Source organism: Eleftheria terrae, from assembly GCF_030419005.1.
GTDB lineage: Bacteria > Pseudomonadota > Gammaproteobacteria > Burkholderiales > Burkholderiaceae_C > Caldimonas > Caldimonas terrae.
This window is the reverse complement of the sequence record NZ_CP106951.1, coordinates 629,598-684,870: the sequence shown is the minus strand read 5'-3', so window position 1 is coordinate 684,870 and position 55,273 is coordinate 629,598. Positions and strand designations below refer to the sequence as shown.

Here is a 55,273-nt window from a genome sequence, read left to right as displayed (position 1 = left end):
CCCCGAGGTGGACGAATACCGCGAGCGCCTGGCCGACGTGCGCCGGCACATCGAGCTGGCCGTCGCCGAACACGCGCGGCGTGCCCAGCAGTTCCAGCGTCGTGGCGAGCTCGACCGTGCGGCGTCGCAGCACCTGGCCGTGCTGGCCCTGAAGCCGGACGACGAGGTGGCCGCCGATGCCCTCCGCGCCATCGAGCGCGAGCGCAACCGGCGCAACTACCTCGGCAAGTACTCGCGCATCACGCTCGCGAAGCGGCTTGGATCGTCGCCTTTCATGGTGGCGCAGCCCGATGACGCCTTGACCGCCTCGCCCGGCCGCCGCAGCGGCGCCGTGCGCTGAGGCGGCGGCCGCCCCGGCTGCTGGAGCGCAGGCGCCGGCTTGGCGACACTGGGGGCTTCTGCTAAGGTCCGCCGCATGCAGGTGCTCTCCAGGATGTCTCCTCGCGAGAGTGAAACGGGAACGCGGTGAGGCCGGCCCCCAGGCGCCGGCGCAGGCCGCGACTGCCCCCGCAACGGTAGGCAAGGGTGGCCGCGTCATCGACGCCACTGGAGTGCGTTCAGGCTCCGGGAAGGCGACGCGGCAGGGCTTGCAAGTCCGGAGACCGGCCTGCATGCGCGCGCCGGTGCCCTCGTGCGTCGGCCGCGTTCAAGCGTTCCGCTTGCGGTGGGCGAGCGGTGCGGGGTGCGCGGACGCCTGTTGTCGTACGGTTGGATGGATGTGCAGGTCCATCCGGCCGGTGGCTGCCGCTCGCCTCGTCGTCTGATGAGGAGCAGCACCGCATGGACTTCGAACTGAACGAAGACCAGCAAGCCTTTCGCCGCGCTGCGCGCGATTTCGCCGAGCGTGAGCTGGCCCCCCACGCCGCGCGCTGGGACCAGGAAGGGCATTTTCCAAAAGCACAGCTCGCGCTGGCCGGCCAGCTCGGCTTCTGCGCGCTCTATACCCCACAGCCCCTGGGCGGCAGCGGCCTGTCGCGACTGGACGCGACGCTGGTGTACGAGGAACTGGCGCGTGTCGATCCTTCGACCACGGCCTACCTGAGCATCCACAACATGGCCACCTGGATGGTGGCGCGCTGGGGCCGGCCCGACCTGGCCGGGCAGTGGATACCGCGGCTGGCCAGTGGCACTGCGCTGGCGTCCTACTGCCTCACCGAGCCGGGTGCCGGCTCCGACGCCGCCGCGCTGCGCACCACCGCGCGGCGCACCGCCGACGGCTGGTGCATCGACGGCAGCAAGGCCTTCATCTCCGGCGCCGGCGAGACCGAGTTGCTGGTGGTCATGGCCCGCACCGGTGGCCCGCAGGCCGACGGCATCTCGGCCTTCGCGGTGCCGGCCGACACACCGGGCATCCGCTATGGGCGCCGGGAAGCGAAGATGGGCTGGAACAGCCAGCCCACCCGGGCGGTGCACTTCGATGCAGTGCAGGTCGGGCCGCAGCACCTGCTCGGCCAGGCGGGCGAGGGCTTTCGCATGGCGATGCGCGGCCTCGATGGCGGCCGCCTTGGCATCGCGGCCTGTTCGGTCGGCGGGGCCCAGGGCGCATTGGACGCCGCCTGCCGGCACCTCTGCGAGCGGCGCCAGTTCGGCCGCCCGCTGGCGCAGTTCCAGGCCTTGCAGTTCAAGCTGGCCGACATGGCGACCGAGCTGACCGCCGCGCGCCAGATGGTGCGCCTGGCCGCCTCGCGCCTGGACCGCGACGACCCGCACGCCAGCGTCTATTGCGCGATGGCCAAGCGGCTGGCCACCGACGCCGGCTTCGAGGTCTGCAACCAGGCGCTGCAGTTGCACGGCGGCTATGGCTACACCCGCGATTACCCGCTGGAGCGGCTATTGCGCGACCTGCGGGTGCACCAGATCCTGGAAGGCAGCAACGAGATCATGCGGGTCATCGTCGCCCGGCACCTGCTGGAGCAGCCTGACCTGGAGCACCTGAGGTGAGGCGCCAAGGGCGCATGATCGTCCCGGGCGCCCTTGGCGGCGCCTGTTTCGCGGCTGTGTCTGTACACGAGGGCGGCAAGCCCGCCAGGAGGCAAGGATGACGACCATCGCATTTTTCGGCCTCGGCAACATGGGTGGCCCGATGGCGCGCCGCCTGTTGGGCGCCGGCCACCAGTTGCTGGGCCTCGACCCGTCGGCGGCGGCATGCGCCGCCTTCGCCGCAGCGGGCGGGCTGGTGGCTTCCAGTGGCCCGCAGGCGGTGGCCGACGCCGAGGTGGTGATCTCGATGCTGCCGGCGGCCCAACATGTCGAGCGCCTCTACCTGGGCGACGGGGTGGCGGACGGCCTGCTCGACCACATCGATGCCGACGCACTGGTGATCGACTGCTCCACCATCGGCCCGCATCCCGCCCGCCGGCTGGCCGAGCGCTGCCAGGCGCGTGGCATCGATTGCCTGGACGCGCCGGTGTCCGGCGGCACCGCGGGAGCCGAAGCCGGCACGCTCACCTTCATGGTCGGCGGCCCGGCGGCTGCGCTGGAACGGGCGCAGCCCGTGCTGCAGGCCATGGGCAGCCAGGTCTTCCACGCCGGCGCGGCCGGGGCCGGGCAGGCCGCCAAGCTCTGCAACAACATGCTGCTGGGGGTGTTGATGGCCGGCACGGCCGAGGCACTGCAACTCGGCGCGGCGCATGGGCTGGACGTCGCAGTGCTGTCGCAGATCATCTCGCGCAGCTCCGGCCGCAACTGGGCACTGGAGGTCTACAACCCGTGGCCGGGCGTGATGCCGACGGCGCCAGCCTCGCGTGGCTACAGCGGCGGCTTCGCCAGCGCGCTGATGCTCAAGGACCTGGGGCTGGCCGCCGAAGCGGCGCTGCAGAGCGGCACCCCGACGCCGCTGGGCGAACTGGCGCGCAACCTGTACGCGCTCCATAACGCGGCCGGCCAGGGCGGCCGCGATTTCTCCAGCATCCTGGAGTTGCTGCGCCCACCGGCGGCCTGAGGTGGCGGACGGCGGGCCAGGGGCTCACTTCAGCGTCTTGAACTTCTCCTTCAGCGACACGGCCTTGCGGCGCTCCAGCCGGGCAGTGTCGTTCTCGGGGTCCAGTTCGAGCACCCGGTCCCACTGGCGGATGGCACCGTCCAGGTCCTGCCGTGCGAAGGCGCTGCGAGCGTTCACGGTGTGGCGCGAGACCAGCTGCTTGCGCAGCTGGGCGGCCTTGCCGGCCGCGGCAGGGTGGCCGAGGCTCGCGGCGCGGCGGTACTCGGCCAGCGCGCGGTCGGCATCGCCAGCCCGCTCGGCCGACTCGCCCATGCTGAGTGCCCGCTCACCGGCCGAAGGCTCCGGCGGTGCCGGCGGTGGGGGAGGCGGCGGTGGTGGCGGCGGCGGCGGGGGAGGCGGCGGCGGTGGCGGTGGCGGCGGAGGCTCCCGCTTCGGCTCCTGCCGCGGCGGAGGGGCTTCGCGCTCACGCTCACGCTCACGGTCGCGATCGCGGTCGCGTTCCCGATCACGTTCGCGCTCCAGCGTGCCGGGCGGCGGCGCCTTGCCTGGAATGCGCAGCACCTGCCCGCCGCTGACCTGGCGGGGGGCCTTGATGTCGTTGTAGCGGGCGAGGATGTAGAAGGCGTAGATGTCGCCGAGGAAGCGGCCGGCGATCTTGGACAAGGTGTCGCTCGGGCGCACGGTGTAGGCAAACGACTCGCGGCCGAGCGTGGCCACCGGGTCGGCGGTGATCTGGCGCATCAGGTTGAGGGCCAGCTTGTTGGTCGGGTCCAGCGACAGGGCCCGCTGCAACTCCTGCTTCGCCTGCTCTTCGTTGCCGGCTTCCAGCGCATCGGCGGCGGCCAGGGCGCTGCGCTGGGCCTGCTGCAGCATGGCAGGCGTGCGCACGGTGGGTGCGCTGGCAGCCGCCGGCGGCTCGACGGCCGCCTCGGGAGCGGGCGGTGGTTCTGCGGGAGGAGGGGTGGTACAGCCCGCCAGCAAGCCGAGCACGGCCGGCAGCACGAGCGCCACACGCGGGTTCTTAGAAAGCTTGAACGTCATCCGTTAGCCAAGTGGTCCGTGTTGTAAGACGGATTAGATGGGAAAACTCCGGCCCTCGCCAATGCTGGCCACGTTGCGCGTGCAGCGGTGCGGAACTAGTTGACGTTTTTGACGCGGTACCGGGCTGCCGCGAGGCTGGGCGCGGGCTCCCGCTAGCCTATCGCACCGATGAAAAAAACGCATCGCCCGTACAGGGGGGCGGGCAAGGCAATTGCCTCATGAGCTGGGTCGCCCCAGCTTCGCGCTGGTCGTCGTCCCACGTTTTTCAAGGAGTCAAAATGTTCGCTCACAACAAGCGGTTGCAGTACACAGTCCGCGTCAGCGAGACCAATCCCGGCCTGGCCAATCTGCTGCTGGAGCAATTCGGCGGGCCTCAGGGGGAACTGGCCGCCGCCTGTCGCTATTTCACCCAGGCCCTGGCTGAAGACGATCCAGGCCGCAAGGACATGCTGATGGACATTGCCACCGAGGAGCTGAGCCACCTGGAGGTGATCGGCACCATCGTGGCGATGCTCAACAAGGGTGCCAAGGGTCGCATCTCCGAAGGGGTGGAAGAGGAAGCGGAGATGTACCGCTCCATCACGGGTGCCGGCAATGACTCGCATGTGACGCAGGTGCTGTATGGCGGCGGTCCGGCGCTGACCAATTCGGGCGGTCAGCTCTGGAACGCCGGCTACATCGACTCGATCGGTGACCCATCCGCCGACCTGCGCTCTAACATCGCCGCCGAGGCGCGCGCCAAGATCATCTACGAACGCCTCATCAACGCCACCGACGACCCCGGCGTGAAGGAGGCCCTGGGCTTCCTGATGACGCGCGAGATCGCGCACCAGCAATCCTTCGAGAAGGCGCTGTACTCGATGCAGCCCAACTTCCCTCCGGGCAAGCTGCCGGGCGACCCGCGCTTCACCAACGCCTACTTCAACATGTCGCAGGGCGAAGGGGACATGCGCGGGCCGTGGAACAGCGATGACAACTTCCGCTACATCACCGACCGCGACGAGCAGCAGGCGGTGGACGGCGGCACCGGCCTGCCGGAGCTGCGGCTCAAGCCCGACGAGTTGGCCGTGGCCAAGCAGCTGGTGGCCCGGACCTCGTCCGACCCGACGTCCGATCCGATGACCGGCGCCGAACTGGGCATGGGCCCGAACGAAGCGCTGCTCGACCCGGCCACCGCGTCTTCGGCCCAGGCGCGCAGCCGCCTGGCCCCGGGTACCGGCAAGACGCACTGATGGAAACGGAAGGCGGAACCGCCTTGGAAAAGGCATAAGGTGCAAAGCGGCGGCTTCCGGCCGCCGCCCACCACCACCGCAATGGAGTGACACACGTGGCAGCCCTCGATCCTTTCGACGCCCCCCGTCTCCCGCCGTCATTGACACGGCCGCGGCCCCGGCAGCTGCTTGGGCTCGCCCTGTGGGTGGCCGGTGTCTGCGCCGGGGTGTGGCTGCTGTGGCGGCAACTGGCCGCCGCCGATCCGCGGGTCGGCCAGGCGTGGCTGGGCGGCCTGATGGCCGCTGCCGCCACCGCCTTGGGCACCTTGCCGGTGTTGCTGGCCCACACGCCACCGGCCGAGCGCACGCGCGATGCCATGCTCGGCTTCGGCGCCGGCGTGATGCTGGCGGCCTGCTCCTTCTCGCTCATCGTGCCGGGCCTGGAGGTCGCGGTGCAGCAGGGCGCGGGTCACTGGGGCTCGGCCCTGATCGTCGGCGCCGGCATCCTGCTGGGCGGCGGTTTCGTGTTCGCGCTGGACCGGTGGCTGCCACACGAACATTTCATCAAGGGACGTGAAGGCAAGCAGGCGGCGCTGCTCAAGCGCACTTGGCTGTTCGTCTTCGCGATCTTTCTGCATAACCTGCCGGAGGGGCTGGCCATAGGCGTCGCCTTCGCCGGCAACGACCCGCTGGCCGGCAGTGCGCTGGCCACCGGCATCGCGATCCAGGACGTGCCCGAAGGCCTGGTGGTGGCGCTTGCGCTGCGCACCGCCGGCTATGGGCGGCTGACGGCCGGCGCCCTGGGGGCGGCCACCGGGCTGGTGGAGCCGCTGGGCGCAGTGCTGGGGGCGCTGGTGCTGGCGTTGTCGGCGGTGCTGCTGCCCTGGGGGCTCGCCTTCGCGGCCGGCGCGATGCTCTATGTCATCAGCCACGAGATCATCCCGGAGTCGCATCGCCAGGGCCATGAAGCCTGGGCCACCGGGGGCCTGATGCTCGGCTTCGTCATCATGATGCTGCTGGACACGGCGCTGGGCTGAAGCACTGGCGCGGATGTCCGCCGCCCGCCGCCACCAGGCGCGGCATCGGGCACCGGGTATCCCGCAAGAAACGTGACGGAAGTCACGACCGGCCACCCTCCTGCCGGGGCGGTGCTGGGGCCGGACCGGGCCGCTCGCGCCAGGCAGCGGGGGACCGCGCGCGGCACGCGCCTGCCGTTTGTCGGGGCGATGGGGTCGATGGTCGTGCGCCGGTGCACGGCACGCCGCGATCCGGGCATGATGCGCGGCTTTTCGCCCATCCCTCCTCAGAAGAATCGCCATGTCCTTGTCCAGCGGTGCTGCCCAGCGCCTTTCCTTCCTGTTTGCCGCCGCGATGGCAGCGGCGCTGGTCGCCTGTGGTGGCGGGGGTGGAGGCGGGGGCGGGCAGGACGACACGCCGCAGGACAGCGGTGGCCCGGGCACGGTGGCGCCGGCGCCCGGCGAGCCGCAGGCGCCCGGCGAGCCGCAGGCGCCCGGCGAGCCGCAGGCGCCCGGCGAGCCGCAGGCCGTCCTTGCGGACTGCGGCCTGCCCGACTTCAAGGCCGAGGCGGTGCGGCTGATCAACCAGCACCGTGCGGCCGGTGCCAGCTGTGGCAGCAAGGGCAGCTTCGCGCCGGCCGGCGCGGTGGCCTGGAACGACCAGCTCGCCGCGGCCGCCGCCGGCCACGCGGGCGACATGGCCCAGCACGACTACTTCGACCACACCAGCCGCGACGGCCGCACCTTCGTGCAACGCATCGAGGCCGCCGGCTACCGCTGGTCCTCGGCTTCGGAGAACATTGCCGCCGGGCAGGCAAGCGTCGCCACGGTCGTGGCCGGCTGGATGAAGAGCGACGGCCATTGCGCCAACCTCATGGGCAATGGCGTGCGCCATATCGGGCTGGCTTGCGTGAAGGCCACCGGCGCTGCCTACAACAAGTACTGGGTGCTCAACCTGGCGGCACCGCGGTAAGCGGGCCACCCAGGACGCGGCGCCAGCACACCGCGCCGATACAGCGGACGCTCAAGCTCGACCCGCCCGCTCAGTGAGCTGGCCGGCAAACGCCGGTCGCCCCTGGCCTGGCGGGCCGTCAACGGCGGCCTTCGCCTGATGCGCCCTGGCGTCCTGGCGCGATGGGACGGCACGGGCCGACCTCGGCGGCGCTCCTCGCGGGCCCCGGCTCCTGCGGGGCCTGCCTCGGCATGCCGGGTCAGCCCGCCACTGCCGGTTCGTTGCCGGCGCCGAGGCGGAAGCTCTCGACCGCGCGGGCCAGCTGCATCGCATGCGCTTTCAGGCTGTCGGCCGCCGCGCTCGACTGCTCCACCAGTGCCGCGTTCTGCTGTGTCATCTGGTCCAGCTGGTCCACCGCGGTCTTGACGTGGCCGATGCCGTCCGCCTGCTCGCTGGAGGCGGCCGAGATCTCCGCGATCATGTCGGTGACCTGCTGCACGCTGGCGACGATCTCGCGCATCGTCGCGCCAGCGCCGTTGACGAGGGCGGCGCCGGTTTCCACACGGTCCACGCTCAGGCCGATGAGGCCCTTGATCTCCTTGGCCGCCTGGGCCGAGCGGCCCGCCAGGCTGCGCACCTCCGAGGCCACCACCGCGAAGCCGCGGCCCTGCTCGCCGGCACGTGCTGCCTCGACCGCCGCATTGAGGGCCAGGATGTTGGTCTGGAAGGCGATGCCGTCGATCACACCGATGATGTCGGCAATCCGCTTGCTGCTGTCGTTGATCTCGTCCATGGTGCTCACCACCTGGTCCACCACCGCGCCGCCCCGGCGGGCGACTTCTGCCGCCGAGGTGGCCAGCTCGCTGGCCCGGCGCGAGGCCTCGGCCGACTGGGCCACGGTGACGGCCAGCTGCTCCATCGAGCTGGCGGTTTCCTGCAGGCTGCTGGCGGCCTGTTCGGTGCGGCGGCTCAGGTCTTCGCTGCCGGAAGCCACCTCGCTGCTGGCCACGCGGATCGATTCGCTGGCCTGGCGGATGTCGCCCACCATGCCGCGCAGCGAGCGGTGCATGGTGGACAGGGAGCGGCCAAGCTGCCCGGTCTCATCGCGGCCGCCTTCGCTCAGCTGCCCGGTGAGGTCACCGGTGGCAATGCGGGCCGCCGCCTGCTGCGCCTCGCCCAGCGGCCGCACGATGCTGCGCCGCAGTGCGCCGCCGAGCGCCAAGGCCAGCACCACGTTGATGCCGACCGCCACGAGGTTGATCCAGCGGGTGGCATCCAGCTTGTGCACCGTGGCCACCACGCCGTCCTTGACGCGCTGGTCCTGTAGCTCCAGCAGCCGGTTGGCGCTGGCCAGGTACTCCTTGGTGACGTCGCGGAAGCGCGCCATGGCCTGGGCCAGCGCGGCGGCATCGCCACTCTCCTTGGCCTTGAACATCTCGTCACGCAAGCGCAGGTAGCGGCTGCGTGCCTCGCCCAGCGCCGCCTGCAGCGCCTTGCCTTCCGCGCTCGTCTCAAGCTCGGTGAACTCCTTGATCAGCTCCGACGTGCGGGCGGTGGTCGCCTTCACTTCATTGGCGACCTCGGCACTCAGGGCCGCATCGCTGCTCATGGCCTGCGCGAGCGCACGGCTGCCGTTGACGGCAATGTTCTGCTGCCACTCCGCCATCAGGGCGTGGCGGCGCGCCTGGGGGCCGCCGGCCTCGACCACCAGGTCCTTGATGCCGGCCACATTGACGAGGCTCAGGGCCAGCGACACGAGCATCAGCAAGACGACGAGGCCGAAGCTCAATGCCAGGCGGCTGCCGATGCGCAGGTTGTTGAAGAATTTCATGGTCTACCAGGCTGTGTAGTGCGGCTGCGCTCCGCGGGTTGTGATCAGGGGCCGCGCCGATCGATTTCGCACGGTGGTGCGCAAATGGCGATCGGCGGACCGGCAGGCCGCGTTTTCGGCCCGCCTGCCGCGCGACTTGAGCCGGCGCCGCCACGGCGGTGGCATCAGCGTGACGGATTTGCCGATCTGCGGTAGTCAGTGGTGCAGCCGCCCGGGAGACCGGGCCCCGCTCAACCGCGGCGGGTGTAGTAGGCCAGCAGCGCCCGCGTGTAGTCCATGCCGGCCTTGTGCGCGGTCTCGCGGCCGAAGCGCTCGCCCATCAGGTCGAGCGGACGGCGCAGCTCGGCGCTTGGCGGCTCCACCGTCATGCGGTGGGCGGTCAACTGCTGCTTGGCGGCTTCGTCGGCCTGGCGAGCCAGCTGCCAGCCGCTGCTTTCGGCCTGGCGCGCCGCCTGCAGCAGCGCGGCGCGGGCCGGGTCGGGCAAGCCGCGCCAGACGGCGTCGCTCGCACATACCATGTTCTTCGGAATCCAGGCGCGCAGGTCGATGAAGGTGCTCATCGAGCTCCAGGCCTGGCAATCGACGCCGGTGCTGCTCGAGGTGAACATCGCGTCCAGCCGGCCATCGGCGACGGCGCGAGGCAGGTCGGCCGCGGCGACCGTCACCGCATGGGCGCCCACCAGCTCGGCGAGCCGCTGTGTGGTCTCGTCGTAGACCCGCAGCCGCAGCCCCTTCAGGTCCTGCAGGCGGCCGACCGGGTGGCGGCAGAACAGGCCCTGGGCCGGCCACGGCACCGCATACAGCACCCGCACGCCACGCTCGCCCAGTTGCTGCTGGACCGCCTCGCGGGTGGCTTCCCACAGGTGCTGCGCATCCTCGAAGCTGCGCACGATGAAGGGCAGGGCATCGATGCCCAGCAGCGCATGCTGGCTGGCGCAGGCCGACATCAGCACCTCGCCGAAGGCCAGCTCCTGGCGTTGCAGGGCCGGCAGCACCTGATCCATCGGCTTGAGGCGCCCGTCGGGCACCACCTCGATGTCCAGGCTGCCGCGTGACAGGCTGGCCGCCTGGCTGGCGAAGGCGCGCAGGTTGCGGCCGTGGAAGAGAGCGTCGCCGTAGGCGCCGGACAGGCGCAGCCGGGACGTGCTGGCACGGGCGGGCCGCTGCAAGGCGCCCACGGCGCAGGCAGCGACGCCACCCAGCGCCAGGCGGCGGGACAGGGTCATTCGATTCCTCCTGAGGATGAGCAAGGCAGCCGCAAGGGCCGGCGCAGGCCGGACGCCCCCGCGGCAGGGCCCGGCCGGCCCGCCGCAATGCGGCGCTTCGGCCGCCGGTGCCGAGGCTGAAGTCTAGGGTAAACCCTTGAACCAAGCCGGGGACAGAGGGTCATCCGGGGCAACCCGCAGTGCACCTGCATGACGGCCGACTTCTGAAAATCGCTGTCGCTTTGCCGCAAGACCGGGGCACGGCGCCTGCCTAGACTGGCGCCACCCATCACCCCAGCGACGAACGCCATGAATGCCAAGCTGCAGCCCGCGCCCGAACCCCAAGCCGTCTCGCGTGCCGATTTCGATGACCTGCTGGTGCCGGTCTATGCCCCGAGCCAGGTGGTGCCGCGCCGTGCCCGCGGCCTGTGGCTGCAGGACCAGCAAGGCGTGGAATACCTCGACCTGACCAGCGGCATCGGCGTCACCAGCCTGGGCCATGCGCATCCCGCGGTGGTGCAAGCGCTGCAGGCGCAGGCCGAGCAGCTCTGGCACGTGGGCAACGGCTACACCAACGAGCCGGTGCTGCGGCTCGCTTCGCTGCTCACCGGGGCGACCTTTGCCGACCGGGCCTTCTTCTGCAATTCCGGCGCCGAAGCGAACGAGGCGGCGCTGAAGCTGGCGCGTCGCCATGCCGCACTGAAGCACGGCGACGCCAAGCGGCGCATCGTGGCCTGCCAGCAGTCCTTCCACGGCCGCACGCTGTTCACCGTCACGGCCGGCGGCCAGCCCAAGTACACCGAAGGCTTCGAGCCGCTGCCACCGGGCATCGGCCATGTGCCGTTCAACGACATCGCGGCGGCCGAGCAGGCCATGGGCGACGATGTCTGTGCCGTCATCGTCGAGCCGGTGCAGGGGGAGGGCGGCGTGCTGCCGGCCTCGCACGAGTACCTGCAGGCGCTGCGCCGGCTCTGCGACCGCCACGACGCCCTGCTGATCTTCGACGAGGTGCAATGCGGGCTGGGCCGCACCGGCTCGCTCTATGCCTACATGCACTACGGCGTCGAGCCCGACATCCTCACCACCGCCAAGGCCCTGGGCAACGGCTATCCCATCGGCGCCATGCTGACCCGGCACGACCTGGCCACCAGCCTGTCGGTCGGCACCCACGGCACGACGTATGGCGGCAACCCGCTGGCCTGCGCGGTGGCGGCGGCGGTGGTGCAGATCATCCAGGCACCCGCCTTCCTGACACGGGTCGGGCAGGCAGCCGAGCGCCTGCATGCCGGGCTGCAGCAGCTGCTGGGCGACTTCCCCGGCCTGTTCACGCAGGTGCGCGGCCGCGGCATGATGATCGGCCTGGTGCTGGACGCGGCCCAGCAGGGCCGTGCCAAGGAATTCACCCGCGCGGCCGAGCAAGAGCGGCTGATGCTGCTGATTGCCGGGCCCAACGTCGTGCGGCTGCTGCCGCCGCTGGTGATCAGCGACGCCGAGATCGACGAAGCGCTGCTTCGCCTGCGGGCCACCGCCCGCCGCTTCCTGGCGCCGCAATCATGAGCATGGTGGCCAGCGGCTCACGCGGCTGGGTGGCGCGGCTGGTGCGCGAGCACGACCTGCCGGCCCTGATCGAGCTGACGGCGCAGGCCGACCCGCAGGTGCACACCCTGCCGCGCGCGCCGCAGCAGATCCGCGAGACGGTCGAGCGTTGCATCGATTCGGCCGCCCGCAGCGTCGACGTGCCGGGCGACGAGTCCTACCTGCTGGTGCTGGAAGACCCCCAGGGTGCCTTGCGCGGGGTGGCGGCCATCCGTGCCACCGCCGGCTCGCAGGGCACCTTCTTCGCCTATCGCAACGACGTCGTGCACCACGCCTCGCGCGACCTGCGCATCAGCAACAACGTGCATGTGCTCAACCTGTGCTCGGACCTCACCGACCACACCCAGCTGCTGAGCTTCTTCGTCGCCCGCGAGCAGGTGCCGGCCGAGGCGGCCGAGCTGCTGTCGCGCGCCCGGCTGATGCTGGTGGCCAGCGGCCGCGAGCGCTTCGCCAGCGAATTCTTCGTCTCGCTGGCCGGCTGGACCGATGCGCAGCACGCCTCGCCGTTTTGGGACGCGCTGGGCCGCAAGTTCTTTGGCATGGACTACATGGACGTCGAGCGCAAGGTGGCCGGTGCGCGCAACCGCACGCTCATCGTCGAGCTGATGCCGCACTACCCGGTGTACGTGCCGCTGCTGCCCGACGAGGCGCGCGGCGTGCTCGGGCAGATGCACCCCGAGGCGGCCATGCCCTTCGAGATCCTCAGTGCCGAGGGCTTCGAGGCCGACCGCTACATCGACATCTTCGACGGCGGCCCCATCCTCGAAGCCCACGGCTCCAAGCTGCGCACCCTGGCATCGGCGCAGCGCTGCGTCATCGAGGCGGCCGAGCTGCCGGGCGGCGTGCCCGAGCTGCTGGTGGCCGGCTGCGGCCCCACTGCCGACTTCCGCTGCTGCCGCAGCGCCGGCCTGCTGAAGCTGGACGACGGTTTGCTGCTGGCGCCGGCCGCCACGCTGGCTGCGCTGGGCGTCGCCTCAGGCGACAGCGTGATGGTGGCGGCGGCATGACGAGCAGGAGAACTTCCCGATGATCGTGTTCCGATCCATCCGCAGCGGCGACCTTGACGCGCTGCTGTCGCTGGCCCGCCAGGTGGGTGCCGGCATGACCACGCTGAAGCCCGACCGCACCATGCTCGGCCGGCGCATCGAGCGGGCCGTGGCCTCCTTCGCCGGCCAGCTGCCGGCCGCCGAGTGCGACTATGTCTTCGTGCTGGAGGACACCTGCTCCGGCGAGGTGATCGGCGTCAGCGCGCTGAAGGCGGCGGTCGGGCTGGACGAGGCCTTCTACAACTTCCGGGTCGGCCGCCTGGTGCATGCCAGCCGCGAGCTGGGCGTGCATGCGACCAAGCAGACGCTGTTCCTCTCGAACGACTTCACCGGCAGCGCCGAGCTGTGCACCCTGTTCCTGGCGCCAGCGCACCGCAGCAGCCAGTGCGGCCGACTGTTGTCGAAGGGCCGGCTGCTGTTCGCGGCCGGTTTCCTCGACCTGTTCCCCGAGTTGCTGATCGCCGAAATGCGCGGCTGGCAGCGCGAGGACGGTTCCTCGCCGTTCTGGGAAAGCCTGGGGCGGCACTTCTTCCGGATGGACTTCGCCGAGGCCGACGACATCAGCAGCCTGGGCCCCAAGTCCTTCATCGCGGAGCTGATGCCGCGCTACCCGGTCTACACCGACTTCCTCACCGACGCCGCGCGCGAGGTGATCGGCGTGGTGCACCGCGACACCGCGCCCGCGCGCCGGCTGCTGGAGCAGGAAGGCCTGCTGTACGAGGGCTTCGTCGACATCTTCGACGCCGGCCCGGTGCTGCAAGGCCACATCAAGCAGCTGCGCATCACCCGCGAAAGCGTGCTGGCGATCGCCCGCAGGGGCGGGCCCGCCCCGCGCAGCGGCGGTGCCCCGGTGCTGGTGAGCAACACCGTGCGCGGTGACTTCCGCGTCATCGTCAGCAGTGGCCAGCCGGCCTACGGCCGCTTCGACCTCGGCGAGGCCGAGCTGGCCGCCCTCGAACTGGCCGACGGCGACCCCGTGCGCGTGGTCGCACTCAATGCAGGAGACAAGCTTCATGTATAGCCACTGGATACAAGGCGAGCCGCAGGCCGGCGGCGGCCGGCCCCTGGCTTCGATCTGCCCCGCCACCGACGAGGCGGTGTGGCGCGGCTTCGAGGCCGGCAGCGCCGAGGTGGCGGCCGCCTGCGAGGCAGCCCGGCGCGCCTTCGCCGGCTGGTCGCGCCGCCCGGTGGACGAGCGCATCGCGGTGCTGCAGCGCTACAAGACCGAGCTGAACCAGGCCGCCGAGACGCTGGCCGTGCAGATCGCACGCGCCGTCGGCAAGCCGCTGTGGGAGGCACGCACCGAGGTCACCACCATGGTCAACAAGGTGGACATCTCCATCCAGGCCTGGCGCGAGCGCACCGGCGAGCGCCGCACCGAAGGTGCCGACGGCGCCAGCCTGCTGAGCCACCGGCCGCACGGCGTGATGGCGGTGCTCGGGCCCTACAACTTCCCCGGCCACCTGCCCAACGGCCACATCGTGCCGGCCCTGCTGGCCGGCAACACGGTGGTCTTCAAGCCCAGCGAGTACGCCCCCGGGGTGGGGCTGCTGATGGCCGAGTGCTGGCACCGCGCCGGCCTGCCGGCGGGCGTGCTCAACGTGGTCAACGGCGGCCGCGAGACGGGCGCCGCGCTGACCGCGCATGCCGAGGTCGACGGCGTGCTGTTCACCGGCAGCTTCCAGGGCGGAGCGGCCATCTCGCGCCAGTTTGCCGGGCAGCCGCAGAAGCTGCTGGCACTCGAGATGGGCGGCAACAACCCGCTGGTGGCCTGGGACGTGGCGGACACCGAGGCGGCGGTGCACCACATCGTGATGTCGGCCTGGGTCAGCGCCGGCCAGCGCTGCACCTGCGCGCGCCGGCTCATCGTGCCCGACGACGCCCGCGGCGAGCGCCTGGTGGCCCGGCTGGTGGAGGTGGCGCAGGCCATCGCGGTCGGGCCCTGGAACGCGCAGCCGCAGCCCTTCATGGGGCCGGTGGTGTCGACCCGCGTCGCGGCCGACCTGCTGGTGCGCCAGCAGGCGCTTGTCGAGCTGGGTGCACGCGTGCTGCTGGAGATGCGTGCGGCGCAGCCGGGCTCGGCCCTGCTGTCGCCTGGCGTGCTTGACGTGAGCGGCCTGCAGGGCCTGCCGGACGAGGAGATCTTTGGCCCGTTGCTGCAGGTGCAGCGGGTGGCCGACTTCGATGCGGCGCTGGCCGCCGCCAACCACACCAGCTACGGCCTGGCGGCCGGCCTGCTGAGCGACGACGAGGCGCTGTGGCAGCGCTTCTGGACCGAGGTGCGGGCCGGCGTCGTCAACTGGAACAAGCCCACCACCGGGGCGGCCAGCTCGGCGCCCTTCGGCGGCGTGGGCCGCTCCGGCAACCACCGGCCGAGCGCCTACTACGCGGCGGACTACTGCGCCTGGCCGGTGGCCGGCATGACGGCGCCGCGCGCCAGCCTGCCGGCCAAGCCGGCGCCGGGCCTGCCCTTCAAGGTGTGAACAGCATGAGCGCCAGAGAGTACAACTTCGACGGGCTGGTCGGCCCGACCCACAACTACGCCGGGCTGTCGTCGGGCAACGTCGCCTCCATGCGCAACAGCCACGCGGTGTCCAACCCGCGCCAGGCGGCGCTGCAGGGGCTGGACAAGATGCTGGCCCTCAGCCAGCGGGGCATTCCGCAGGGCGTGCTGCCGCCGCTGGCGCGGCCCAACCTGGCGCTGCTGCGCCAGCTGGGCTTCGAGGGCGAGGACGCGGCGGTGGTGGCCCGTGCGGCACGCGAGGAGCCACGCCTGCTGGCCGCGGCCTACTCCGCCTCGGCCATGTGGACGGCCAATGCCGCCACCGTCAGCCCCTCGGCCGATACGGCCGACCAGCGGGTGCACTTCACGCCGGCCAACCTGAATGCCAAGCTGCACCGCTCGCAGGAACATGCGGACACCACCCGCAGCCTGCGTGCCATCTTCGCCGACGCCACGCGCTTCATGGTGCACGAGGCGTTGCCGGCCGGCGGCGCGTTCGGCGACGAGGGTGCGGCCAACCACACCCGCTTTGCCGCCGGGCACGGCGTGCCGGGCGTGGAGCTGTTCGTTTACGGCCGGGCCGAATTCAACGCCGAGGTGACACCGCCGCGGGTGCATGTGGCGCGCCAGACCCTCGAGGCCAGCCGCGCGGTGGCCCGCCTGCACGGGCTGAACGAATCGCGGGTGGTCTACCTGCAGCAGAACCCGGCCGCCATCGACGCAGGCGTGTTCCACAACGACGTCATTGCGGTCGGCAACCTCGACACCTTGCTCTACCACGAGGACGCCTTCGTCGACGAGGCCGCCTCCATGGACCGGCTCGCCGGCGCCTGCGAGCAAGCCGGCGTCGCGCTGCGGCGGGTGCGCATCGAGCGGGCCCGCATGAGCGTGGACGATGCGGTGGCCTCCTACCTCTTCAACAGCCAGCTGCTGGCCCGCGAGGATGGCCGCATGCTGCTGGTGGTGCCGCAGGAATGCCGCGAGCACGAGCGCGTCAGCCGGGTGCTCGACGAGCTGGTGGCGGGCGGCGGCCCGATCGCCGAAGTGCTGAGCTTCGATCTGCGCCAGAGCATGCGCAACGGCGGTGGCCCCGCCTGCCTGCGCCTGCGCGTGGTGCTCACCGACGAGGAGCGCGACGCCCTGCAGGGCCAGGTGCTGATGACGCCGGAGCTGCATGCCCGCCTGGGCGCCTGGGTACGCACCCATTACCGCGACCGGCTGGCCCCCGAGGACCTGGCCGATCCGCAGCTCATCGGCGAGGTGCGCACCGCGCTGGCCGAGCTGCGCGGGATCCTGCAGCTGCCCGGCCTCTACCCGCAGCTCTGAGCCTTCCATTTCTTCGACAACAAGCGACAAGGAGACAAGCATGAACAAGGTGTGGAGCGGCGTGCTCGCCGGTGTCCTGGGGCTCGGCCTGGCCGCCGTGGCACAGGCCCGGGGCTTCGAGGACATCAAGAAGCAGGGCCGCATCGTGATTGCGTCCGAAGGGCAGTACGCCCCCTTCAACCACTTCGAGAACAACAAGCTCAGCGGCTTCGAGATCGAGCTGGCCGAGCTGGTGGCCAAGAAGATGGGCCTGTCGGTGGAGTGGAAGGCGCTCGGCTTCGACGCCTTGCTGGCGGGCCTGAACCAGGGCCGCTGGGACCTGGTGATCGCCTCGCACGGCGTCACCGAGGAGCGCTCGCGCGCCGTCACCTTCACCGAGCCGCACTATTGCTCGGGCGGCATCGTGGTGTCGAAGAACCCGGCGGTGCGCACCGCCCAGGACCTGGCCGGCAAGGCGGTCGCGGTGCAGACCGGCTCGTCCTACATGCAGAACCTGCTGAAGCTGCCCGGACTGAAGGAGGTGAAGAACTTCCCGCAGGACACCGACGCCCGCACCGCCATGCTGTCGGGCCGGCTCGACGCCTGGGTGACCGACCGCTTTGTCGCCAAGGCCGCGGCCAAGGCCCAGCCGAAGGCCGGCATGCAGGTGGGCGAGCTGATCTTCGTGGAGCGCATCGCCGCCGCCGTGGCCAAGGGCAATGCCGGCCTGGCCGAGGCCTACAACAAGGCGCTGAAAGAGAGCTTCGCCGACGGCAGCTATGCGGCGCTGTCGAATCGCTACTTCGGCGAAGACGTGCGGTGCAAGTGAGCGCAGGAGGGCAGCCATGACCGCCTTGTCCCTGCAGTGGCCCGCCGCCTGGAGCCGCCAGCAACGCAGCACCGCCACCATCGTGGTGGCGGCTGGCGTGCTGGTGCTGCTGCTGTGGCTGATGTCCATCCCGCTGGCCTGGGCGCCGGAGCCCATTGGCGAAAACGCCCGTGCCTTCGCCGAGGGCACCCGCGTGACGGTGCAGCTCACCCTGGTGGCCGGCGTGGCCGGCATCGCCATCGGCGTGCTGGCCGCGCTCGGCAAGCTCTCGCGCATCGCGCCGCTGCGCTGGCTGGCCTCGCTCTACATCTGGGTGGTGCGCGGCACGCCGCTGCTGGTGCAGGTGCTGTTCGTGTTCTTTGCGCTGCCGGTGATGGTGCCGGGCCTGCAGCTGTCGGACTTCGCCTCGGCCTGCGTCGCGCTGGCCTTCAACGTCGGTGCCTACAACGCCGAGGCCATCCGCTCCGGCATGCTGGCCGTGCCGCGCGGGCAGGGCGAGGCGGCCCGTTCGCTGGGGCTGTCGCCCTGGCACACCTTCATCGACGTGAGCTTTCCGCAGGCCTTCAAGGTGGCGCTGGCGCCGCTGGTCAACAACTCGGTGGCCCTGTTGAAGGACTCGTCGTTGGCCTACGCCATCGGCGTGGTCGAGCTCACCAACGTCGGCAACCGCATCCAGGCCTCCAGCTTCCAGCCGGTGCCCACGCTGGTGACGGTGGCCGTGCTCTACCTCGCATTGACGACCGTGATGACGCAAATCTCCAGTGCCATCGAGCGCCACTTCGACGTGGAGGGCCGGCAGCCATGACACACCCCACCCAGGCCACGCCGGCCACCCAGGCCCTGATCCGGGTGGAAGGCCTCAGCAAGCGCTTCGGGCCGGTGCCGGTGCTCAAGGACGTCACGACGCACTTCAACGCCGGCGAGGTCGCGGTGATCGTCGGCGCCTCCGGCTCCGGCAAGTCCACGCTGCTGCGCATGCTGAACCGGCTGGAGAAGCACGACGGCGGCCGCATCCTGCTCGACGGCATGGAGTTGGGCGACAGCCCGCGGCAGCTGGAGGCGCTGCGCCGCCAGGTCGGCATGGTGTTCCAGCAGTTCAACCTGTTCCCGCACAAGACCGTGCTCGACAACGTGACGCTCGCGCCGCGCCGCCTGCGCAAGCTGGGCCGGGCGGCGGCCAACGAGCAGGCCCTGGAGCTGCTGCAGCGAGTGGGCATGCGCGAGCATGCGCACAAGTACCCGTTCCAGCTCTCCGGCGGCCAGCAGCAGCGGGTGGCCATCGCCCGGGCGCTGGCGATGCAGCCGCGGGTGATGCTGTTCGACGAGCCAACCTCGGCGCTCGACCCCGAGATGGTCAAGGAAGTGCTGGACGTGATGAAGCAGCTGGCCACCTCGGGCATGACGATGATCGTCGTCACGCACGAGATGGGCTTCGCCCGCGAGGTCGGCGACCGCATCCTGTTCTTCGACCAGGGCCGCATCGTGCAGGATGCACCGCCGGCGCAGTTCTTTGGCGCCCAGGAGCATCCGCGCATCCGTGCCTTCCTCGGGCAGGTGGCGCACTGAGCGCCTCCGCCGGCACGCCGGGCCCGCGCCTGCTGGGAGAATCCGGCGTGCTGCCGTTTTGCAACCCTTTCGATCCGCGCCCGCCGCAAGGCCGGGCGCCACGCCACGATGGCTCTGCTTGATTTTGCCGGCGCTGCTGCCGGCTTCACCGCCGCCGGCTGGCAGGGCGAGGCCTGGGCCCCCGAGGTCTGGCACTTTGCACCGCTTGGCCGCGTTGCCCGCTGGCGCCTGCTGTTGTCGGTCGGCGTGCACGGCGACGAGACCGCGCCGATCGAGATGATGGCCGGCCTGCTGCCGCGCTGGGCCGCCTCGGCCGGCCAGCTGCAGTGCGAGCTGCTGGTGTGCATCGGCAATCCGCCGGCGGTGAACGCCGGGCGGCGCTACCTGGAGGTCGACCTGAACCGGCTGTTCTCGGCCCGTGCCAGCGGCGAAGGCGCCGAGCCGGCCCGTGCCGCGGTGCTGCGCGAGGCGGCGGCGCGTTTCCTGCAAGGCGGCCGCCCCGCCTTGCACCTGGACTTGCACACCACCATCCGGCCCTCGCTGCGGCCCACCTTCGCGGTGCTGCCGCTCAACGGGCCCGAGGCCGTGCGTGGCCCGCTGCTGGCCTGGCTGGCGTCGGCCGGGCTCGATGCGGCACTGTCCAATCCGCTGCCCAGCGGCACCTTCAGCGCCTGGAGCGCCGGCCTGGGCGCGGCGGGCTGCACCGTGGAGCTGGGCCGGGTGGGGCGCTTCGGCGAGAACCGCCTGGAGCTGCTGCAGCGCTTCGAGCAGGCGCTTGACCTGCTGGTGCGGCGTGCTGCGCCAGGCCCGGTGGGCCGCGGCGAGATGGCCCACTACCGCGTCAGCCGCGAACTGGTGCGCGCCAGCGAGGGCTTCCAGCTGCTGCTGTCGCCCGAAGCGCCCAACTTCCACCGCTTCTCCGCCGGCGAGGCCATCGCCGAAGAGGGCGGGCAGGTGGTGCGGGCGCTGTCCGACGACGAATGCATCGTCTTCCCCAACCCCAAGGTGGCGCTGGGCCAGCGGGCCGGCCTGCTGGTGGCGCCCGACGGCGTCGTCAGCGCATGACGGGCCCGGCCGCGGCCCGGCCTGGCAGGCTGGACGCATGAGCGAGATCGAGCCGGCCCCCGGCGAGGAACGCCCGCTGCCCGGCCCCTGGCTGGCGCTGGCGCAAGAGGGCGTGCGCCCGTCCTGCGGCCTGCTGCACTGGCAGCCGCTGCCGCCGGTGGAGCTTGCCATGGCGGGCGCGGTGCTGGCCGCCGCCGCCGGGCAGGGCGCCGCGGACCTGGCCCCCGCCTGGCTCGGCCCCGCCGCCATCACACCGGACACCGCCCCGGCGCTCCTGTTCCTGGCCGAGCCGCCCCCCGACGCCCCGGCCGCCGAAACCCTCAAGCGCCTGGCGGGGCAGGCGGCCCTGGTCTTCCTGCTCGGGCCCGCCGTGCGCTGGTTCGCCGCCAGCCGCTGGGCGCGCGGGCGCCGCGTGGCACTGCACTGGGCCGACCTGGCGGGCCACGAGCAGTTGCCGGAGCAGGTCATCGCCTCGCCGGCCATCATCGAAGTCAGCGAGAAATGGACCACCTGCTGCGGTGGCGCCGCCGTGCACGACCTGCTGTTGCTGCTGGTGGAAGCCCTGTGCGGCGCCAAGCTGCGCCAGGCGGTGCAGGACGAGTTGTGCCTGGAGCGGGTGCGTGAGCCAGCCACCCGGCAGCGCCAGTCGCTGCCGGGCAGCATGGGGCAGCTGGTGCCCAAGCTGGCCGAGGCGGTGGCCCTGATGGAGGCCAACATCGAAGAGCCGCTGCAGTCGGAGGAGCTGGCCGAGCTGGTCGGCATGTCGCGCCGGCAGCTGGAGCGGCTGTTCAAGCAGCACCTGGACAGCGTGCCTTCGCGCTATTACCTGGAGCTGCGCCTGGGCAAGGCCCGGCGCCTGCTGCGCGAGACGCGGCATTCGCTGCTGCAGATCGCCCTGATGTGCGGCTTTTCCTCCGGCTCGCACTTCTCGACCAGCTACAGCGCCGTCTTCGGCGTCACCCCGCGCGACGAGCGGCAGAAGATGCTGCGCGGCGGCTGAGCGCGCTGCGCCGCCGCTGGCCGAGCGTCGGCCGGGACGGCGCACCTCCCGGTCGAAGCCGGCGGCAGGCAGAGCGGGCGATCCCAACGAAAGCGGACCAGGGTGCCGGCCGCGTCCTGCAGGCCGGCATCGCGGTGCATGGCGGCTGGCCGCCGGGCAGGGCCCGCCGCGCGGGTCCTCAGGCCGCCGGTGCGGCGAGGCACCAGCCGTCGCGGCCGGCCTTCTTGGCGGCATACAGCGCAGCATCGGCGCGAGCCATCAGCGCGGCTTCGCTGGCGTCCTGCCCGTCGAACACCGCCAGCCCCAGGCTGGTGGTGACAGCCACCGGGCCGCCCGGCACCTCGATGGGCTGGGCACACACCGCCTTCACGATCTTGTCGGCGATGCGGTCGGCCTCGCTGGCATCGGCCAGGCCGTCGAGCACCACGACGAATTCGTCGCCACCGAGCCGCGCCACCATGTCGCTGCGGCGCACGCCGGCATGCACCCGTGCCGCAAAGCCCTGCAGCACCGCATCGCCCACCGCATGGCCACGCAGGTCGTTGATGGACTTGAAATGATCCACATCGAGGAACATCAAGGCCATCGGTGCCCCGGTCTCGACCGCGCGGGCCATGCTCTCGCGCAGGCGCTCGTGGAAGCTGCGGCGGTTCGGCAAGCCGGTGAGGGCGTCGAGCATCGCCAGCCGGTTCAGCTGCTGCTGCGACTCCTTGAGCGCGGTGACGTCGGTGGACAGCGTGTAGACGCCGATCACGCTGCCGTCGTCGGCCAGGTGCGGCACATAGGTGGCATGCAAGTGCAGCAGGCCCCGGCGCGAGCGGGCGGTGTGCTCCAGCTCCACCCGCTCGCCGCGGGCGGCGCGCGCCAGCGCGTCACCCACCTGGGCCATCAGCTGGGGCCCGAGCGCCTGCGCCACCGGCACGCCGAGGACGGCCGAGGCTGGCGTGCCGAACCACTGCTTGAAGGTGTCGTTGCAGAAGCGCACCCGCAGTTCATGGTCAAGGTAGGAAATCAGCATCGGCAGGTTGCCGGTGATGGTGCGCAGCCGTTCCTCGCTTTGCTGGTGCAGCAGCTCCGCGCGCTTGCGCTGCGTGACATCCGAGACCATCACGAAAAAGCCGCCGACCTGCCCGCTGGCATCGATGTCGGGGATGTACTCCACCTGCGCATAACGATCCTGGCCGTGCCGCTGTGCGCAGTGCTCGAAACTGACGGCCTGGCCTGCCAGCGCCTGGCGCACCATGGGCTGCAGCCGGCCGTACTCGGTGTCACCGAAGACCTCGCGCATCGACCGGCCGATCAGGGCCTGCGGGTCCCAGCCATAGACCCGGGCGACCCGCGCATTGACGAACACCGCCCGCTCGTGCCGGTCGATATGGGCGATCTGGGCCGGCACCGCGTCGGCCACCGCCTGCAGGTCGCGCACCCGCTCGCGGCACAGCCGCAGCTCCTGCTGCAGGCGGGCCTGCAGCGCGCCGGCCTGACGCCGGGCGCGCCGGCCCTCCAGCGCGAGTCCGGCCAGCGTGGCGGCCGCCGCGGCCGGCAGGCACCAGCCGAGTCCGCCGGAGAGCGGTCCGCCGGCCAGCCACAAGGCAGCCGGCAGCATGGCGCCACAGGTCAGTGCGGCCAGCCACCAGACGGGAAGTCGGTTCGAAGCAGACATGCGCCTTGCGAGGGGAGGAGGGTCGTGGCAGGGCCGCCGAAGTCCGGACCGGCCCTGCTGGGATATCGGCCGACCGGCGGCGGGGTTGAGGGCGGCGCGCCGGGGCACCGCACCGACGGCGAACCGGGCACCGGGACACGGGTCGTTTCAATCTACTTCAGCGTTTCAATAGTTAGGGATTGACCCTAGGCACGGGCCCCCGTCAAATGCGCCGCATTCGACAGCTGTCGCCCAAGGCCCCCGGCATGGGCGCGCGCTGCCTGCCGTGAGGCGCCCGCGTGCCGGGACGCGATTCCCTGGAGCTCGACTTGCAGATTCTTTTTTGGAACGTTCAGACAAAAAACGTCCTCAGCCGTGAACACGGCGCAGCCGGCCAAAGCATCGCCGCCCAGGCGGCCGCTCTGAACTGCGACATCGTCATCTTTTGTGAGGTGACCAATGAGTCGATGGCCTTGTGCGAGATCGAGGAGCTCAAGCGCAACGTCCTGATCGACCACTATGCGCCGGATTTCAGCCCGCGCGCCCAGCTGACCGGGCAAATGCAGACCGACTACGACAACGGTGTCGCCCTGCTGCAGGCCAACACCACGAGAACGCGGCGCGGCGTCAACTTCACTGCACGCGCCGACCAGCTGGCCCGCAGTGCCACCAGCATGGCCAGCATCGGCGACGCGATCGTAGCCACCGGCCACTACAACCCGGTTGCCGGCATGAACGCCGCACAGCAGCAGTTGTCTGAGCACCTCGTGCCGCTGGTCGCCAAGTACCCGTACTGCCATGCGCGCGACGTTGCGCAGAACCATCGCAACTACCTGATCTACTCCCGCATGCCGCTGCAGTGCACCTTCCACCAGGTGACTGTGGCCAGCGCCCAGCGCGAGATCGTGGAGATCGAGGTCGGCGGCTCGGTGATCTACGCGGTGCATGCACCGGCCTTTGCCAGCGGCGGCCGGGACACCGTGCAGCAGCTCGCGAACCTCATCGTGCAGCAGACCGGCCAGGGCCGGCAGGCCGTCGCCATCGGCGACATGAACTGCGACTGCGAGGAGCTCCAGGCCTACCTGGCGCAGCACAACACGCCGATGGCGCTCGGCACCACCGTGAGCATCGTGCCGCCCCCGGCCTTGCCGGCCGGCCAGACCACCGAGTTCAGGAGCAGCCTGCTGCGCGGGCGCACCCTGAACAAGCGCTTGCCGCCGACGCAACGCAGTGGCGGCACGCTCGACTACGCGCTGGTGCCGGCCGGCACGCAGGCGTCCCTGCAGATCGCGGTGGGCATCGATGAGTCCGACCATGCCGCGGTGATGCTGGAGGTCTGACCGGCCCCCGGTGGAAGCCGCGGGCGGCACCGCCCAAGCCGCCACGGGCGACCGCCGCCTGCGGGCCGGCCCCGCGGCTTGCCTGGCCTGCCGCTTCCTGAGCAAGAGCTGAACAGGCCCCCCCGCGGCAGCAGGCGTCATCCGATGGTGAGAAACTAGCGGCGCTGAATGCACAAGGCCCTGTGCTGGCGCCCTCTGGCGGACCTGGCACGGCGGCCTTCCACCGCCCGTCGCCACCCTCTTTGCCGGCCATGGCCGAGCCGGGCCGTTGCACGCGCCCTGCTGGGCGAACGCGGCATGAGCCGCTGTGGTGATTCGAGCGCTTCACCACCGCCGATGCGCGGCCTTGCCGGGACGGCGGCCGGGCTTCCGCGGTGGAGCCTCGACGTCGGTGCAAGGTGGCATCAGCCCTGCGTATCCACCGAGCTCGCACAAGGAGTCCGTTCATGAGCTTCTCCACCGAAACCCAGCCCGGCGTCTGTGCCGAACCGCCCGAGGCGACCCGCGGTTTCGTGTTCAATCACACCATGCTGCGCGTCAAGGACCCTGCCGTGGCGCTCGACTTCTACACCCGGGTGCTGGGCCTGCGCCTGCTGCGCCGGCTGGATTTCCCCGAGATGACGTTCTCGCTGTATTTCCTCGCCCGCCCGGAAGACACAACGGCCGCGCCCGAAGACAGCTCGGCCCGCACCGCCTGGACCTTCTCGCAGCGCGGCGTGCTGGAGCTCACGCACAACTGGGGCACCGAGGCCGACGCCGACTTCAAGTACCACGACGGCAACGCGCAGCCGCAAGGCTTCGGTCACATCTGCTTCTCGGTGCCCGACCTCGATGCCGCGGTGCGCTGGTTCGACGACAACCAGGTGGCCTACGTCAAGCGACCGGAGCAGGGCAAGATGAAGGACGTGGCCTTCATCAAGGACCCCGACGGGTACTGGATCGAGATCGTCGAGGCCGGCCGACTGGCGCGCCTGGGCCAGCCCACCGCCTAGCGCGGGGCCGGCGCCTCGGCCCGGCGCGCATGCCGCCGGGCACAGCCAACAGGGACTGTGTAGTTTGCGAGGCGGTGGAGCGGCACACATCGGGAAGAATCGGACGGGCCCGACCCTGCCTGCACGGGGGCGGTGCATCGTCCCGCCGCCATCCGATTCCCCGCCCCACCCAAAGGCTACACACCATGCAAGACATTGACACCGATCGCCGGCGCTTGCTCGCCCTCGGCGCTGCCAGCCTGAGCCTGCCGCTCGGCGAGCACGTCTGCGCCGCCCCCGCCCCGGCCGCCCCGGCCGCTTCCGCGGGCAATGCGCCGGCGGTCCGCCTGCGGCCGCTGCCCTGGGAGCGCGCTGCGCTGGAACCGGTGATCTCGGCCCGCACCATCGGTTTCCACTACGACAAGCACCACCGCGCCTATGCCGAGAATCTGGCCAAGGCGATCCGCGGCACCGCCTACGAAGGGCAGCCGCTGGAGAAGATCGTGCGGGCCAGCGCCAACCAGCCCAGCGAGCGTGCCATCTACAACAACGCCGCGCAGGACTGGAACCACAGCTTCTTCTGGCACAGCCTCAGTCCCCGGGGCGGCGGCAAGCCGCCCCGCGAGGTGCTCAAGCCGCTGGAGGATTCCTTCGGTTCCTTCGATGCCTTCGGGGGGCAGTTCGTGAAGGCGGCCACCGGCCTGTTCGGTTCGGGCTGGCTGTGGCTGGTACAAAACGCGGGTTCCGGCCGGCTGGAGCTCCTCCAGGCGCCGAATGCCGACAGCCCCATCGCGCTCGGCGATGCACAGCCGCTGGCGGTGCTCGACGTCTGGGAGCATGCCTACTACCTCGACTACCAGAACCGGCGCCCCGCCTATGCCGAGGCGGTGTTCGACCGGCTGCTGAACTGGTCGTTCATCGCCACCAACCTGGCACAGACCCGCCGTGCCTGAGCGCTCTGCAGGGCTGGCCGCGGTGCCACACCTGGCCCCGGCTGCCGGCCGTCGGCAGATGGCCGCCAAGCAGCGTGCTGGCCTCGCCGGATCCCCGGCCGCCTTGGTGCGTCCGGTGGGCCACCGGCTCGGCGCGGCGGACGGCCGGTCAGCCGGCTGCGCCGAGAAAGCCGCGCACGCGCTCGAGTTCCGCTTCCAGTGCCCGGCCAAAGGCCGGATCGCGTGGCGCCTCGCCAGCGATGTAGCCCAGCGAAGTCGCCAGCCGGCCGTCCGGTTGCAAGGACAGATTGCCCCAGCCGATGACATGCTCGCGCCAGAGCAGGGGCAGGGCGTAGTACCCGAGCCGGCGCCGGGCCGCCGGCGTGTAGGCTTCGAAGCGATAGGTCCAGCCCCACAGCCGCTCGAAGCGGTTGCGGTCCCAGACCACCGGGTCGAACGGCGCCAGCAGCCGCACCTCGTCATCCGGCTGGTAGCGCGACGACCCCGGCTTCTCGTCCGCCGGCCAGTACCAGGCCACACCGTCGATCTCGGTGCTGGACAGCCGCTCCCGTGCCAGGCGCAGGGCCGCGCGCACCGGCGCTGCCAGGTGCGGCGCCCCGTAATCCAGCATCAGCACGGCGGTGGACAGGCTGCGCACCGGCAGCGGTGCATAGGTGCGCACCACCAGGTCCACGAGTGCCGCCGCCCGCTCGGCCTGGGCGGCGGGACTGTCGTCCGCCACCGGATGCTCGATCGCTTCGTAGACGCGGATGCCCTTGTCCCGCCGCGCCACTCGCAGCAGGCCGCGGTAATGCATGCCGTCGAGCAGGTGAGTGGTGGCGGCGCTGGTGCCGCCCCAGTAGTTGGTGATGCGGCCATGCGCAAAGCGGGCCTCGACCTCGCGCGGATGGACCCGGCGCCGCTCCCGCACGAAGGCGAGCACCTCGGCCGCACGGCGGTGCGTGTCTTCATCCCAGGGACGCCTGGCCACCCGCGGGTGCATCAGCCCCAGGTGCTCACGCGGCAGGAAGCCATAGTTGACGAAGCAATCTTCCTCGAGGGCCAGCCGCGGATAGCGCCGCTCCAGGTCGCCCACCCGGTAGCCCGTGACGCGGTGCCGCAGGATCAGGTCCTGCGCGCGGGCTGGCGCCCGGATCGGGTCGGCCTGAACGAACCCCAGCCGGCCGACCGCGCGCAGCAGCGTCGTGGGGGTGAAGAGGGTGCGGGTGACGGCATATCGTCGCAGGGTGTCGAGGGTGATAGCGGGCATCGACGAATGATGTCGCGATTTCGAAATCCGTGCAGCGCCGTACAGGCTGCACGCGAGGTCGATTCAGGGCAGCCGGTGCCGGCGCTCTGCCCAGCGACGGAGGGCCAGCGCATGCATCGCCTGCTCTTCCTGGTAGGCATGCACCCGGCCCCGGTGCCTGAGGCGCAACCGGGCCAGCGCATCTTCCAGGCGCTGCAGGCGCGCCGCCATGCCACCCACCTCGGCCGCCGCCTCGATCTCCTCGCGTTGCGCCTGGCAGTACTTGGCCATGAGTTCGTGGCGCAGTTCGCGCAGCTGGTCCTGCCAGGCGGCGAGTTGGGCGCGCGGCTCGGTCCAGGCGGGATGCTCCAGGCCGAGGCCGCCACGCTCGGCCGCCTCGCGCCAGCGTTGCTCCCACAACTGTGTGACGGCCAGCACTTCGCGGCTTTCCGCCTCCAGGCCGGCGATGGCCATCTCCATGTTCTTCAGCCGGGTGCGGCGACCGCGCAAGTGCGCCTGCGCCACCTCAAGCCGGTGGCGCTGCTTCTGCATGACCGCAGCCAAGCCTTCTCTCATGCTCCTGCCCCTTGTGCGCGTGACGACGCGCGCCCCTGGCTCGCACGGCGCACTGTGGCACCGGCACCTCGACCGGTGAGCCGCGGAACCTACGGTCCCAGCAGGTCACCGGCAACGTGCCGGACTGTATGACCGCAACAAGAAGGCGTGCGTAGAAATTGCAAAGGGATGTAGAAAGGTGAGCGTCGGCTCGCGCGCCAGCCCCGCTCAGGCGCGCAGATCGAAGCAGTAGCCCGAGTAGTGATCCACGTCATATCCCTCATGGAAGGGAATGCGCATGGTCTTGCCGGTGTTCTCCCATTCATCGCGCTTCTCGTAGCCGCAGCCGATCACGCCGTCGAGGAAATCATCGCGCGACTGCACCCGATAAGGGCAGAAGGCCGTGCCGATGCTGTTGAGGGTGTAGAAGGACCGCGAAGGATGGATGGGCGTGAGGTTGACGACCAGTCGGCGAGGGCGCACCGGCAGGCCGGTGATCAACTCCGCCAGCGTCAGCGGCAGGTACTGCAGGCTGCCGGAGGCATAGAGCACGTCGAAACCGCTGGCATGGCTGTACTCGTCGGTGAAGTGCAGGCAACGTTCGCCGTCGCGCTCCCTGGCCAGCTCCCGGCCTCGGGTGACGACGGCCGGCACGTCACACACCATCCACTTCAACTCGGGCGGGTAGGCGATGGCACGGCGGAAGGCGTAGTACTTGATGCCCACATGTCCGCCGAGATCGAAGACCGAGCGCATGCCGCCGGCCAGCGAGTTGGCAAGCCAGAACAGTGCGGCATAGTCGGTGGGATAGATGCGGCTGAGGTAGGCCAGGTTGGCCGAATCCGCATTGTCATAGCCCAGTGGGCGGCTGGGCGGAGCGCTGGCCACCGCGTCCGCGGCGCTGTCGAACACACCATGGAAGAGGTTGGCCTCGACATTGTTCGAGAAGCGCCGCCAGTAGGCCCGCTCGGCTGCCGAGCGCAAGCCGGGCGCCATCGCGAGGCGCTCGATCGCCTGGTGCATCGTGTCGGTCCATGTCATCTCTTGTTCCTCCTTGCGGGTTCCCCCGCCACGGCCCCATCCCGCCGCGTGCGACACGGCCGCGCGGCGGGCGCGCCGGCAGTGATACGGATTTGCGCTGGCACTGTGCGATGCCCCAAAGGGTAGAACAACTGCAGGATAGAACAGTTGCAAACCTCTTTGCTTCATGCAAAGGAAGTGATTCCACACTAAGAACGGCTCCGCGGGGTCCCCGATGGGCAACAATCTGTCAACTCGCGAGCCAGCCGGTCCCGGCGGATGGCGAAGATGCAAGCCGCGGTACTTGGCCCGCAGTTGCTTGCCGCCGGTGCTTCTTGCGCAGCGCGGACCGGCACGCGACGCAGAGGGCGCCCCAGCCGACGAGGAAGGGCCGCCAGGGTTTCGAATCACCGCCGTGTCGCTTCCCACGGCAGGGCGAGGGCCAGGGCCGGCGGGGCCGCCGATGTACGCAAGCACCGGGCGCTGACTGCCCTGGTCGAGCCGAGCGCACCTGCGAAGCGCTGCCGGCGCCCGGGTCGGCGGTTGTCGCTGCCAGCTGCGGCTGTCGGGCCTCGGCATGCCGTGCCAGGCGTCGCGCGCGGACCGGCTACCATCCCATGCGACACGAGGCGGTGCGTGGGCCGGCGCAAGGACCGGTCCTTGCACTTCAGCGGTTGCCTACCAAGGGATATGACGAATGAATCGCACTGACCAGCCCGTCAAGCACTTCTCGATGCTTCGCGGCTTCCACCTGGCCGACTTCTTCACGCTGGCCAATGCAGCGTGTGGCATGGGCAGCATCTTCCTGGCGATGGCCTACATGGCCAGCGGCTCGCTGCAGCAGTTCTACCTGGCGCTGGCCCTCGGGCCCTTGGCGCTGGTCTTCGACGTGCTCGACGGCCGCATTGCGCGCTGGCGCCAGGCGCACTCGGCGCTCGGACGCGAGCTCGACTCGCTGGCGGACGTGGTGTCCTTCGGTGTCGGTCCCGCGACGCTCGGCTTCGCGGCCGGGATGCAAGGCGGCTGGGATGTGCTGGTCCTGGTCTACTTCGTCTGCTGTGGCGTCAGCCGGCTGGCGCGCTTCAACGTCACGGCCGAGAGCCTGTCCGCCGGCAGCGACAAGGTGGCGTATTTCGAGGGCACGCCCATTCCGACCAGCCTGCTGCTGACCCTGGTCCTGGCCATTGCCGCGTCGCAGGCAGCGCTGGGCGACGGCCTGTGGGGAGGTGTGCTGGCGCTGGGCCCCTGGGAGCTGCATCCGCTGGTGCTGATGTTCGCCTTGTCCGGAACGGCCATGATCAGCAAGACCTTGCGCATTCCCAAGCTCTGAGTCACGAGCCGGCCCCGCCATCGGGCCGGATCTCGCAAGATCGATGCAGCGGCGTGCAGCGCCCGCTTCAGCAGGCGCTGCACGCCGCTCGCTCGGCCGCGCTGGCACAGTACCGCTGCGGGCAACCGGCCGCGGCGCCGCATGCCGCGCGCAGCGGCGCTCATGGCGCCGGCAGACGCAATGGGCTGGACGGCTCGCGATGCTGCTGCTGCGGACGGACGGCTTCGGCGCGCGAGCCGTCGTCCTTGTCCACCCGCTTTGCCCTGTGCTGCAAGGCCTTCCCGGAGGCGCCTTCTCCACGTCGCTCCGCCCGAGGCTGGTGATCACCCTGGTGCAGCACGTGCCGCTCGCACACCCCCGGGGTGCGTTGTTGACAACCCGCGGGGCCCTCACTACTGTCGGCCACGAGTCGGGAAGGCCGCCGTCCATGGCAGTGAGCCGGCATGGCTGCTCGCAGGTCGACGTCCTTGCGCGTGCTGCGGTCCGGCTCCGGGGTCGCGGCAGACGGCGGCATGGGGCGTGCGTAGGCCGACGCAGTGCAGGCGCGAAGGCTTCGGAGTGAGCCACAGCCGCAGCACCTCGCGCGGGCCTGCTCACGGAGCACAACGGCAGGCCGGCCCTGCCCAGGAACAACATGGCCTCAGCGAGGCAGCCGCTCGCCGCGGCTGCCCACCGTATCGCCGGCGCCCCCAGCGTGCAGGACGGGGTCGCATGGCGGACTGGGGCTGCACCATTCAGCTTGGGAGATCGACATGCATGCACTTCTTTGGCCGGCGAGCCTGCCGATGGCCGACATCATTGCCGTCGACGCCGGCGACGAGATCAGGAGCCTGGTCGAGGAATGCCGCTACCACACCGGCTTGCCCGGGCGGCAGTTCGTGATCACCGGGGCCGAGCGCCTGGCCTACTGGGTGGTGGCCCACGCCAGCGGTTTCGAGGTGACCCGGCTCGATGAGCAGGGCCGCGCGATGGGCACCGCCTATGTCAGCGCCCGTGCCTTCGATGCCCATGTGCTGGCGCAGGCCCAGCAATGCGGCTGCCTGTACACCATCCCCTTGCCCGACACGCTGGGCGACACCGCCGACAGCTCCGAGTCGCGCTGGTGACGGCAGCCGGCGGCTCTTCAGGCGCCATGAGCCGGCCGGGGCGCCACCGCGGGCGAGACCGGCTGCACCGCCTTCAGGTGTAGCGCCCGGCGGCCAAGGTCTGCCGCGGCAGCTCGCCATAGGCCTGGCGGTACTCCTGGCCAAAGCGGCCCAGGTGGTAGAAGCCCCAGCGCATGGCGATGTCGCCGATGCGCCTGCCCGGTGGCGCACGCAGCAGTTCATCGCGCACCCGCTGCAGGCGCAGTTCACGCAGCATCCGCATGGGACTGACGCCGCGGTAGCGCTGGAAGCCGAGGAAGAGGCTGCGCACGCTGACGCCGGCCAGCTGCGCCAGCCCCTCCGGCGTCAGCGGCTCATGGCAATGGGCCACCAGGTAGTCCTCCACCAGGCGCACGCAACGAGGGGCGACCGGCGGGCTGCTGGCGGCCAGGCAGTCGCTCGCCGAATGCGGCTGGCTGCTCAACAGGATGGCGAGCAGGCGGTGCTGCAGTTGCGCGGCCGACAGGCCGGCTGGCGCCGCCTCAGCGGCAGGGCCGGCCTCGTCCGGCGCGGCGTGCATCCAGTCGGCCACCTCGATCATCGAGTGAAGCACCTCCCGCAGGGCGGGGTGCTGGTCGAGGTGGAGGCGGGGGTCGAAGGTGGGCGGGGGCCCGAGCGGCCGGCCGCACCAGCTGTCGACGAAGCGCTGCACCGCCTGGGCCTCGATGCGCACGATGAGCTGCTCGTTGCCGGCGCCCCAGTGCATGCTCAGGTCGGGCTCTGGCGACAGCAGGCTCGCGCAGCCGGTGTCCGACAGGAAGGCCTCGCCGCCTGCCTCGATCACCGCGCTGCCGCGCAGCGGCATCTGGATCAGGTAGAAGTCGTCCAGCGGGCCGGGGAGGATGTCGACCGCCGCGTGATAGCGCAGCAGGCAGATGCCACAGCCCGCGGCCCTGAGCGTCTCCATCGACGCGATGAGGTCCGCACGGCCGCCCTTGGGCTCCAGCCGGTGCGGCCGGAAGACACGGCTGACCAGGTCCTGGGCGCAGTCCCGGTCCCGGGAGGTGAGCAGCGTCTGCCGATGCGATGTTCGCAACCAGGCGTCATTCAGCGCTGTGGCGGTGAAGCCTGCAGTGGGGCTCTTCATCCAGCCTCCCAGTGACCCATGTTCTCTGGCAAGGGTGGGAATATAGAGACAGCGTGCCAGCGTCGCCATCCCTCCAGGAACCGCCTGACAGGATATTTGCACTATTCGGATAAACGCTGCGCAAGATGGATAGACGGCGCCTTGCCATTCACGGAAGCTGCTGACTCCACGTCCGCCCGCATCGCGGACGGCGGCGCCTCCTGCCTGATGGCCGCTGCCCTGGCACCTTGCCCTTGTCACTTCACCTCGGAGGAAGCATGTCTCGACGCATCGCCATCGTAGGTGCAGGGCAGTCCGGTCTGCCGCTGGCCATCAGCCTGCTGAGGCGGGGCCACCAGGTGACCCTGCTGTCCAACCGCTCTGCCGAGCAGATCCGCCAGGGTCCGGTGATGTCCAGCCAATGCATGTTCGCCAGCGCCGTCGGCATCGAGCGGGCGCACGACCTGGACCTGTGGACCGGGCGCTGCCCGCCGGTGGAAGGCATCGGCCTCAGCGTGCCGCATCCCGCCAGCCCCGGCCAGAAGCTGATCGACTTCGCGGCACGGCTCGAACAGCCGGCGTTCTCGGTGGACCAGCGGCTGAAGATGCCGGTGTGGATGGAGCGCTTCGAGCAGGAAGGCGGTCGCCTGGTCATTGGCGAGGTCGGCATCGACGAACTGGAAGACCTGGCAGGCTCACACGAGCTGACGGTGGTGGCCAGTGGCAAGGGCAGGGTGGGGCAGTTGTTCGAGCGGGACGCACAACGCAGCCCCTATGCGAGCCCGCAGCGCGCGCTGGCGTTGACCTATGTCCATGGCATGCAGCCCCGCACCCCGTTCTCGCGGGTGTGCTTCAACCTGATCCCGGGGGTCGGCGAGTACTTCGTGTTCCCGGCACTGACCCTGAGCGGCGCCTGCGAGATCATGGTGTTCGAAGGCCTGCCTGGCGGTCCGATGGACTGCTGGGCCGAGGTGAAGTCGCCCCAGGAGCACCTGGCTCGCAGCCTGCACCTCCTCGATACCTTCCTGCCCTGGGAAGCGCAGCGCTGCCGCGAGGTCCAGCTCACGGACGAGCAGGGGACCTTGGCCGGCCAGGTCACTCCCACGGTGCGCCAGCCGGTTGGCCGCCTGCCTTCCGGCCGGCTGGTCCTCGCGATGGGCGATGCGGTGGTGTTGAACGATCCCATCACCGGGCAGGGCTCCAACAGTGCCACCCGGTGTTTCCAGTTCTACCTCGATGCCATCGTGGAGCGCGAGACCGACGAGTTCGACGCCCGCTGGATGCAGGACACCTTCGACCGCTACTGGAGCCATGCCCAGCACGTGGTCCGGTGGACCAACCGCTTGCTGGCCCCGCCGGAAGACCATGTGCTCGCACTCCTGACGGCGGCGCAGGACAGACCCACCATCGCCAGCGAGATCGTGAACAACTTCGACGACCCCCGCCGGTATTTCCCCTGGTGGTTCGATGCGGCGGAGGGCCACCGCTTCATCGGCGAGCACATGGCCATGGCGGCCTGACAGGCAGGTCGCCACAGCGAGGCGGGATGGCGGCGCCTGCAGCCGGCGCCGCCGCCGCCTCATGAATTCGAGAGGGATGGACATCATGCACAGCTCCTATCTGACCGCGCTGCAGCTGAACAACCTGCACAACCTCAGCAGCCTGTGGGAAGCCTGCCGCAGGTACGAGACCCAGGCCGCGCAGGTCTTCGGCGTTCCCTCGGATGCGGTGCCGGCCTATGCCGCGCTGTCGCCGGAGGAGGTGATGGGGCTTGCCTTGCAGCTGGATGTCTCTGTGGTCGTGCCGCGCCTGAGCGCGGCCGAGCTGGCGGCCTTTCCGCCCTGCATGGTGGTGGGCTTGAGCATGTTCGACCGGTCGTCGGTGCAGAACCTGAACGTGCTGAACCTGCAGGCGCTGCGAGATGCCTGCCGGCAGAGCCAGGGAGAGGCGGCCTGGGCGTACCACATCGACGCCGCCGAGGCGCAGGCCTATGCCGCACTGAGCGACGACATGCTGCTGGCCGCCTCCACCCGGCTCGAGGTGTTCGCCTTCGCACCCCGCTACGGTCGCCAGGAACTGGCGACGCTCAGTGGTGAGCCGGCGGCGCTGGCCGGCCTGTTTTCGGCCGTCTTCGAGCAGGCGGTGCACTGACGCTGGCTGCGCCGCGGCAAGTCCTTGCGATCCCCCGGCGCACTGCTGCCGCGGCATGTCCGCCGCGGCGCACCAGGCAGCCCGGCGCACCGCGGCCAGCCGGCCGGTTGCGTGGAAGCACTGCGCCCGGCCCACCTGGGGTAGACCATGAGCCGGGGTGTCGGATAGCAGACACAGGCCGGATCGCAGCCGGGCCATCATGAGCAGGCATCAGCCACCCGGAGCCTGCCATGAGCCACGCCGTCGCCCCCCTGGTCCACTACGCTGCCTACCATCGCGATCGCCGCAACATCGCCACTCATTTCGTCGGCGTCCCCATGATCGTGCTCGCGGTGACGGCCTGGCTGGCCCGTGTGCAATGGCCCGCGCTGGGCCCGCTGGGGTCGCTGGCCACGGTGGCGAGCGCTGTGGTGGTGCTCTACTACCTGGCGCTCGACCGCCGCCTTGGCCTCGCCATGGCGGTGTTCAACGGCCTGGCCTGGATGGGCGGCACCTGGCTGGCGGCCCAGCCGTGGGCCAGCTGGCTGGGTGGCAGTGTGGCGCTGTTCGTGGTCGGCTGGGCCTTCCAGTTCCTGGGCCACCTGCTGGAAGGGCGCAAGCCGGCCTTCGTGGATGACTTGCGCGGGCTGCTGATCGGCCCGCTGTTCATCGTCGCGGAAGTGCTTTTCGCGCTTGGCCTGTGCCGCGACCTGCACAGCGCCATCGAGCGCCACGCCGGTGCGCCGCGGCCGGCCTCCGTGCACCGCAGCGCCGCCTGACGAGACCGCGCGGTGTCTGGCTGCAGCCGCTTCCCGGCGGCTCACTGCAGGCCGCGCAAGCCGGCCAGGTCGAGCACCTCGATGCCGCCGCGCACCACCCGGAGCAGGCCGCGCTTCTCGAAGTCCTTCAGGATCTGGTTGGTGGTCTGACGTGTCAGCGACAGCAGGCTCGATAGCTGTTGCTGCGACAGCCGCAGCCGGGAGTCGATCGACTGCGCCTGCGCTTCCTGGCCTTCCGCGATGCGTACCAGCCGGCGTGCCAGGCGCTGCGGCGCCGGCAGCAGCGCCATGTCCTCCAGCGCCAGAAAGGCCTGCCTGAGCTTGTGGCTCACCAGCACGCCCAGTTCGCGCCAGTGATCGGGCCTCGCCTCCAGCCATTCCAGCAGCGGCGCCTGCGGCACCTGCAGCAGCACGCTGGGAACGTGTGCCACTGCGTCGTGGGTGCGCGGCTGCCGGTCGAACAAGGCAATCTCACCGAACCACAGCGGTGGCTCGAGGATGGTGAGCAAGGCTTCCTTGCCGAGCTCGGGCTGACCGCCCGCGCCCGAGATGCACACCGCCCCGTGCAGCACCGCGTACAGGCCGCAGGGCGGGTCGCCGCGCAGGAACAAGCGCTCGCCAGCGGCCAGTTGGCGCAAGCGGCCGCGCTCCAGCAAGGCGTCCTGCAGTGCGCCAGGCAGGCCGGCGAACCAGCGGCCTTGCAGGAGCACCGCGCGTCGTGCGGCAGGGGCTTCGAAAGTGGCAAGGGCGGGCGGCATTCCTCTTCATCCGGGGCGGCGCAGACCCCCATCATCGCGAGCCGCAGCGCTTCGCTCCAGCGGGAAAAGCCGGAGCAGCGGCAGGCGCCGCCGAGGCGGCCGCGCCAGGCAGGCAGCGCGGTGGGCGCCTTGCCGGCCTGGCTTCGGCATGCCTGCCTGCGGCAGCGCCGGCAGGCGTCGCCCGGCGGCGAGCGGCTGTCGCTGGCACCGGCGGGACCGGTGGCCGCAGCGGCTCAGAAGCCGAGCTGTGCGCCGGCCCCCAGCAGGGTGGCCACGCCCAGGGCCGCGAAGATCAGCGCCGCCACGGCGTGCACCGCCCGCACCGGAAGCCGGTGAGCCAGGCGGTCGCCGAGGTAGACCGCCGGCACATTGGCCAGCATCATGCCCAGGGTGGTGCCGGCCACCACCGCAGCAGTGGCTTGGTACTGGGCCGACAGTGCGATGGTGGCGATCTGGGTCTTGTCGCCCATCTCGGCCAGGAAGAAGGCGACGAAAGTGGTGCCGAACACGCCATGGCGCGCCAGCCTGGCATCGGCCTCGTCGAACTGGTCGGGCACCAGGGTCCACAAGGCCATGGCGATGAAGGACAGGCCCAAGACCCAGCGCAAGGTGCCGGGGCCGATCATGGAGGTGATCCAGGCGCCCAGCGCGCCGGCCGCCGCATGGTTGAGCAGGGTGGCGGCCAGGATGCCCAGCACGATGGGAAGGGGTCGGCGGAACTTGGCGGCCAGGATGAAGGCCAGCAACTGGGTCTTGTCGCCGATCTCTGCGAGCGCGACCACGCCGGTGGAAACGAGAAAAGCCTGCATGAACAATCCGGGGCCGGCAATGCACGATTGACCACACCGCTCCCCCGGCCCTGGCAGGAGCTGTGCAGTCAAAGGTCTCGCGAAGTCCGGAGGTTCACCAGTGAATGAATCCGTGCCACTGGCGCCATGCCCGCATGCAGGCAAGTCTGTTGACGCCAGTCCCCCTCAGTGAAGGAGGGAAGCTACTCCCCAATGACGGCCGCCAGTGTAGCCGAAAGCCCATGCTGGCATGTCGCCGTGCCGGGCGCGGGCGTGGCGCACCGCACGGTGCACCGGGCCTTGTGCCGGCCGGTGGCGACCCCACATGCCCGGGATGATTCCCTTCTCCGTGCTCGATCTGGCGCCAATCAACCAGGGCAGCGACGCCGCGCAGTCCTTTCGCAACACGCTGGCGCTGGCCCGCCATGCCGAGGCGCTCGGCTTCCAGCGCTACTGGCTGGCCGAGCACCACGGCATGCCGGGCATCGCCAGCGCAGCCACCGCGGTGCTGATCGGCCATGTGGCGGGCGGCACCTCCACGCTGCGGGTGGGGGCCGGCGGCATCATGCTGCCCAACCATGCGCCGCTGGCCATCGCCGAGCAGTTCGGCACGCTTGAGTCCTTGTATCCGGGGCGTATCGACCTGGGCCTGGGCCGCGCACCGGGCTCCGACGCGGCCACCGCCCGCGCGATGCGCCGGCACCTGGCGAGCGATGCGGACCAGTTCCCGCAGGACGTGATGGAGCTGCTCGACTATTTCGCCGGCTCGCCGCGGCAGCCGGTCCAGGCGGTGCCCGGCGCCGGCCTGCAGGTGCCGGTGTGGATCCTGGGCTCCAGCCTGTTCGGCGCGCAGCTGGCGGCGGCGCTCGGCCTGCCGTATGCCTTTGCCTCGCACTTCGCGCCGGGCCAGATGATGGCGGCGATCGAGACCTACCGCAGCCAGTTCCGGCCGTCGGCCCGGCTGGCCCGGCCGCATGTGATGCTCGGCTTCAACGTGTTCGCGGCCGACACCGACGAGGAAGCCGCCTGGCACGCGACGTCGCTGCAGCAGGCCTTCGTCAACCTGCGCAGCGGCCGGCCGACACCGCTGCCGCCGCCGGTGGCCGGCTATGCCAGCGGGCTGGACGCGCAGGCCCAGGCGCTGCTCGCGCAGGTGCTGTCCTGTTCCGCGGTGGGCGCGCCCGAAACGGTGCGCCGGCAGCTGCGCGCCTTCATCGAGCAGACCGAGGCGGACGAGCTGATGATCACCTCGCAGTTCTTCGACACCGCCGCCCGGCTGCGCTCCTACGAGATCGCGGCCGAGGTCCGCACCATGCTGTGAGGCCGGGTCCCCGCGGCCCGGTCAGCGGCCAAGTCAGCGGCAGCCGGGTCAGCGGCTGCGGGCGGCGGAAGCCATCGTGCGGGGATCTTCCGCCCGTGTCAGGTGCACCTGGGTGCCGTAGCTGCGGTAGCGGTCATGCAGGGCCTGCACCTCGGCGGCCAGCGGCTCGACCTCTTCGATCTCGTGGCGGTGCCGCTCGATGGTGTGGCCGGCCAGGTCGATGAGCTTGGCATTGAGCGTGCGCTGCGCATGCGCGAGCAAGACCTGCACCGCCTGGCGCGGCGAGCCCTCCAGCGTGTGGGACACGGCTTCCTCCGCCGCGCCGCTGATCGCGGTGTAGGCGGCCTGCAGCAGCGGCTGCAGCTCGGGGCGCTTGTGCACCGCTCGCCCCAGCAGTTCGGCCGTGGTGCGTGAGACAGCAAAGCGCCGCCCGAGGATGTCGACGTGGTGCGGCAGGTCCTCCAGCCGCACTTCCTGCAGGTCCAGCCGCGACAGCACCATCAACAGGTTGCAGGCCGCTTCGAATTCGAAGTCCGGGGCCGTCACCTCGTCGAGCAGGCGCCGCACGCTCGCCACCGCATCGGCCACCCGGCGTTGCAGCAATTGGCCGAACACCTCCAGCACGGCCTCGAAGCGGCGCAACCGCGCGCTGTGGGGCGCGCCCTCGCGGGCCTGGGACATGCTCTCGCGCGAGCGCGCCAGGCCCCGGGCGTCGGCAGCGTCGAATTGCAGGGTGCCCAGCAGCACCAGCCCCTGCAGGTCGAAGACCTTGGATTGCAGCCCCAGCCGGCTGGCCTTCTGCAGCGCCTCGGTCGCTTCCTTGGCGCTGCCGTAGTAGAAGGCCAGCAGGCCGAGCTTGACCAGCCGGGCCACCGAACCGGGGGTGAGGTCGCAGGCGCGGCGCAGGGCGGCCATGGCCTGGTCCGGCTCGCCCTGGTCGAGCAGCACGCGGCCCATGACGTCGTAGGCGTCGGCATAGCCCGGCTGCTCGCCCAGCAGGCTTTCCAGGGTGCGCCTGGCCTGCAGCGCACCACCGGCCTCGTATTGGGTGCGGGCCACCCCGAGCCGGGCCCAGGGCAGGGCGCGCACTTTCAGGATGGCTTCGAACATCTTCTGTGCCGCATGGGGCTTGCCCAGCCGCAGCCAGAGCTCCGCGCCGATGCGGGCAGCATGCACCCAGTTCGGGCCGTGCGTCTCGAAACGGGCCTGGCACAGCTCGGCAGCGGGCAGGAATCGCCCGTCCTCGACCTGAACGATGATGTCGCGCAGCGAACGCTTGCGCTGGCGGGCCTGCACCAGGCGCTCGCGCAAGGCCTGCTCGGTATGGGGCTTGATGAGGTAGGCATCGAGCGCGGCCTCGGCGGCCTCCGCCACATGGGCGTAGCCGGCCTCGCTGGAGATCATCACGACCACGGTGGACAGCGGCAGCAGGTGGGCCAGCCGCAGGTCGTCCAGCAAGTCCTGCCCGGTCATCGGCTCGCCGGGGAAGTGGTATTCGCACAGCACGATGTCGAAGTGCCGGAACTCCAGCGCCTTGCGCGCCTCCATGGCCCGGCTCGTCTGCACGACACGCGAGATACCGAAGTCCCTCAGCATGCCGGCCAGGATGCTGCGCGAGGTGGGGTTGGCGTCCACCACCAGTGCGCTGGCGTTCAGGATCTCTTCGTCGAGCAGTTGCATGCGTCGCCCCTGAAACCGCGGACCGCGGCGGTGAGTGCGCCCGGGCCGTGTACGGTCGCTTGTACCTGATGCGCGCTGCCCGGCGGGCTCGCCTCCTGGTTCGCCCAGGGCATCAGTGTGACGGATTGCGCGCCATTCCGCATGCGGGGCCGCCTGCCGGGGCCTTGCGCTGCATCAAGGCGGCACGAAGGCCGCCGGGCGAAGCTCGGCAGCATCGATACAGCCCCGAGGAAACACCACCGTGCCGTCCCATTTGTTCCAGGCCCTGCTGGAAGCCGCCCGGGCCCAGGCGGAACCGCAGCGCCTGCTGTTTGTCTTCGCCGGCTCGGAGTTGCCGGCAGGTGCCTCCGCCGAGCAGCGTGCGCGCTATGAAGCGGGCGAAGGCGGTGCACTGACGCCGCTGATGTGCGTGGACAAGCCGGCCGAGGGCCTGCACAGCTTCGCCGCGCTGGTGGAGGAAAGCCGGCAGGCCGGCCCGCCGTGGCAGGTGGTGTTCGTGGCTGCGCTGGCTGGCCGGGGCGGCCAGTCGCCGGCGGATGAGGAGGTGGAGCGCGCCTTGCGCCGCATGGTCGAGGCGGTGAACACCGGGGCGGTGGACGGACTCCTGGCGTACAACCCGCAGGGCGAGGTGCTCAGCTTTCAGTGAAGGCGGAACTCCGCTGAAGAGCGACCTGCTTGGTCACCCCAGGGTGTCAGCGGCTCACCGGGTGTTGATGATTGCCGGCTTCGTTGTCCACCGGCAGCCGGCCCGGCCATGCCGCTGCCTTCGCTTCCATGTCGGAACGCCTCCGACCATGGCGGGCGCGTGCCGCAGGCACCTGGGCCGCCGGACGCCAGCTTGCACCGCTGTCGAGGCCCCGCCGGCGCCTGCCGCCGTCGCAGCCGTGGCAGGCGGACCGCGGCCGGGAGCAACCGGCCGGCCACCTCCGCGCACTGTGGCTGCCGACTGCGGCTGCAGATGGCCGAACGCCTGACGCTGCTGCTCCCGCCCGGGACGACCCGATCGATCCAGGTGCGCGAAGGCGCGCGCACGCCCCGGCTCCATTGGCGGCCTGGCGGGAGTGCAACGCCGCCAGCCGCCGCCTGGCGCTGCAGCTGCGCTTCTCGGCCACGGACCGATAGCGCAAAGGGCGGCCGAGCCGCCCTTGTTTGGGTGAGCGATGGCAGCCGGCTCAAGCCGTCTTGATGACGCCCCGGCGCACCTGGTCGCGCTCGATCGACTCGAACAAGGCCTTGAAGTTGCCTTCGCCGAAGCCGTCGTCGCCCTTGCGCTGGATGAACTCGAAGAACACCGGGCCGAGCACTGTGTTCGAGAAGATCTGCAGCAGCAGGCGCCGGCCCTCGGGGCCGGTGGCACCGTCGAGCAGGATGCCACGGGCCTGCAGCTCCTGGGTCGGCTCGCCGTGGTTGGGCAGGCGGCCTTCCAGCATCTCGTAGTAGGTGGCGGGCGGGGCGGTCATGAAGGGCATGCCGGACTGCTTGAGCTTGTCCCAGGTGGCCACCAGGTCGTCGGTCAGCAGCGCGACGTGCTGGATGCCCTCGCCGCTGAATTGCATCAGGAACTCCTCGATCTGGCCGGAGCCCTTGGACGATTCCTCGTTCAGCGGAATGCGGATCTTGCCATCCGGCGCCGTCATGGCCTTGGAGGTCAGGCCGGTGTACTCGCCCTTGATGTCGAAGTAGCGGATCTCGCGGAAGTTGAACAGCCGCTCGTAGAAGGCCGCCCAGTAGGCCATGCGGCCGCGGTAGACGTTGTGCGTCAGGTGGTCGATGAGCTTCAGGCCGGCGCCCTGCGGGTGGCGGTCGACGCCCTCGATGAACTCGAAGTCGATGTCATAGATCGACTTGCCTTCCTCGAAGCGGTCGATCAGGTACAGCGGCGCGCCGCCGATGCCCTTGATGGCGGGCAGGCGCAGCTCCATCGGGCCGGTGGGGATGTCCACCGGCTGTGCGCCCAGCTCCAGCGCGCGGGCATAGGCCTTGTGCGCATCCTTGACGCGGAAGGCCATGCCGCAGGCCGCCGGGCCATGCTCGGCCGCGAAGTAGGCCGCGACGCTCTTGGGCTCGTTGTTGACGATGAAGTTGATCTCGCCCTGGCGGTACAGCAGGACGTTCTTCGAGCGGTGGCGGGCCACCAGCGTGAAGCCCATCATCTCGAACAGGGGCTCCAACACATTGGGGGTGGGCGACGAGAATTCGACAAACTCGAATCCCATCAGCCCCATCGGGTTCTCAAACAGATCGGTCATGGTAGGGCTCCTGGTGCGGGGCGGTTAAACAAGCTGGGCGAGCGTCAGCTCGAAGGCGGTGCGGGCGATGCCGGTGCGGGCGGCGGAGCGGCCATGGCAGCGCTCCAGCGCGCGGGCGATGGTCACCGACACGTCCTCGAAGATCGCAGCGTCGGAGATGTCCGCCTCGCCCTGCATCAAATAAGCGAAAGCACGCGCCATGCCGCAGTTGGCAATGAAGTCGGGAATCACGGCGACGCGGCTGTCGGCATGCTCGTAGGTGGGGCCGTAGAAGATCTCGCGGTCGGCGAACGGCACGTTGGCGCCGCTGGACACCAGCTCCAGGCCAGCGGCCACCAGCTGGTCCAGCTGCTCGCGCGTCACCAGGCGCGAGGCGGCGCAGGGCAGGAAGATCTCGGCACCGGCGCTCCAGGCGCGGCGCTGCAGTTCCTCCGGCGGCAGCAGGCCGTCGGCGGCCAGGCGGTTGCCTTGCTTGTTCAGGAAGAACTCGCGCACCTGCTCGAAGCTCCAGCCCTCGGCCTGCAGCAGGCCGCCGTCGCGGTCCAGGATGCCGACGATGCGGGCGCCGGCCTGCGCCAGGTAGTAGGCCGCGGCCGAGCCGACATTGCCCCAGCCTTGCACGATGACGCGCTTGCCGGCCAGCTTGCCGCCGTACAGGCGGTAGTAGTGCCGCACCGACTCGGCCACGCCCCAGCCGGTGATGAGGTCGGCCACCACCAGCTTGCGGCCGGCGTCAGGCGTGTAGCGGGGGTCCTCCACCACCTTGGAGACGCCGGTACGCAGCTGGCTCACCTTGCGGATGCGCTCGCTCTCGGTGGGCGAGTAGTGGCCGTTGACCACGCCTTCCTGCGGGTGCCACAGGCCGTGGCTCTCGGTGATGGGCACCACCTCGTGCACTTCGTCGACGTTGAGGTCGCCGCCGGTGCCGTAGTAGGTCTTGAGCAGCGGCGTCACGGCCTTGTACCAGCGGCGCAGCACGCCGTCCTTGCGCGGGTCGGCCGGGTCGAAGTCGATGCCCGACTTGGCGCCGCCGATGGCGGGGCCTGACACCGCGAACTTGATCTCCATGGTCTTGGCCAGCGACTCCACCTCGCGGCGGTCCAGCCCGCGGCGCATGCGGGTGCCACCGCCAGCGGCGCCGCCGCGCAGCGAGTTGATCACCACCCAGCCGCGCGCCGGCGTCTCGGCGTCATGCCATTCGAAGACGATCTCCGGGGCGCGGGCCTCGAAGCGTTGCAGCAAGTCTTTCATCCATGCACTCCTGGTTTTGCGATGAGGCCTCAGGCCAGCAGCAGCTTGTCGTCGTCGAGCTTCTCGCCGCGGGTGCGCTCGAACATCTGCAGCAGGTCGGGCACGTCCAGGCCGGCGCGCTCGCTGCCGGCGACGTCGAGGATCACCCGGCCTTCATGCAGCATCACGGTGCGGCTGCCGTAGTCGAGCGCCTGGCGCATGCTGTGGGTCACCATCATCGCGGTCAGGCCGTTCTCGGCCACGATGCGGGCGGTGAGCTCCAGCACGAAGGCGGCGGTCTTGGGATCGAGCGCGGCGGTGTGCTCGTCGAGCAGCAGGATGCGCGAGGGCCGCAGCGAAGCCATCAGCAGGCTGATGGCCTGGCGCTGGCCACCGGAGAGCAGGCCCATGCGGTCGGCCAGGCGGTTTTCCAGGCCCAGGTTGAGCGTGCTCAGCTTGGCGCGGAACTCCTCCCGCAGGCTGCGGTTGAGGGCCAGGCGCGGGCCGCGGTCTTCGCCGCGCTTGCAGGCCAGCGCCATGTTCTCCTCGATGCTGAGCGCCTCGCAGGTGCCGGCCATCGGGTCCTGGAACACGCGGGCCACCAGGTCGGCGCGCTGCCAGGCGCAGCGCCGGGTGACGTCGATGCCGTCGATCTCGATGCTGCCGCGGTCCACCAGCAAGTCGCCGCTGATGGCGTTCAGGCAGGTCGACTTGCCGGCACCGTTGGAGCCGATGACGGTGACGAACTGGCCCTTGGGAATGCACAGGTCCAGCCCGCGCAGCGCCCGGTTCTCGATCGGCGTGCCGGGGTTGAAGGTGATCTCGAGTCCTTGGGCGCGCAGCATCAGCGGGCCTCCTTGCGAACGGGCAGGGCGGCGCCGGCCGGGCGCGGCCGCAGCGCCGACAGCTTGCGCTTGTAGGTGGGCACCAGCAGGGCCAGGGCGACCAGCACCGCGGTGACGAGGTTCAGGTCCTGCGCCTGCAGGCCCAGAAAATCGGTGTTGAGTGCCAGCGCGATGAAGAAGCGATACAGCACCGCGCCGAGCACGCAGGCCAGCGTCGTCAGTACCAGGCTGCGGGTGGGCATCAGCGTCTCGCCGATGATGACCGCGGCCAGGCCGATGACGATGGTGCCGACGCCCATCGAGATGTCGGCCCCGCCCTGCGTCTGCGCGAACAGGGCGCCGGCCAGCGCCACCAGGGCGTTGGACAGCGCGAGGCCGGCGATGGTGTAGCGATCGGTCGAGATGCCCTGGGCCCGTGCCATGCGGGGGTTGCCACCGGTGGCGCGCATGGCCAGGCCGGCTTCGGAAGCGAAGAAGGCGTCGATCAGCAGCTTGGCGGCCGCCACGATGGCCAGCAGGATCAGCGGCTTGAGCCACACTTCCGGCAGGTCGCCAAAGCTCAGCAGCGTGAACACCGTGGGCTCGCTGATCAGCGCCACATTGGGCTTGCCCATGATGCGCAGGTTCACCGAGTACAGGCCGATCATCACCAGGATGCTGGCCAGCAACTGCATGATCTTCAGCTTCACGTTGAGCCAGGCAGTCAGCGCGCCGGCCAGCGCGCCGGCAGCCAGCGCCGCCGCGGTGGCTGCCAGCGGATGCCAGCCGGCCACCGTCAGCGTGGCGGCCACCGCGCCGCCCAGCGGGAAGCTGCCGTCCACCGTCAGGTCGGGGAAGTTGATGATGCGGAAGGAGAGGTAGACGCCCAGGGCGACCAGCCCGAAGATCAGGCCGATCTCGATGGCGCCGAGCGAGGCGAACAAGGACATGCTCGGCTTCCCTTACTTGACCACGACCTTGGCGGTGCTGACGAGGTCCTGCGCCAGCGTGACGCCTTGCTTCTGGGCGGCACCGGGGTTGAGGTGCAGCTCGAAGGTGGTGGCCGTCTGCGGGGCGATCTTGCCCGGGGCCTCGCCCTTCAGGATGCGGGCCACCACCTTGCCGGTCTGGCGGCCGAGGTCGTAGTAGTTGAGGCCAAGCGCCGCCACCGCGCCACGCTTGACGGCGGCGGTGTCGGCCGCCACCACCGGCAGCTTGGCCTGCTGGGCCACCTTGACGATGCCCTCGAAGGCCGACATCACGTTGTTGTCGGTGGGCGCGTAGATGACGTCGGCCTTGCCGACCAGGCTTTGTGCTGCGGTGGGCACATCCACCGTGCGGGCGGCGGCCGCTTCGACCAGCGTGACGCCGGCGGCCGGCGCGGCCTTGCGCAGCGCCTCGAGGATGGCGACCGAGTTGGCTTCGCCCGGGCTGTAGATGACGCCGACGCGCTTGCCCTGCGGCACGATCTTCTTGATCAGCTCCAGGTGCTTGTCCAGCGGCGACAGGTCGGACACACCGGTGACGTTGGTGCCGGAGGGCTCCCAGCTCTTGACCAGCTTGGCCGTCACCGGGTCGGTGACGGCGCTGAAGACCACCGGGATGTCGCGCGTGCCGGCCACCACGGCCTGGGCCGAGGGCGTGGCGATGGCCACGATGACATCGGGCCGGTCGCCGATGTACTTGCGGGCGATCTGGGCGGCGGTGCCGGTGTTGCCCTGGGCACTCTGGTAGTCGAACTTCAGGTTCTTGCCGGCCTCGAAGCCGGCGGCCTTCAGTTCGTCACGCACGCCGTCACGGGCGGCGTCGAGGGCGGGGTGCTCGACGATGGCCGTCACCGCCACCGACTTGTCGGCGGCCAGCGCCGGCAGGGCAGCGCTGGACAGGGCCAGCGCTGCGGCGGCCAGCAGGGAACGACGGACGAAGAAATTATGTTGCATGGTCTTGTCTCCTCTCGTAAGGGGCTCCACCTCCCGGCCACCGCGCGGGAGGCTGCTGCAGGCTTTGTGCCGCCTGATCGGAATGGCATTTTGAGGAGGAGAACTTTAGGGTCGGACGGCCGCAATTACCTTTCGAAATAGGGCGGGGTGAACCCTGGGGTGAGAGATAAAATTTCTCGCTTCCGCTGAACGAGGAGAGAAATTTGTACGCAATTGATCTGGATCGAACCGACCGCAAAATCCTCGGCTTCCTGCAGGAGCACGGCCGGGCGTCCAACCTGGAGCTGGCCGAGCAGGTCAGCATGTCGGCGGCCCAGGTGCTGAGGCGCCACCGGCGCCTGGAGGAAGCGGGCGTCATCGCCCGCTACGAGACCCGCCTGAACCCGGCCAGCCTGGGGCTGAACGTGGTGGCCTTCATCCATGTGTCGATGGAGAAGGGCCACATCCGCGAGCTGCCCAAGTTCAAGGACCTGATCGCCGACCTGCCGCAGGTGCTGGAGTGCTACTCGGTGACCGGCGACTTCGACTACGTCATCAAGGTGATCGAGCGCGACCTGAAGTCGCTCTCGACCTTCCTGATGGACACGCTGATGCAGCTGCCGGGCGTGACCGGCGTGCGCTCCAGCGTCTGCCTCGACGAAATCAAGTGCACCAGCGCCTTGCCGCTGCCGGTGTGAGGTCGCGCCAGGCGCCGCGGCGCGCACCCATGGCGGCTCCGGGGCCGCGCCAACGGCCCACCGCCTATGCCGGCCCGCCGGTGTCCACACCTTCCCAGTAGCCCTGGGTGGCCGACTGGCGGTAGCCCTCGCCGGTGAGCTTCACCGCGATGCGGCCGGTGTCGGGGAACACCACCACATCGTGCGGATGCGGGGCGCCGAGGACCAGGTAGCGGCAGGGCTGGTCGCTGCGGTTGATCAGGGCGTGGCCCAGCTTCTGCCCGGCCGGGAAGCACACGTAGTGCCCCGCCTGCAGCTCCCAGGTGTGCTCGCCCAGGCGCAACGTGAGGCAGCCCTCCAGCACATAGACATGCTCCTCCTCCAGCAGGTGGTAGTGCAGCTGGTTGGCCTGGCGGCCGGGCGGCAGCACTTCGAGCGACACGCTGATCTGCGAGCCACCGCCGAAGGAGCTGAGGTGCTGGAAGCGCATCCCGTAGCGCTCGCCGCGCATCACCTCCTCGGTGGGGACGCGGCTGACATGGAAGGGCTCGAACACACCTTCGGTATTGAGGGAGCTGGGGGGGTGATCGCTCAAGGCTGTACTCCGTGGGGCGGCCGGCCGGCCGATGCAGGCATTCTGCAATGGCTACCCGCCGTGGCCCGAGCCGCGGGCCGCCTCAGCGCCGGCCCAGCAGCAGGTCGAGGTCGATGCCTTCGGCCATCGCGCGGTAGCCGGCATCGCCGGGGTGCAGGTGGTCGCCGGAGTCGAGGTCGGCCCGCAACCGGGCGGGCCGGGCGGGATCGCGCAGGATGCGGTCGAAGTCGATCACCGCATCGAATTCACCGCTGTCGCGGATCCAGGCATTCACCGCCTGCCGGGCGCGCTCCTTCCCGGGGCTGTAGTGCCCCTCCAGCGGCGTGCCCTGCAGGGCGCCTTCGAAGGGCGTGAGGGTGGCGCCGACGATACGCACGTTGTGGGCCCGGGCCTGGGCGATGAGTTGACGCAGGCCGTCGATCAGTTCTTGGGGCGGAACCGGCCGGTCCTGCGGCGCGAAGGGCCCGCCGGGCCAGCCCAGGTCGTTGGTGCCCAGCAGCACGATCACCGACCGCAGCCCGGGCACCGAGAACACGTCGCGGGCCAGCCGGGCCGCGGCGTTCACGCCCATGCCGTCGCGCAGCAGCCGGGCACCCGCGATGCCGGCATTGAGGCTCGCGACGCCGCGGGATTGCAGGCGCTCGGCCAGCACGTCGGGCCAGCGCCGGTCGGCGCCGGGGGTGGCGCCGACACCATCGGTGATGGAGTCGCCCAGCGCCACCACCGCGGCGGCCGGCTGCGCCGTCTCGACCAGCAGGCCGGACAGGAAGACCCGCACCGGCGACTCGGTGGCACCGGCCAGCCGCGGCGCCTGGACATGGCGGCCCGGCACCTGGTAGGCCGTCTCCAGCGCTCCCCAGTGGAAGCCGGCTGGCGCGCTCGGCTCCGGCAGGTAGAGCGAGACGGCCACGCGGGCCAAGGCCGGCAGCGCCAGCTCGACCGGGTCGCTCACCGCCCGCCCGCCGGGTGGGATCAGGACCGCCTCGCTGCCGGCGAAGCGCAGCGGCCGGTCGGTGGCCGGGTCGATGGCCGAGGCATCGGCCGCCCGGGCCAGGCGGGCTGCGCCAATGCGCAGCGGCTGCCGGCCGTATTCGTTGCTGAGCACGACCCGCAGCCGGCTGCCGCCGACGCTCAGGCGTGCCACCTGGCGCAGCGTGTCCCCCGCATAGCGCGCCGGCAGGTGGGCCGGCAGCACGAAACCGGGTTCCCAGACCGGCTGCGGGCTGGCCATCCAGCTGAGGCTCCAGTGGGTGGCAGGCGCCGCGGGCGGTGGCGTCTGCGCGGAGGGGGCGGCACCTGCGCCGCCGACAAGGGAGGCCGCCAGCCACAGGGCGACGGCCGAACGAAGGTGTTTTTTCATGATGCTGGCCCATGGGCAGTGAAGGTGTGGCCACCTTAGGTTCTTCCGGATTCGACGAGAACCCATAAGATGCGCAGAGACGCCATTCCAAGAAGGAATAGATGGACACCTTCAAAGCCATGCGCGCCTTCGTGCGCAGCCTGGAGCTGGGCAGCCTGTCCGCTGCGGCGCGGGAGCTGCACACCACCCAGTCGGCGGTCAGCAAGCTGGTCTCGGGGCTGGAAGCCAGCCTCGGCGTGCGGCTGTTCCAGCGCGGCAGCGCCCGGCTGGCGCCGACTGACGAGGCGCGGCGTTTCCATGAGCGCGCGCGGCAGCTGCTGGAGGACTATGAGGAGGCGGTGGCCGCCGTGCGCGAGCAAGTGCGGGTGCCGCGCGGCCTGCTGCGCGTCAGTGCGCCGCTGGCGCTGGGCCAGGCGCGCCTGAATGGGCTGCTGCTGGAGTTCCTGAGCGGCTATCCGGAGATCGAGGTCGAGTTGCGGCTCGACGACCGCTTCATCGACCTGGTGGAAGAGGGCATGGATGTGGCGCTGCGTTTCGGCCGTCACCTGCCGCCGGACCTGATCGCCCGCCCGCTGTGCAGCTCGCCGCGCTGGCTGGTGGCCGCGCCGGAGTATCTCCGGCACCGCCCGGCTCCGGCCCGGCCCGAAGAGCTCGCCAGCCACGACTACCTGCGCTACGCCCGCGCACCGGCCGACTCGGTCACGCTGAGCAACGCATCGGGCAGCGTGCAGGTGCCGGTGCGCAGCCGCTACCGGGTCGACAGCGCCATGGCCATCCTCGACGGCGTGCTGGCCGGCGCAGGCGTGGCGCTGGAGCCGGCCTGGCTGGTGGCCGGGCTGGTCGATGCCGGCCGGCTGCAGCGGCTGTTGCCGCAGTGGTGCGGGCCCTCCCAGGAGGTGTTCCTGCTGCATGTGCAGCGCCGCCAGCAGCCCCTGCGGGTGCGGGTGCTGCTCGATTTCTTGGCCGAACGCGTGGCGGCGCTGCCCGGCATGCAGGCAGGCGCCGGAGCCGGTTGAACGCCGCGGGCGCCGCCTACACCGGCAGCGCCCGCGGCGCCTTCACTTCCTTGAGCGAGAAGCTGGAGTTCATCTCCTTCACGCCTGGCAGGGTGCGGATGGTGCTGCGGGCGAACTCGCCGAAGCTGCTGAGGTCGCGCGCCACCACCTGCAGCAGGAAGTCGTACTGGCCCGAGACGTTGTGGCAGGCGACCACCTCGGGAATGCGCATCACCGCGTCCTCGAACTGCGAGCCCAGCTCGGCGTTGTGGCTCTCCATCATGATGTGGACGAAGGCCGTCACGCCCCAGCCCAGCCGGGCGGCGTCGAGCCGGGCGTGGTAGCCCTGGATGACGCCTTGTTCCTCCAGTCGCTTCAAGCGCCGCCAGCAGGGCGAGGTGCTGAGCGACACCCGGTCGGCCAGCTGCGCAGTGGTAAGGCGGGCGTCGCGCTGCACTTCGTCCAGCAGCCGGCGATCGGTGCGGTCCAGCGGGGAAGGGGCATCAGATTCCATGATTGGCTATTAGTCCGACAAGACATGCCCTGGATTCGGCGGTCGATGGGCATAGAAGGCAAGCATTTTGCGGGGCGAAGTGCATAAAGTCACGGTCCATCGTCACGCTCACCGCGCTGCCCATGCCGTCCCATACCGCCGTTTGCACGGCGCCTGCCTTGGCGTCTTCCCCCTCCTTGCCAGCAGCCGTGGCGCCACCGACGCCGACCGGCTCCGGCCAAGCCGCGGCGGTGGCCGCGCGGCCCTGGCTGGGCTACCTGGCGATGCTGGTGACGCTGGCCATCTGGACCGGCTTCGTGCTGAGCATCCGGGCCATCGGCAAGTCGCCGCTGGCGCCGGCCGATGTGGCCTTGCTGCGCTTCGGCCTGCCGGCCCTGGTGCTGCTGCCCCTGCTGCCCGGCCGCTGGCAGCAGATCCGCGCAGTGCGGCTGCGCCATGTGGCGATGATCCTGGCCGGCGGCGGCCTGCCGTTCTTCTTCGCCGCGTCGGCTGGCGGCGCGGCCACCTCGGCGGCGCATGTCGGTGCGCTGGTGCCCGGCACCGCGCCGCTGTTCGTCGCGGCGCTCGGCGTGCTGCTGTACCGGCAGACGGTGGCCGGCAGCCGCCGCCTGGGCCTGGCGCTGATCGCACTGGGCGTGCTCGCCTTGCTCGCCACCTCCTTGACCGCGCTGCGGGGCCCGGCCCTGGCCGGCTCGGCACTGCTGTTGTGCGCCAGCTGCCTCTGGGGCCTCTACACCCACGGCCTGCGCCGTGCGGGCTTGGATGCGATCGGCTGCAACCTGCTGCTGTGCCTGCCCTCGCTGGGGGCGGTGGCGGCCCTGGTGGCGACCGGTGCGCTGCCGACCCAGCTGGGCCACTTCGGTTGGTCGCAGGCCTTGCCCTTCATCCTGCTGCAGGGGCTGGGCGCCGGGGTGGTGGCCGGCTTCACCTATGCGTTTGCGATCCGCCGCATCGGTGCCGAGCGCAGTGCCGTGATCGGCTCGCTGACGCCGGCACTGGCCTCGCTGGTGGCGCTGCCGGTGCTGGGCGAGCCGCTGGACGCCACCACCGTGGCCGGCATCGCGCTGATCACGGGCGGCGTCGTGTTTGCCAACCTCGACTTTTCCTCCACGTCTTCCAAGGGCCGCTGACCATGCTCGACCGACTGGCTTCCCCCGCCCGCGACCCACTGTGGGCCATCGCCTCCGAGTTCGGCGCCGACACCCGGGCGCACAAGATCGACCTGGTGGTTGGCGTCTACCGCGACGAGCACGGCCGCACGCCGGTGATGCAGGCGGTCAGCGCGGCCGAGTCACGGCTGGCAGCGCAGGCACCGTCCAAGTCCTACAAGGGCCTGGCCGGCCACCGCGAGTTCAACCGGCTGATGACGGCCCTGCTGCTGGAGCCGACCCCCGCCCATCCTCGTGCCGCCACGCTGCAGACGGTGGGCGGCACCGGCGCCTTGCGCCTGCTGGCCGACCTGGTCGCCTGGGCCCGGCCCGGCGCCACCCTCTGGATCGGCACGCCGGGCTATGTCAACCACGAGCCCATCGCCCGTGCGGCCGGGCTGGAAGTGCGGCACTACCCCTACCTGGGGCCGGACGGCCGCGTCGACGAGCCGGCCATGCTGAGCGCCCTGGCGCGCGCACGCACCGACGACGTCGTGGTGCTGCACGGTTGCTGCCACAACCCCAGCGGGGTGGACCTGGCGCCGTCGGCCTGGCAGGCGCTGGCCCGCCTGGTGTCGGAGCGCGGCTTGATCCCGCTGGTGGACATGGCCTACCTGGGACTGGGCGACGGGGTCGAGGGCGATCTGGCCGGCCTGCATCTGATGGCAAGCCAGGTGGAGCAGATGTTCGTCGCGGCCAGCTGTTCGAAGAACATGGGCCTGTACAGCGAGCGCACCGGCTGTGCGGTGGTGCTGGGCCGCACCGCGGCAGCAGCCGCCAGCGCGATGGCCGCGATGGAGCACCTGGCCCGCGCCAACTACTCCATGCCGCCCGACCATGGCGCGGCGGTGGCGGCGCTGGTGCTGGGGGACCCGGCCCTGCACAGCGTGTGGCGGGCAGAACTGGCGGCGATGCGCGAGCGCATCGTGGCCAACCGGGAAGCGCTGGCGGCCGCCTTCGCCGCCCGCTGCGACGACCCGCGGCTGCTGGCGCTGCGCGAGCATCGCGGCATGTTTTCGACCCTGCCGCTGCAGCCGGCGCAGATGGCCCGGTTGCGGCTTGAGCACGCGGTGTACGGCACCGACAGCGGCCGCATCAACATCGCCGGCCTGCGGGCCGGCGAGGCGGCCCGCGTGGCCGAGGCGGTGCTGGCCGTCGTCTAGCGTCTGGCCCCGCGGTCCGGCCGGCAACGCCTCACAGCCTCAGCCGCCGCTTGATGTCCTCGAAGAACGGCATGTGGCGATAGCGGCCCAGCAGGGTGTCATAGGCGGCATGTTCGTTGACGAAGCCCAGCAGCTGCTGCTGCACCCTGTCTCCGGGCTGCTGCAGGATGCCGCTCTCGATCGCATCCACCGTCGCAGCGAAATCGGCCAGCCGGTCTGGCAGCTGCCGGCACAGGTGCAACGTGCGGCCCACCACGCGGATGCCGCCCCGCCGCAGCAGGAAGTCGAACAGCACCTGTGACGCGACGGCGTCGTGGTTCGGCGTCGGTATGCCTTCGACGGCATGGCGCAACAGGCGCTCGGCCAGGATGAACTGATAGGTGAACTCGGCCTCGGCGGGCGCCAGGCCGCTGCTGCCGCCCAGGCAGCACAGCATGCCGGCAACGTCCACCCGCAGCTCTTCCAGCCCGGCCAGCGGCTTCAGGCGTTTCAGCGAGCGGGCGGCGCGCAGCCGCAGCGGGCCGGCATGGTGATGGTGCTCATGCAGCCGCACCCAGTGCACCGCGGCCCGTTGCACCTGCGCGCGACTGCAGCCGCGCAGGCGGGGCAGGTCGCCCTCGGCCACCACATGGCGCAACATCGGCTGGGTGACGCGGTGATGCCGCGCGATGAATTTGTCGATGAAATAGAAGACCAGGTCGTCGTCCCGATGCAGGTGGTCCACATGGTTCTCGGGGAACAGGGCCACCACCAGGCGGGGCGCGAAGCCGGCCGAGGCACGCTCGACCATCACCGGCGTGATGCGGCTGGGATAGCGCGCCGCCAGCATGTCGTCTTCCCACAGCGGGCGATAGCACAGCAGTTCGAGGCTGAGCGCCGGGAAGCAGGGCGTGTCGAACAGCGAGAAGATGCGGTGGTCGTCCTGTCGGTTGATGCGGGCTTTGGTGCGCCGCAGGCGCACCGGGGTGGCGTGTCGCAGGCTGTCGTCGACGTCGTCGAGGAAGGCCTGCACGGCCGGCTCCCGGCGCAGGCTGCGGCTGGCCTTCAGCCGCAGTGAGAGCCGGCGCAGCACCGGAATGTCGGTGCGCTCGCCGCGCGGCGGCAGCGTGGCGCGCAGGCGCTGGGTTTCCAGCAGCAGTTCGGGCGTCGTCATCGGGCGAGCAAGGGTGTTGATTCAGCGGGCCGACAGCGCGTGCTCGAAGTCGGCCAGCACGGCGGCCCAGCCCTTCACGAAGGCAGCTGCATGCATCAGCATGTCCTCCTGGCGGGCCGCGGTGTCGGCCAGCGCCGCCATGCCACTGTCGGGATCACGCATGCTGCGGCTGTGCACGGCCTCGGCCCGCAGGTGCGCGTCGATCCAGGCCAGGTCGTCGCGATGGGCGAAGACCTTGCGCCCGCCGGTGGCCACCCGCCCGAACACCCGCCGGAAGGCCACCGCGATGTCGAAGGCCATCAGCTCCATCACCCGCAGCTGCACCGCCACGCCGATTGCGCTGCGCGAGAGCGCCTGCATCTGCCGCAGCAACTCGTCCACCGCGGTGCTCGGCGCGGTGCCCCGGGCGCGCTCCGCCGCGTCGCAGCGGGCCAGCAGGGGAGCGACGATGCTGTCCTGCCACCACACATAGTGGATGCCGGCAATGCCGGCCGGCGCGGCCTTGCGAAAGGCCGGCAGGCGGTTGTTGAGGTCGTCGCCGATGGCGGCGTGCGCCGCCTGCAGGGCACGCAGCAGGCCGGGCCGCGGCTCGCCGCGTGAGGCCTCCTCGGCCATGCTGCCCAGGCCCTTGAGCGCGCAGAGCAGGAAGGCCCGGGCGATGTCGCGCCAGTGGTAGGCAATGCACAGCGCGGCCACCGGCGGCACCGCGTCGGTGCCACGCGCAGCAAGGAAGAAGCCGTTGCGGTTGGGGGTGAGGGCGGCCTGCTCGATGAACTCGCCGATGCGGCGCTCGATCAGGTCCGGCCGCAGTGCGGCATGGCCGCGCGAGCGCGGCAAGGCCAGGGTCGGCAGTTCACCGTCCGGGGATGGCACAAGGGATGTCATGGCGGCGCTCCTTCGCTGGGGCGTTGTGGCGGATGCGGGGGAATGGGCCGGACGTCGCGATGCTGCCTTCACCAACCGTCTGGCGTTGCTCTTGTCGGGAACAGCAAAGATAGGCGTTCCCTGTCCGAACAGGCCTGGAAGCGTTCACAGGGCACAGGCAGCGGCCGGCGGCCCGCGCGTGTTCCTGGTGACACGGTGGCCGCGGTGGCCCGGCCTTGCGCGTCGGGCGCCCTGCGGCCCGCGAGGGCCGGCGCCAGGCGGCGAACAGCGGCAGCGGGGCACCGTGGGCCGCCGGTGTATGCTGCGCCGGCATTTTTTCAAGGCAGGGCATGAACAGGAAGACCACGGTGAAGCACGTCATGTGGGCCAGGCGGGCCAGGGCCTGCGCAGCCGGGCTGGCCCTGGCGGCCGGGACGGCGGGCGCCGCGGCGGCCGAGGTGACCGTGTTCGAGCACGCGCGCTTCGAGGGGCGGCGCCTGGAGGCCGATGGACCGGTGGCCGATTTCGGCCGGCTCGGCTTCAACGACAGCGCCTCCTCGCTGGTGATCCGTCGCGGGGTGTGGCAGCTGTGCACCGACGCGCACTACCGCGGCCGCTGCGAGACCTTCGGGCCGGGCCGGTATGCCAGCCTGTCGGGCTGGCGCTTCAACGACCGGGTGTCGTCGCTGCGGCCGGTGGAGACCGACCCTCGCGGGCCGGAGCCGGCCGGCGAACTGCTGCTGTTCCGGCATGACGACTTCGCCGGGCG

The 55,273-nt window shown here is 70.7% G+C and carries 52 protein-coding genes and 2 riboswitches (2 of these 54 only partly in view); of the genes, 31 read left to right on the top strand and 21 right to left on the bottom strand.

Annotation, left to right across the window (positions count from 1 at the left end; all coding sequences use genetic code 11):
- The 3 genes from N7L95_RS03270 to mmsB form a co-directional block, all read left to right on the top strand.
- On the top strand, positions 1-340 hold the 3' portion of the coding sequence (locus tag N7L95_RS03270) for a hypothetical protein (RefSeq protein ID WP_301258386.1). 269 nt of this gene lie to the left of the window's left edge; 340 of the gene's 609 nt are visible here — the last part of the coding sequence; the start codon falls outside the window, past its left edge; it ends in the stop codon at positions 338-340.
- Between the two features lie 62 nt (positions 341-402).
- Positions 403-625: riboswitch (cobalamin riboswitch) on the top strand.
- Between the two features lie 155 nt (positions 626-780).
- On the top strand, positions 781-1,941 hold the full coding sequence (locus tag N7L95_RS03265; protein WP_301258385.1) for an acyl-CoA dehydrogenase family protein: 1,161 nt from the start codon (positions 781-783) through the stop codon (positions 1,939-1,941).
- Between the two features lie 97 nt (positions 1,942-2,038).
- On the top strand, positions 2,039-2,941 hold the full coding sequence (gene mmsB, locus N7L95_RS03260; protein WP_301258384.1) for a 3-hydroxyisobutyrate dehydrogenase: 903 nt from the start codon (positions 2,039-2,041) through the stop codon (positions 2,939-2,941).
- Between the two features lie 24 nt (positions 2,942-2,965).
- Here the strand turns inward: mmsB and N7L95_RS03255 are convergent, their stop codons facing one another.
- Positions 2,966-3,982: a LysM peptidoglycan-binding domain-containing protein gene (locus N7L95_RS03255; protein WP_301258383.1), complete on the bottom strand. Its 1,017-nt coding sequence runs from the start codon at positions 3,980-3,982 to the stop codon at positions 2,966-2,968.
- Positions 3,983-4,260: 278 nt separating this feature from the next.
- Between N7L95_RS03255 and N7L95_RS03250 the strand changes: the two genes are divergently transcribed.
- From N7L95_RS03250 to N7L95_RS03240, 3 genes are all read left to right on the top strand, one after another.
- The gene (locus N7L95_RS03250) at positions 4,261-5,214 is read left to right on the top strand and encodes a manganese catalase family protein (RefSeq protein WP_301258382.1); all 954 of its coding nucleotides are present in this window, start codon (positions 4,261-4,263) and stop codon (positions 5,212-5,214) included.
- A gap of 95 nt (positions 5,215-5,309) precedes the next feature.
- Positions 5,310-6,230, top strand: coding sequence for a ZIP family metal transporter (locus tag N7L95_RS03245; protein ID WP_301258381.1), 921 nt, complete (start codon positions 5,310-5,312; stop codon positions 6,228-6,230).
- 280 nt (positions 6,231-6,510) lie between these two features.
- Positions 6,511-7,182 carry a CAP domain-containing protein gene (locus tag N7L95_RS03240; RefSeq protein ID WP_301258380.1) on the top strand — a complete coding sequence of 224 codons (672 nt, stop codon included), beginning with the start codon at positions 6,511-6,513 and terminating at the stop codon, positions 7,180-7,182.
- Positions 7,183-7,420: 238 nt separating this feature from the next.
- Here the strand turns inward: N7L95_RS03240 and N7L95_RS03235 are convergent, their stop codons facing one another.
- A complete protein-coding gene (locus N7L95_RS03235) occupies positions 7,421-8,992 on the bottom strand; it encodes a methyl-accepting chemotaxis protein (RefSeq protein ID WP_301258379.1) in 1,572 nt (523 codons plus the stop codon).
- A 230-nt stretch (positions 8,993-9,222) separates the two neighbouring features.
- A complete protein-coding gene (locus N7L95_RS03230; protein ID WP_301258378.1) occupies positions 9,223-10,218 on the bottom strand; it encodes a TRAP transporter substrate-binding protein in 996 nt (331 codons plus the stop codon).
- 288 nt (positions 10,219-10,506) lie between these two features.
- Here N7L95_RS03230 and N7L95_RS03225 point away from each other — a divergent pair, with 288 nt between their 5' ends.
- From N7L95_RS03225 to N7L95_RS03180, 10 genes are all read left to right on the top strand, one after another.
- Positions 10,507-11,754, top strand: a complete 1,248-nt coding sequence (locus tag N7L95_RS03225; protein WP_301258377.1) for an acetylornithine/succinyldiaminopimelate transaminase — start codon at positions 10,507-10,509, stop codon at positions 11,752-11,754.
- Positions 11,751-12,800, top strand: coding sequence for an arginine N-succinyltransferase (locus tag N7L95_RS03220; RefSeq protein ID WP_301258376.1), 1,050 nt, complete (start codon positions 11,751-11,753; stop codon positions 12,798-12,800). Before N7L95_RS03225 ends, N7L95_RS03220 begins: the two co-directional genes overlap by 4 nt.
- Positions 12,801-12,819: 19 nt before the next feature.
- Positions 12,820-13,860: an arginine N-succinyltransferase gene (gene astA, locus N7L95_RS03215; RefSeq protein ID WP_301258375.1), complete on the top strand. Its 1,041-nt coding sequence runs from the start codon at positions 12,820-12,822 to the stop codon at positions 13,858-13,860.
- Positions 13,853-15,322 (top strand): succinylglutamate-semialdehyde dehydrogenase, encoded by a 1,470-nt coding sequence (gene astD / locus N7L95_RS03210; protein WP_301258374.1) that lies wholly within the window; start codon positions 13,853-13,855, stop codon positions 15,320-15,322. The genes astA and astD overlap by 8 nt, the downstream gene beginning before the upstream one ends.
- Positions 15,323-15,327: 5 nt before the next feature.
- A complete protein-coding gene (gene astB, locus N7L95_RS03205; protein ID WP_301258373.1) occupies positions 15,328-16,668 on the top strand; it encodes an N-succinylarginine dihydrolase in 1,341 nt (446 codons plus the stop codon).
- A gap of 40 nt (positions 16,669-16,708) precedes the next feature.
- Entirely contained in the window at positions 16,709-17,476 is a 768-nt protein-coding gene (locus N7L95_RS03200) for an ABC transporter substrate-binding protein (protein WP_301258372.1), read from the top strand.
- 16 nt (positions 17,477-17,492) lie between these two features.
- Positions 17,493-18,281 (top strand): amino acid ABC transporter permease, encoded by a 789-nt coding sequence (locus N7L95_RS03195; RefSeq protein ID WP_301258371.1) that lies wholly within the window; start codon positions 17,493-17,495, stop codon positions 18,279-18,281.
- A complete protein-coding gene (locus tag N7L95_RS03190) occupies positions 18,278-19,042 on the top strand; it encodes an amino acid ABC transporter ATP-binding protein (protein WP_301258370.1) in 765 nt (254 codons plus the stop codon). Before N7L95_RS03195 ends, N7L95_RS03190 begins: the two co-directional genes overlap by 4 nt.
- A gap of 108 nt (positions 19,043-19,150) precedes the next feature.
- On the top strand, positions 19,151-20,107 hold the full coding sequence (locus tag N7L95_RS03185) for a succinylglutamate desuccinylase (RefSeq protein WP_301258369.1): 957 nt from the start codon (positions 19,151-19,153) through the stop codon (positions 20,105-20,107).
- Positions 20,108-20,144: 37 nt separating this feature from the next.
- A complete protein-coding gene (locus N7L95_RS03180) occupies positions 20,145-21,107 on the top strand; it encodes a GlxA family transcriptional regulator (protein WP_301258368.1) in 963 nt (320 codons plus the stop codon).
- Positions 21,108-21,285: 178 nt separating this feature from the next.
- On the opposite strand, the gene N7L95_RS03175 is transcribed toward N7L95_RS03180, so the two are convergent.
- Positions 21,286-22,770 carry a diguanylate cyclase domain-containing protein gene (locus N7L95_RS03175; protein ID WP_301258367.1) on the bottom strand — a complete coding sequence of 495 codons (1,485 nt, stop codon included), beginning with the start codon at positions 22,768-22,770 and terminating at the stop codon, positions 21,286-21,288.
- Positions 22,771-23,078: 308 nt separating this feature from the next.
- Here N7L95_RS03175 and N7L95_RS03170 point away from each other — a divergent pair, with 308 nt between their 5' ends.
- The 3 genes from N7L95_RS03170 to N7L95_RS03160 all read left to right on the top strand — a co-directional run bounded on the left by N7L95_RS03170 (position 23,079) and on the right by N7L95_RS03160 (position 26,013).
- Positions 23,079-24,089, top strand: a complete 1,011-nt coding sequence (locus N7L95_RS03170) for an endonuclease/exonuclease/phosphatase family protein (protein ID WP_301258366.1) — start codon at positions 23,079-23,081, stop codon at positions 24,087-24,089.
- Between the two features lie 446 nt (positions 24,090-24,535).
- Positions 24,536-25,081, top strand: a complete 546-nt coding sequence (gene gloA / locus N7L95_RS03165; protein WP_301258365.1) for a lactoylglutathione lyase — start codon at positions 24,536-24,538, stop codon at positions 25,079-25,081.
- A 185-nt stretch (positions 25,082-25,266) separates the two neighbouring features.
- Positions 25,267-26,013 (top strand): superoxide dismutase, encoded by a 747-nt coding sequence (locus tag N7L95_RS03160; protein ID WP_301258364.1) that lies wholly within the window; start codon positions 25,267-25,269, stop codon positions 26,011-26,013.
- Between the two features lie 148 nt (positions 26,014-26,161).
- On the opposite strand, the gene N7L95_RS03155 is transcribed toward N7L95_RS03160, so the two are convergent.
- The 3 genes from N7L95_RS03155 to N7L95_RS03145 form a co-directional block, all read right to left on the bottom strand.
- Positions 26,162-27,262, bottom strand: coding sequence for a DNA glycosylase AlkZ-like family protein (locus N7L95_RS03155; protein WP_301258363.1), 1,101 nt, complete (start codon positions 27,260-27,262; stop codon positions 26,162-26,164).
- 63 nt (positions 27,263-27,325) lie between these two features.
- The gene (locus tag N7L95_RS03150) at positions 27,326-27,817 is read right to left on the bottom strand and encodes a hypothetical protein (protein ID WP_301258362.1); all 492 of its coding nucleotides are present in this window, start codon (positions 27,815-27,817) and stop codon (positions 27,326-27,328) included.
- 207 nt (positions 27,818-28,024) lie between these two features.
- Entirely contained in the window at positions 28,025-28,837 is an 813-nt protein-coding gene (locus N7L95_RS03145; RefSeq protein ID WP_301258361.1) for a TIGR04325 family methyltransferase, read from the bottom strand.
- A gap of 676 nt (positions 28,838-29,513) precedes the next feature.
- Between N7L95_RS03145 and N7L95_RS03140 the strand changes: the two genes are divergently transcribed.
- Entirely contained in the window at positions 29,514-30,146 is a 633-nt protein-coding gene (locus N7L95_RS03140) for a CDP-alcohol phosphatidyltransferase family protein (RefSeq protein ID WP_301258360.1), read from the top strand.
- A 752-nt stretch (positions 30,147-30,898) separates the two neighbouring features.
- A complete protein-coding gene (locus tag N7L95_RS03135) occupies positions 30,899-31,252 on the top strand; it encodes a hypothetical protein (protein ID WP_301258359.1) in 354 nt (117 codons plus the stop codon).
- 73 nt (positions 31,253-31,325) lie between these two features.
- Here the strand turns inward: N7L95_RS03135 and N7L95_RS03130 are convergent, their stop codons facing one another.
- Complete coding sequence (locus tag N7L95_RS03130) at positions 31,326-32,378, bottom strand: AraC family transcriptional regulator (protein ID WP_301258358.1); 1,053 nt, start codon at positions 32,376-32,378, stop codon at positions 31,326-31,328.
- Positions 32,379-32,635: 257 nt separating this feature from the next.
- Between N7L95_RS03130 and N7L95_RS03125 the strand changes: the two genes are divergently transcribed.
- From N7L95_RS03125 to N7L95_RS03115, 3 genes are all read left to right on the top strand, one after another.
- Positions 32,636-33,877 (top strand): styrene monooxygenase/indole monooxygenase family protein, encoded by a 1,242-nt coding sequence (locus tag N7L95_RS03125; protein ID WP_301258357.1) that lies wholly within the window; start codon positions 32,636-32,638, stop codon positions 33,875-33,877.
- A gap of 85 nt (positions 33,878-33,962) precedes the next feature.
- Complete coding sequence (locus N7L95_RS03120; RefSeq protein WP_301258356.1) at positions 33,963-34,508, top strand: hypothetical protein; 546 nt, start codon at positions 33,963-33,965, stop codon at positions 34,506-34,508.
- Between the two features lie 230 nt (positions 34,509-34,738).
- The gene (locus tag N7L95_RS03115; protein ID WP_301258355.1) at positions 34,739-35,266 is read left to right on the top strand and encodes an Mpo1 family 2-hydroxy fatty acid dioxygenase; all 528 of its coding nucleotides are present in this window, start codon (positions 34,739-34,741) and stop codon (positions 35,264-35,266) included.
- 41 nt (positions 35,267-35,307) lie between these two features.
- Here the strand turns inward: N7L95_RS03115 and N7L95_RS03110 are convergent, their stop codons facing one another.
- Both N7L95_RS03110 and N7L95_RS03105 read right to left on the bottom strand, forming a co-directional pair.
- The gene (locus tag N7L95_RS03110) at positions 35,308-36,024 is read right to left on the bottom strand and encodes a Crp/Fnr family transcriptional regulator (protein WP_301258354.1); all 717 of its coding nucleotides are present in this window, start codon (positions 36,022-36,024) and stop codon (positions 35,308-35,310) included.
- Positions 36,025-36,257: 233 nt separating this feature from the next.
- On the bottom strand, positions 36,258-36,833 hold the full coding sequence (locus N7L95_RS03105; RefSeq protein ID WP_301258353.1) for a TMEM165/GDT1 family protein: 576 nt from the start codon (positions 36,831-36,833) through the stop codon (positions 36,258-36,260).
- Positions 36,834-37,036, bottom strand: a riboswitch (yybP-ykoY riboswitch).
- A gap of 110 nt (positions 37,037-37,146) precedes the next feature.
- Here N7L95_RS03105 and N7L95_RS03100 point away from each other — a divergent pair.
- A complete protein-coding gene (locus tag N7L95_RS03100; RefSeq protein ID WP_301258352.1) occupies positions 37,147-38,133 on the top strand; it encodes an LLM class flavin-dependent oxidoreductase in 987 nt (328 codons plus the stop codon).
- A gap of 48 nt (positions 38,134-38,181) precedes the next feature.
- Here N7L95_RS03100 and N7L95_RS03095 read toward each other — a convergent pair whose 3' ends face one another.
- Positions 38,182-39,813, bottom strand: a complete 1,632-nt coding sequence (locus tag N7L95_RS03095) for a response regulator (RefSeq protein ID WP_301258351.1) — start codon at positions 39,811-39,813, stop codon at positions 38,182-38,184.
- Between the two features lie 241 nt (positions 39,814-40,054).
- On the opposite strand from N7L95_RS03095, the gene N7L95_RS03090 reads away from it, so the two are divergent.
- Complete coding sequence (locus N7L95_RS03090; RefSeq protein ID WP_301258350.1) at positions 40,055-40,459, top strand: ribonucleotide reductase subunit alpha; 405 nt, start codon at positions 40,055-40,057, stop codon at positions 40,457-40,459.
- Positions 40,460-40,985: 526 nt separating this feature from the next.
- Here N7L95_RS03090 and hppD read toward each other — a convergent pair.
- Genes hppD through N7L95_RS03065 form a run of 5 tightly spaced genes read right to left on the bottom strand, consistent with a single transcriptional unit; the run spans position 40,986 to position 46,056 of the window.
- Complete coding sequence (gene hppD / locus N7L95_RS03085) at positions 40,986-42,062, bottom strand: 4-hydroxyphenylpyruvate dioxygenase (RefSeq protein ID WP_301258349.1); 1,077 nt, start codon at positions 42,060-42,062, stop codon at positions 40,986-40,988.
- A 24-nt stretch (positions 42,063-42,086) separates the two neighbouring features.
- Positions 42,087-43,313 (bottom strand): Glu/Leu/Phe/Val dehydrogenase dimerization domain-containing protein, encoded by a 1,227-nt coding sequence (locus N7L95_RS03080; RefSeq protein ID WP_301258348.1) that lies wholly within the window; start codon positions 43,311-43,313, stop codon positions 42,087-42,089.
- A gap of 29 nt (positions 43,314-43,342) precedes the next feature.
- Positions 43,343-44,137: an ABC transporter ATP-binding protein gene (locus tag N7L95_RS03075; protein WP_301258347.1), complete on the bottom strand. Its 795-nt coding sequence runs from the start codon at positions 44,135-44,137 to the stop codon at positions 43,343-43,345.
- Complete coding sequence (locus N7L95_RS03070) at positions 44,137-45,066, bottom strand: ABC transporter permease (RefSeq protein WP_301258346.1); 930 nt, start codon at positions 45,064-45,066, stop codon at positions 44,137-44,139. Before N7L95_RS03070 ends, N7L95_RS03075 begins: the two co-directional genes overlap by 1 nt.
- Positions 45,067-45,078: 12 nt before the next feature.
- Positions 45,079-46,056, bottom strand: coding sequence for an ABC transporter substrate-binding protein (locus N7L95_RS03065; RefSeq protein WP_301258344.1), 978 nt, complete (start codon positions 46,054-46,056; stop codon positions 45,079-45,081).
- 203 nt (positions 46,057-46,259) lie between these two features.
- On the opposite strand from N7L95_RS03065, the gene N7L95_RS03060 reads away from it, so the two are divergent.
- Entirely contained in the window at positions 46,260-46,733 is a 474-nt protein-coding gene (locus tag N7L95_RS03060; RefSeq protein ID WP_301258342.1) for an Lrp/AsnC family transcriptional regulator, read from the top strand.
- 64 nt (positions 46,734-46,797) lie between these two features.
- Here N7L95_RS03060 and N7L95_RS03055 read toward each other — a convergent pair whose 3' ends face one another.
- On the bottom strand, positions 46,798-47,307 hold the full coding sequence (locus tag N7L95_RS03055) for a cupin domain-containing protein (protein WP_301258341.1): 510 nt from the start codon (positions 47,305-47,307) through the stop codon (positions 46,798-46,800).
- Between the two features lie 82 nt (positions 47,308-47,389).
- Positions 47,390-48,667, bottom strand: a complete 1,278-nt coding sequence (locus N7L95_RS03050; protein ID WP_301258340.1) for an SGNH/GDSL hydrolase family protein — start codon at positions 48,665-48,667, stop codon at positions 47,390-47,392.
- Positions 48,668-48,768: 101 nt separating this feature from the next.
- Here N7L95_RS03050 and N7L95_RS03045 point away from each other — a divergent pair, with 101 nt between their 5' ends.
- Positions 48,769-49,683 carry a LysR family transcriptional regulator gene (locus tag N7L95_RS03045; protein ID WP_301258339.1) on the top strand — a complete coding sequence of 305 codons (915 nt, stop codon included), beginning with the start codon at positions 48,769-48,771 and terminating at the stop codon, positions 49,681-49,683.
- Between the two features lie 16 nt (positions 49,684-49,699).
- On the opposite strand, the gene N7L95_RS03040 is transcribed toward N7L95_RS03045, so the two are convergent.
- Positions 49,700-50,176 (bottom strand): Lrp/AsnC family transcriptional regulator, encoded by a 477-nt coding sequence (locus tag N7L95_RS03040; protein WP_301258337.1) that lies wholly within the window; start codon positions 50,174-50,176, stop codon positions 49,700-49,702.
- A 158-nt stretch (positions 50,177-50,334) separates the two neighbouring features.
- Between N7L95_RS03040 and N7L95_RS03035 the strand changes: the two genes are divergently transcribed.
- Both N7L95_RS03035 and N7L95_RS03030 read left to right on the top strand, forming a co-directional pair.
- Positions 50,335-51,306: a DMT family transporter gene (locus tag N7L95_RS03035; RefSeq protein ID WP_301258336.1), complete on the top strand. Its 972-nt coding sequence runs from the start codon at positions 50,335-50,337 to the stop codon at positions 51,304-51,306.
- Positions 51,307-51,308: 2 nt separating this feature from the next.
- Complete coding sequence (locus N7L95_RS03030; protein ID WP_301258335.1) at positions 51,309-52,487, top strand: aromatic amino acid transaminase; 1,179 nt, start codon at positions 51,309-51,311, stop codon at positions 52,485-52,487.
- A 31-nt stretch (positions 52,488-52,518) separates the two neighbouring features.
- On the opposite strand, the gene N7L95_RS03025 is transcribed toward N7L95_RS03030, so the two are convergent.
- Entirely contained in the window at positions 52,519-53,640 is a 1,122-nt protein-coding gene (locus N7L95_RS03025) for a DUF6421 family protein (RefSeq protein WP_301258334.1), read from the bottom strand.
- A gap of 21 nt (positions 53,641-53,661) precedes the next feature.
- Positions 53,662-54,525, bottom strand: coding sequence for a DUF6202 family protein (locus N7L95_RS03020; RefSeq protein ID WP_301258333.1), 864 nt, complete (start codon positions 54,523-54,525; stop codon positions 53,662-53,664).
- Positions 54,526-54,854: 329 nt separating this feature from the next.
- Between N7L95_RS03020 and N7L95_RS03015 the strand changes: the two genes are divergently transcribed.
- Positions 54,855-55,273: the 5' portion of a beta/gamma crystallin-related protein gene (locus N7L95_RS03015; protein WP_301258332.1), read on the top strand. It continues 508 nt past the right edge of the window; the window shows 419 of its 927 coding nt (coding positions 1-419); its start codon is at positions 54,855-54,857; its stop codon lies beyond the right edge, outside the window.

Bases quoted from the DNA above. Each gene is read 5' to 3' on its own strand.
- N7L95_RS03265 (WP_301258385.1), top strand. From the start codon at position 781: ATGGACTTCGAACTGAACGAAGACCAGCAAGCCTTTCGCCGCGCTGCG.
- mmsB (WP_301258384.1), top strand. From the start codon at position 2,039: ATGACGACCATCGCATTTTTCGGCCTCGGCAACATGGGTGGCCCGATG.
- N7L95_RS03255 (WP_301258383.1), bottom strand. From the start codon at position 3,982: ATGACGTTCAAGCTTTCTAAGAACCCGCGTGTGGCGCTCGTGCTGCCG.
- N7L95_RS03250 (WP_301258382.1), top strand. From the start codon at position 4,261: ATGTTCGCTCACAACAAGCGGTTGCAGTACACAGTCCGCGTCAGCGAG.
- N7L95_RS03240 (WP_301258380.1), top strand. From the start codon at position 6,511: ATGTCCTTGTCCAGCGGTGCTGCCCAGCGCCTTTCCTTCCTGTTTGCC.
- N7L95_RS03235 (WP_301258379.1), bottom strand. From the start codon at position 8,992: ATGAAATTCTTCAACAACCTGCGCATCGGCAGCCGCCTGGCATTGAGC.
- N7L95_RS03230 (WP_301258378.1), bottom strand. From the start codon at position 10,218: ATGACCCTGTCCCGCCGCCTGGCGCTGGGTGGCGTCGCTGCCTGCGCC.
- N7L95_RS03225 (WP_301258377.1), top strand. From the start codon at position 10,507: ATGAATGCCAAGCTGCAGCCCGCGCCCGAACCCCAAGCCGTCTCGCGT.
- N7L95_RS03220 (WP_301258376.1), top strand. From the start codon at position 11,751: ATGAGCATGGTGGCCAGCGGCTCACGCGGCTGGGTGGCGCGGCTGGTG.
- astA (WP_301258375.1), top strand. From the start codon at position 12,820: ATGATCGTGTTCCGATCCATCCGCAGCGGCGACCTTGACGCGCTGCTG.
- astD (WP_301258374.1), top strand. From the start codon at position 13,853: ATGTATAGCCACTGGATACAAGGCGAGCCGCAGGCCGGCGGCGGCCGG.
- astB (WP_301258373.1), top strand. From the start codon at position 15,328: ATGAGCGCCAGAGAGTACAACTTCGACGGGCTGGTCGGCCCGACCCAC.
- N7L95_RS03200 (WP_301258372.1), top strand. From the start codon at position 16,709: ATGAACAAGGTGTGGAGCGGCGTGCTCGCCGGTGTCCTGGGGCTCGGC.
- N7L95_RS03195 (WP_301258371.1), top strand. From the start codon at position 17,493: ATGACCGCCTTGTCCCTGCAGTGGCCCGCCGCCTGGAGCCGCCAGCAA.
- N7L95_RS03190 (WP_301258370.1), top strand. From the start codon at position 18,278: ATGACACACCCCACCCAGGCCACGCCGGCCACCCAGGCCCTGATCCGG.
- N7L95_RS03185 (WP_301258369.1), top strand. From the start codon at position 19,151: ATGGCTCTGCTTGATTTTGCCGGCGCTGCTGCCGGCTTCACCGCCGCC.
- N7L95_RS03180 (WP_301258368.1), top strand. From the start codon at position 20,145: ATGAGCGAGATCGAGCCGGCCCCCGGCGAGGAACGCCCGCTGCCCGGC.
- N7L95_RS03175 (WP_301258367.1), bottom strand. From the start codon at position 22,770: ATGTCTGCTTCGAACCGACTTCCCGTCTGGTGGCTGGCCGCACTGACC.
- gloA (WP_301258365.1), top strand. From the start codon at position 24,536: ATGAGCTTCTCCACCGAAACCCAGCCCGGCGTCTGTGCCGAACCGCCC.
- N7L95_RS03160 (WP_301258364.1), top strand. From the start codon at position 25,267: ATGCAAGACATTGACACCGATCGCCGGCGCTTGCTCGCCCTCGGCGCT.
- N7L95_RS03155 (WP_301258363.1), bottom strand. From the start codon at position 27,262: ATGCCCGCTATCACCCTCGACACCCTGCGACGATATGCCGTCACCCGC.
- N7L95_RS03150 (WP_301258362.1), bottom strand. From the start codon at position 27,817: ATGAGAGAAGGCTTGGCTGCGGTCATGCAGAAGCAGCGCCACCGGCTT.
- N7L95_RS03145 (WP_301258361.1), bottom strand. From the start codon at position 28,837: ATGACATGGACCGACACGATGCACCAGGCGATCGAGCGCCTCGCGATG.
- N7L95_RS03140 (WP_301258360.1), top strand. From the start codon at position 29,514: ATGAATCGCACTGACCAGCCCGTCAAGCACTTCTCGATGCTTCGCGGC.
- N7L95_RS03135 (WP_301258359.1), top strand. From the start codon at position 30,899: ATGCATGCACTTCTTTGGCCGGCGAGCCTGCCGATGGCCGACATCATT.
- N7L95_RS03130 (WP_301258358.1), bottom strand. From the start codon at position 32,378: ATGAAGAGCCCCACTGCAGGCTTCACCGCCACAGCGCTGAATGACGCC.
- N7L95_RS03125 (WP_301258357.1), top strand. From the start codon at position 32,636: ATGTCTCGACGCATCGCCATCGTAGGTGCAGGGCAGTCCGGTCTGCCG.
- N7L95_RS03120 (WP_301258356.1), top strand. From the start codon at position 33,963: ATGCACAGCTCCTATCTGACCGCGCTGCAGCTGAACAACCTGCACAAC.
- N7L95_RS03115 (WP_301258355.1), top strand. From the start codon at position 34,739: ATGAGCCACGCCGTCGCCCCCCTGGTCCACTACGCTGCCTACCATCGC.
- N7L95_RS03110 (WP_301258354.1), bottom strand. From the start codon at position 36,024: ATGCCGCCCGCCCTTGCCACTTTCGAAGCCCCTGCCGCACGACGCGCG.
- N7L95_RS03105 (WP_301258353.1), bottom strand. From the start codon at position 36,833: ATGCAGGCTTTTCTCGTTTCCACCGGCGTGGTCGCGCTCGCAGAGATC.
- N7L95_RS03100 (WP_301258352.1), top strand. From the start codon at position 37,147: ATGATTCCCTTCTCCGTGCTCGATCTGGCGCCAATCAACCAGGGCAGC.
- N7L95_RS03095 (WP_301258351.1), bottom strand. From the start codon at position 39,813: ATGCAACTGCTCGACGAAGAGATCCTGAACGCCAGCGCACTGGTGGTG.
- hppD (WP_301258349.1), bottom strand. From the start codon at position 42,062: ATGACCGATCTGTTTGAGAACCCGATGGGGCTGATGGGATTCGAGTTT.
- N7L95_RS03080 (WP_301258348.1), bottom strand. From the start codon at position 43,313: ATGAAAGACTTGCTGCAACGCTTCGAGGCCCGCGCCCCGGAGATCGTC.
- N7L95_RS03075 (WP_301258347.1), bottom strand. From the start codon at position 44,137: ATGCTGCGCGCCCAAGGACTCGAGATCACCTTCAACCCCGGCACGCCG.
- N7L95_RS03070 (WP_301258346.1), bottom strand. From the start codon at position 45,066: ATGTCCTTGTTCGCCTCGCTCGGCGCCATCGAGATCGGCCTGATCTTC.
- N7L95_RS03065 (WP_301258344.1), bottom strand. From the start codon at position 46,056: ATGCAACATAATTTCTTCGTCCGTCGTTCCCTGCTGGCCGCCGCAGCG.
- N7L95_RS03050 (WP_301258340.1), bottom strand. From the start codon at position 48,667: ATGAAAAAACACCTTCGTTCGGCCGTCGCCCTGTGGCTGGCGGCCTCC.
- N7L95_RS03045 (WP_301258339.1), top strand. From the start codon at position 48,769: ATGGACACCTTCAAAGCCATGCGCGCCTTCGTGCGCAGCCTGGAGCTG.
- N7L95_RS03040 (WP_301258337.1), bottom strand. From the start codon at position 50,176: ATGGAATCTGATGCCCCTTCCCCGCTGGACCGCACCGATCGCCGGCTG.
- N7L95_RS03030 (WP_301258335.1), top strand. From the start codon at position 51,309: ATGCTCGACCGACTGGCTTCCCCCGCCCGCGACCCACTGTGGGCCATC.
- N7L95_RS03025 (WP_301258334.1), bottom strand. From the start codon at position 53,640: ATGACGACGCCCGAACTGCTGCTGGAAACCCAGCGCCTGCGCGCCACG.
- N7L95_RS03020 (WP_301258333.1), bottom strand. From the start codon at position 54,525: ATGACATCCCTTGTGCCATCCCCGGACGGTGAACTGCCGACCCTGGCC.